Source organism: Pseudonocardia sp. EC080619-01, from assembly GCF_001420995.1.
Classification (GTDB): Bacteria; Actinomycetota; Actinomycetes; order Mycobacteriales; family Pseudonocardiaceae; genus Pseudonocardia.
In genome coordinates this window covers 2,692,746-2,750,114 of the sequence record NZ_CP012184.1, presented here as the reverse complement: position 1 = coordinate 2,750,114, position 57,369 = coordinate 2,692,746, and the positions used below count along the sequence as shown (strand labels likewise).

The following is a 57,369-nucleotide window of genomic DNA, read 5'->3' as shown; positions in this document are numbered from 1 at the left end:
CCGTCGCCGCGGGTGTCGCGCCGGTCTCCCGGAGTCCCCTGGCGAACCGTAGATGCTCCCGGCGTCCCGTCACGAGCGGCGAACCTACTCCCGGCCGGACCGGGAGCTCCGGCCCCATGACCTGTTCGGACGGGGTGATCACGCCGCGCCCGGGGCAGCACGCTCGGGTGGGTGAACAGAGACCTCTCCGGCCTCGCGGCCCTGCTCGCCGAGCACCCGGATCTGCGTGATGCCCTGCTCGCCACGCACGTCCCACGACCGGACGGCCGGTGCCGCGCGTGCAGCTCGCAGGCCGCGCCACCCGCCCGGTGGCCATGCGGGTTGCGGGAGGCCGCCGAACGCGCGCTGCAGCCGTTCCGCGGTCAGAACGGCAGTACGTCCACCAGCAGCGCGTAGCCCACGAACGCGACGATGTCGATCAGCAGGTGCGCCCCGACCAGCGGCCAGAGCCGGTTCGTGCGCTGCCAGTACCGGGCGAACACGAGGCCCATCACGAGGTTCCCGAAGAAGGCCCCGATCCCCTGGTAGAGGTGGTAGCACCCGCGCACCACGGCGGCGGTGAGCGCGGAGCGGTTCTCCGACCAGCCCAGCTGCCGGAACCGGGTGAGCAGGTAGCCGATCATGACGACCTCCTCCGCCCAGGAGTTCGCCGCCGCCGACAGGACGAGCATCGGGATCCGCCACCAGACGTCGGTGAGGGTGCTCGGGGCGACGTCCGGGGTGATCCCGGCGAGCCGCCCGATCAGGTACAGCCCCAGCCCGGGGATCCCGATCAGCGCGGCGAGCCCGGCGGAGTGCAGCGCGTCCCGCCACGGACGTCGTCCGTCGAGCCCGACCCGGCGCAGCGCGAACCCGGCGCGCAGCAGGAGGTAGGCGGCGAGGGCGCCCCAGCCGGCGAGCTGGAGCGCCCGGACCAGCTGGAACGCGAGGTCGATCCAGGCGTCGGTGGACGCCGGTGCGTTCAGGGTGACCTGCTGGTCGGCCAGGGGGGCCGGGGCGAGGAGCGCCTCGAGCAGGGACAGCGCGCTGCGCAGCCCGGAGAGCCCGAGAGTGACCGTCAGGACGACGGCGATCTCCAGTCCGATCAGCCGTCGTTCCCGGCGGTCGGTCACCGGGGCCGGGTCGGCGGGGCGGGGCGGGATCAGCCAGGTCCGCAGCGTGCTCGCCGTCGTCACACGGCCGATCATGGCATCGCGGCGGGACCGGCCCCCGCGGCGGACACCCGTCGAGTGGCACACCGTGCACGTCGGACCGGTCCCGGGAGGTACGTGACGTACCGCTCGGGCGGGCGCGGCTCACCGGTCCGGCGGTTGCGTACCCTGGTCGGCGTGATGCGGCTGCTGCTGTCCCCGAGGTGGATGGTCTGGCACGTGCTCACGCTCGGCGCGATGGTGGCCTGTGGCTGGCTCGCCGTCTGGCAGTGGCAGCGGGCCGGCTCGGCGATGGGCTCCGCCCTGAACATCGGGTACGGCCTGCAGTGGCCCGTCTTCGCCGTGTTCTTCGGCGTGATGTGGTTCCGCTTCCTGCGGATGGAGATCCGCGACCTGCGTGCCGCCGGCGTGGGCGTCGAGCCCGGTGATCCCGCCGCTCCGTCCACGGACGACGGCGACCGGCCGGCCGGCGCCGTGCCGGCTCCCCGCGACGTGGCCCCGGAGCCCACCGCGGACGCCGCCGACGCCACGGCTGACGAGCCCGCCCGGCCGTCGCCCTTCACCGCCCGTCCGGCCGGCGTGACCGCGCCCCGGAGCACGGACCCGCAGCTGCGGGCCTACAACGAGGAGCTGGCCCGCCTGTCGGTCCGGCACCGGGAGGAGTCCACCCCGTGACCGTCGCGACCGCCCTGCGGGCCTACCGCATCTCGGCCTGGGTGACCGGTGTGGGGCTGCTGCTCCTGACCTTCTACGCGATGCCGGCGAAGTACCTGTTCGGCGACCCGCGCCCGGTCGCGCTGATCGGGATGGTGCACGGCTTCCTGTACATGATCTACATCGTGTGCACGCTGATCCTGGCCGAGCGGTGCCGCTGGAAGCCGGTGTTCGCCGTCGTCATCCTGGCGGCGGGCACCGTCCCGGTCGCGTCGTTCGTGGCCGAGCGCAAGGTGACACAGAAGGTGCAGGCCGAGCACCTCGCCGGCGCCGGGTCCTGACGCTCAGCCCTCCGTCTGCGGCACCGCGGGGCAGCCGACCAGCTCCGCGAAGCGCTTCTGCAGCTCCGCCGGGGTGGTCGCCTCGGAGGAGAACGACAGCCGGACGTCCTGCGTCCCGCCGCCCGGCGCCGGGACCCGCACCCGCAGCCCGCACCGGTCCACGCCGATCGGCCGGATCCGGCCGTCGACCCCGCGCAGGCCGTGCGGCAGGTGCCGGCGCAGCGCGCACAGCATCTCGGGGTGCGCCTGGTCGAGGTGTTCCAGCCAGGGCTGCTCGACCTGGCAGAACGGGTCCGGGTCGGCGGCCGCCAGCTCGGCGGGCGAGACCGACGCGCAGCCCTCGGCGTCGGAGTAGACCCCCGACGACGGGTGCAGCCGCAGCAGCGTCGCGCCACGGCCGGCGTCGAGCAGGTTGGGGTGCGGGGCCTTCTCGGCCAGCCGCAGCGCCCGCTCCCGTCCGGTCCGTGGGTCCGGCTCGTGCAGCCGTCCCAGGAGCCACAGCAGCTCGCGGACCGGCTCGGGCAGCGGCACCGGTGTCCGCCCGGTGAGCTCCAGCATCACCGGCAGCCCGTCGGCCGACAGCCGTGCCTGCTCGCGCACCCGGTGGTCGTCGGGCAGCAGCAGGTCGGTCGTGCCGTCCGGCCAGGTGTGGTGCATCAGCGGCGCACAGGGCTCCGGCTCGCCGGTCCCGACGAGTGCGGCGGTGCCGCCGCGCATGACCAGGCTGCGTGCGCGCTCGGCGACGGCGGGCGTCGGCGGACGTCGCGTGCGGGTGCTTCCCACTCTCACCTCCGATTAGGCAACCCTTACCTAATCAGTCGTGAGTGTTGCCTGTCCATAGTGCGGTGGCTGTGCTGCTGGGCACGTGGGGAGAACCCCCGTTGTCCACCGGCCGTGACCCGACCGTTAGCGTCGTCGGCGTGATGACCGTGCCCTCGGGTTCAGCTGCCGACCCGTGGCCGATCCGTCCGCTGCTGGCCGCGCTGGTCGACGACACCAGCCTCCTGCAGCCCCGGGCCGTCGCACCGGGAGTGGACGCGGTGGTGTCCCGCTACCTCGCCGCTCGCGACGGTCACTACGGAGGCCTCGTCGGGCGGTTGGTGTGCCCGGCCTCGCAGCTTCCCGCCGTGGTCACCGAACTCGCCCGGTCCGCGCCGAACAGGCCGGCCGAGCTCGCCCTGGTCGTGGACACCGGCCTCGGCGCGGTGCCCAAGGCCCTGTCGACCGTGTTCTCCCGCTCCAGCCTGCTCACGCCGAGCACCGTCGAGTGCGCCGCCCCGCCGGACGTCGACGGCGTGTGGCTCGAGCGGGTCTCCGAGTTCGTCCCGGACGAGGTGACGCCGGTCGTCGAGCCGCGCCGCCCGGTCGAGGGCGACGCCGACGGCACGGAGGCCTGGCTCGCCGCCGTCCGGAAGGTCGCCGGGCACGGCTGCACGCCGAAGATCCGGATGGGCGGCCCCCGGCCGTCGGACGTCCCGGAGACCGGCGACGTGCACCGGTTCCTCCAGGCCGGTCTGGAGAGCGGAACGGGCGGGATCTCCGCGCAGGGACTCGACCGGATCGTGCGCGAGGAGCCGTCCGGGTCCTTCACCCGCGGCCGCCACGGCCTGCTGAACCTGATCGTCGCCGTCGCCCGGATGACCGGGGTCAGCGCCTCGCCCGAACCGGTCGAGGACGCCCTGGACACCACCGACGGCGAGGCGCTCGCCCGGGAGCTCGACGAGCTGCCCGAGGCCGCCGTGGAGCAGGTCCGGACGGTGCTGCCGCGCTGCGGCGTCGACCCGGACCCGGTGCCGATCGCCGATCTCGTCGCGCTCGGTCTGCTGGACTGAGCATGGCCCGGATCGGATTCCTGGGCCCGCACGCCACCTTCACCGAGCAGGCCCTGCGGACGCTGCCCGAGTCGCACGACGCCGAGCTGGTCCCGCTGCCGGGCGCGCCCGCCGTGCTGGCGGCCGTCCGCGACGGCTCCGTCGACGCGGGCTGCGTCCCGATCGAGAACACCGTCGAGGGGGCCGTCCCGCCGGTCCTCGACGGTCTCGTGGAGGACCCGCCGCTGGTGATCGCCCGGGAGGCCCGGATCGCGGTCCGGTTCTGCCTGCTGGGGCGGGCCGGCACCGATCCCGCCGCGATCCGGACGGTCGCCTCGCACGGGCACGGAATCGCCCAGACCCGCGGCTGGCTGGCGGCGAACCTGCCCGGCGCCGAGGTCCGGGTCAGCTCCTCGACCGCCGAGGCCGCCGCGCAGGCCGCCCGCGGCGAGGTCGACGCGGCCGTCGCGGCCCCGCTCGCCGCGGACCGGCACGGGCTCGCCGTGCTGGCGGACGACATCGCCGACAACGCCGGCGCCGTCACCCGCTTCGTGCTGCTCACCCGGCCCGCGCCGCCGGCGTCGCCGACCGGGTGGGACCGCACCACGCTCGCCGCGACGACCACCAACCGGCCCGGGACCCTGCTCGGGCTGCTCACCGAGCTCGCCGTGCGCGGGATCGACCTGACCCGGATCGAGTCCCGCCCGGTCAAGGACCGGCACGCCGAGTACTGGTTCCACCTGGACTGCTCCGGGCACGTCTCGGAGCCGGCGATGGGGGAGGCGCTCGCCGCCCTGTACCGCCGCTGCGACCGGCTGATCTACCTCGGCTCGTTCCCGCGTTCCGACGTGCCGCCGGAGCCCGTGCAGGGGACCGGCAGCCCGGTGGTGCCGCTGGACACCGCCACCGCCGACGACTACGCGGCGTCCGAGCGCTGGCTCGCCGCCGTCCGCGAGGGGGCCCGCAGATGACCGCGCCGCACGACGGCCGACCCGACGACGAGCACGACGGCGCCGCGTCCTTCGCGGCCGTCGGGGTCGGTACCCGCCTGCCGTCCGTACCGCCCGACGACGGCGCCGTCCGGCTGGTGCTGGTCCGGCACGGGCGGACCCCGTCGAACGTCCGGCACGCCCTCGACACCGGGCTGCCCGGCCCGGGGCTCGACGAGCTCGGGCACGAGCAGGCCCGCGCCGTCGCCGGCCTGCTCGGCGGCTGGCCGGTCCGGGCCCTGTACGCCTCGCGCGCCGTCCGCGCGCAGGAGACCGCCGCCCCGATCGGTGAGGTGCTCGGGCTCGACGTGCGGTCGCTGCCCGGCGCCCACGAGGTCTACGTCGGCGAGCTGGACCGGCGCGCCGACGACGACGCCCGCGAGATCTTCGACGGGATCTTCGAGGCCTGGTGGGACGGCGACGTCACCCGGCCGATGCCCGGCGGCGAGTCCGTGCAGGACGTGTGGGACCGGTTCCTGCCGGACGTCTCCACGGCGCTGGAGCCGGTCACCTCCGGGGCCGTCGTCGTGGTGAGCCACGGCGCCGCGATCCGGCTCCTCACGCTCGCGCTGCTGGAGGGCCCGGACGCGCAGTTCGGCCGGGACAACCCGATCCCGAACACCGGACGGGTCGTCCTCCGCCGGGACCCCGGCGGCTGGACCCGGGAGCTGTGGGACCCGATGCCGGACCGGACCCCCTCGTCGCACTGACCCCGGGTGGCGGCCGGGGTCAGCCCCAGCCGAGCTCGTGCAGGCGGTCCTCGGAGATGCCGAAGTGGTGCGCGATCTCGTGCACCACGGTGATCGCGACCTCGTCGACGACGTGGTCGTCGTCCTCGCAGAACTCCAGCACCGCGTCCCGGTAGATCGTGATCCGGTCCGGTAGCTCGCCCGCGTAGTCGGCCGTGCGCTCGGTCAGGGCGACACCCTCGTACAGGCCCAGCAGCTCGGGCTCCTCCGGGTTACGCGGCTCGACCAGCACGACGACGTTGTCCATCTCCCGGGTCAGCTCCTCCGGGACGAGATCGAGCGCCTCGCCGACCAGTTCGTCGAACCGGTCCGGTGGCATCGGGACCGGCACCCGAGCCGGCCTCAGTCGCCGAGCCCGGGGAGCCCGGGCGGAACGTCCAGCGACGGTGGCGCCACCCCGGTGTCGGGGGCGGCCGGCTGCTCGGACTCCGGCTGCTCGACCGGGGCCTGCGAGCCCTCCGCGGGCGGGGACGACTCCTCGGGGGAGGCGGGGGCGCCCGGCGAGGCCGGCGCGGGCGGCGCCGCCTGGTCACCGACCACGATGTTGCCCTTGACCGACCCGGTCACCGACGCGAACCCGCTGCCGTCGGGCAGCAACGTGCCGATGTTGCAGTTGACCTTGCGGCTGCCGGCCTTCCAGGACTCCTCACCGAGGTTGCCCCAGTAGACGGTCAGCTTCTTCTCGCCGATCACCTTGTCGTTGCCGGCGAACTTGTTGGCCGCGTCGGTACAGGCAGGCTGGAGGAACTTGTCCTGGTCCTCGACCGCGGGCCAGCCCTCCTTGAACTCCGTACCGAGGTCGACCACGCCCACCGTCTCGACGGCGTGCGGGCCCGCGCAGTCCGTCGGGTCGCCGACGGTGCGGCCGTCGATCCCGAGGCAGGTGCCGGCCGGCTGGACCGCGGACTGGTCCTGCTCGGCGACCTTGCCGGTGATCGGGAACATCTTCCCGCTGCGGGACGCCATCTGGAGCCCGCACCGCATGCCCTTGTCGCCCTCGTTCCAGCGCGCCTCGGAGGGCTTGAGCGCGCCGACCCGGAACTTGCCGTCCGGGTCGAACTTCCCGTTCAGGTACTTGGTCGCGACCGGGGTGCACCGGTCCGCGACGAGCTTCTGCCAGGCCGCGTCGGTCGGGAAGACCGGCTGGTCGGCGAGCGCGACCCGGCCGGCCTGCTCGAACAGGTGCGGCTGGGCGCAGTTCACGGCCGCGGTGTCGGTCGCGTCGGCACGGTCCCAGCTCAGGCAGGTGCCGGGCACGTCCGGCGGGGGTGGCAGCGGCGGCGGCTCCTCGACGCGCGGTACCCCGGACGAGGCGAACGACCCCAGGACGGGCACCTCGGCGCCGAGCAGCGAGTCCAGCGACGCCACCGTGAACATGAGGATCGCGCCGACGAGGACCCCGATCCCGATCCGGCGGGCACCGAACGGGCCACCGGCGGGGCTGCCGCCCTGCGTCACGACGGAGCCGTCGTCGGAGGCGGAGGCGGCGGCGTCGGGCTCGTCCCGGCGACGGCGGCGGCCGGGGGCCACCGGGGTCGCGGACGTCGCACGCTCCGGCGGGGCCAGGACCGACGTCGCCCCACCGGTGGCACGGGAGTAGCGGCCGTCGTACCCGTCGTAGGCCTGCTCGCCGGTCGTCTCGGGACCGGTCTCGGCGGGCCGGCGGGGCGCGGAGCCGGCAGGGGAGCTGGGATCCATGGCCCGTCCATGATGCAGTCCGGCGCGCCGCACCCTCACCCGGCCGGGTCGCCGGCGCGGTCATCGGTCGGCGGCGTGCTGTGAACGTGCAGGTGACGGCGCCGGTGCGGGATCGACGCGGAACCGGGGCGACCACTCGTCGGGCCGGCGGACGACGAAACGCAGCCGAATCGAGATCAGGATCGCGCGCCGGGGCCGGGCACGGGCCGGGTAGCCTGCGGCCCGGGGGGATGCAGCGCGATGGGTGATCTTCGATGAGCGATGGACGGCAGCCGGGTCACGACCCGGCCGAGGGCGCCGACGACCGCACGCCGCCGGCCGGTACGCCTGCGGCGCAGCCGGACCGCACCGGTGCGGCACCGCGCGGCCGGATCCGTCAGCAGGACGGCAGCACCGCACCCCGCGAGCCCACGCTGGCCGAGAAGCGGGCCCGCGAGCAGAAGCTGCGCGCCGACCGCGAGGCCGTGCGGCAGAAGGAGGCCCGCTCCCGGACGACGAAGCGGGTGCTGATCGGGGCCGGCGCCACCATCGGCGTCGTCGCGCTGATCGCCGGTGTCTACGCCGCGTCCTCGCCGGACGAGGAGGTCGTCGCCCAGTGCGTCGACGAGAACCAGGTCGTCGTCCCGGACGAGAACTGCGCCGGCGCCTCGCAGCAGGGCCAGGTCAGCAACGGCGGTGGCGGGTTCGCGTTCGTCCCGATCTTCCTCGGTGGTGGTGGGCGCCAGTACCACTACAACTACGGCAGCACCGGCGGTGTCGGCCAGGTCGCGACCGGTGGCTCGGTCAACCCGCCGCCGGCGGCGTCGAAGAGCGGGACGACCGTGCGCAGCGGCACCTCCGGCAGCACCATCTCGCGCGGTGGCCTCGGGGTGGGCGGGTCCAGCTCGTCGTCCTCGGGCGGCTCGTCCTCGTCGTCCGGGAGCTGATCGGTGCGACGCGAGCGCGGCACCCCGCGTCCGGACTGGCAGCGCACGGTCGCCGAGCAGGGCCTGGTGTTCGGCACGCCCGGCCGGGACGGCTCCGGCGGTGAGCGGCCCTACTGGGACGAGTCGGCGCACTACGTCTTCGAGATGGACGAGATCCTCTCCCTCGAGGCCGACGTCGAGGTCCTGCACTCGATGTGCCTGACCGCCGTCGACCACGTGGTGACGACGGAGCGCTTCAAGGACTTCGCGCTGCCCGAGTGGAGCTGGCAGGCCGTCGCCGAGTCGTGGCGGCGGGCCGACCCGTACGTCTACGGCCGGTTCGACCTGCGCTACGACGGCTCCGGTCCGGGCAAGCTCCTGGAGTACAACGCGGACACGCCCACGTCGCTGCTCGAGGCGTCGATCCTGCAGTGGTACTGGCTGCAGGACGTCCACCCCGGCGACGACCAGTGGAACTCCCTGCACGAGAAGCTCGTCGAGCGCTGGGGCGAGATCCGGCAGGGACTGCCGTCGTCCGAGGTGCACTTCACCTGGTCCGGCGCGGAGTCCACCGGCGAGGACCACATCACCGTCGGGTACCTGCAGGAGACCGCGGCCGAGGCCGGGATCGACACCGTCGGTCTGTCCATCGAGGACATCGGCTGGGACTCGGCGCTGGACCGGTTCGTGGACCTGGAGGAGGCGCCGATGTCGGGCGTCTTCAAGCTCTACCCGTGGGAGTGGATGCTCTCCGACGACTTCGGCAAGCACGTCACCCGCAGCCTGCCGGAGACGCTCTGGCTGGAGCCGCTGTGGAAGACGCTCCTGTCGAACAAGGCGCTGCTCGCCGTGCTGTGGGAGCTCTACCCCGGGCACCCCAACCTGCTGCCCGCCTCGCTGAACGACCCCGGGATCCTCACCGAGTACGTCCGCAAGCCGCTCCTCGGCCGGGAGGGCTCGAACATCCAGGTCGTCGCGCCCGGGTACGAGACGGCGACCGGCGGCGTCTACGGCGACGAGGGCTTCGTCTACCAGATGTTCGACCCGCTGCCCGAGTTCGACGGCTACCGCCCGGTGCTCGGCGCCTGGCTGGTCGGTGACACCGCCGCGGGCCTGGGCATCCGCGAGACCGCCGGCCTGATCACCGACGACGGCGCGGCGTTCGTGCCGCACCGCATCACGTCCTGACCGCTCCCCGCATCTCCTCCGGAGGCATTCCGTGATCCTCGCCCAGGCGCTCGACGCCACCTACTGGGGCTTCCTCGGCCGTGGCATCGGCGCGATCCTGCTCTACGCCGTCATCGGCACGCTGCTGATGCTGGTCGGCTTCTGGGCGATCGACCTGACGACGCCGGGCAAGCTGCCGCAGATGGTCCGGGCCGGCCTGCCCAACGCCATCACCATCACCGCCGCCGGGATGATCTCGATGGCGTTCATCATCGTGCTCGCGATCTACGCCTCGGCCGGGTCGCTGCTGCAGGGCATGATCTCGTCGCTGGTGTTCGGCCTGGTCGGGATCATCGCCCAGGTCGGGGCGGTGCGGCTGCTGGAGTGGGTGACCGGCATCGACATCGGCGACGTCATCCAGGACGACGAGCCCCGCGCGGCGGCGAAGGTCGTCGCGGCGGCCCACCTGGCGCTGGGCCTGATCGTGGCGGTCGCCGTCTTCTGACCCCGGTCGGGTGCGGCCGGGTCAGGCCAGCGCGGCGACGACGTCGACCCGGGCCTGCGGCGGCGGCATCGCGGCGATCTCGGCGCGCACCTCCCGCGCCGCGGCGGCGAGCTCGCCGTCGTGCACGAGCCGGTGGAGCGCGTCCGGGGTGAGAGGGCCGCCGATCCCGGCGCCGCGGGCCTCGACGAGCGCGGCGTTGTGCCTGCGGTCGCCCGGTCCCGGCAGTGCCAGCTGGGGGACGCCCACGGCCAGCGCGGACAGCACGTGCCCGGAGTTCCCGCCGTGCAGCACCGCCGCGCAGGCGGGCAGCAGCTGCGCCGGTGGGACCCGGCCGACCGAGCGGATCCCGGGGCCGAGCCTGCGGCCCAGCCGGGCGGGCGGGCGGACCAGCACCAGCTCGCAGTCGGGGCCGTCGCCGCTCCGGGCGATGCGCACGGCGGAGGCCTGCAGGTCACCGCGGACCGGACCGCCGCCGCGCAGGACCAGGATCCGGGGCCGGACCGACGGCTCCTGCAACCACGCCGGCGGTGCGCCGCCGGAGGACCGCCACACCGGACGGACGGCCAGCGCGTCCCGCGCCCCGACCAGGCTCGCCGGGGCGATGGTCAGGACCATCGCCGGTGCCGGGACCCTGCGCAGGCCGTGCCGGATCCGGGCGCGCTCCAGCGGGCGGGCGTCGAGCAGGGTGCGGGCGGTCGCGAGGCCGTCGAGCAGGCCGTTCTCGTGCAGCACGGCGGGGACGTCGTGCCGCGCGGCGGCGAGCGCCCCCGCCACCGCCAGCGGCTCGTGCAGGACGACGTCCGGCCGCCACTGCTCGGTGACGGTCACCAGCGCGTCGGTCAGCTCCTCGTTGACCGGCGCGAACAACGACCGGACACCGGCGTCCCCTCCCTTTCCGGCCAGCTCCGCGCGTGCGGTCGCCGGGTGCGCGACGAGCGATCGCGCCGCCAGCCGTCCGATGCGCAGGTTCCGGGCGACGTCGATGAAGGGCAGCGGCCCGGGACCGCCCGACGGGAGTGCCTCACCGCCGCTGGCCAGCAGGACCTCGTGACCGGAGTCCCAGAGCGCGTGCGCGAACGGGAGCAGCGGTGTCAGGTGCCCCGCCAGCGGGGCCGCGACCACCAGAACACGCACCCGACGAGGGTATCCACCCGGCCGTCCCCCGCGGGGCCGAACATCGACATCGGGCAGCCGTCCCGGTATCCGTAGGCTCGGTGTCGTGATCGCCGAGAAGCCACCGCGGTTGGTCGCCACCGACGTCGACGGGACCCTCCTCGACGACGGCGGCGCCGTCTCGCCGCGCACCGCCGCCGTCGTCGGACGGCTGGTCGGTGCGGGCGCCGGTTTCGTGCTCGTCACCGGACGGCCGCCGCGCTGGATCCCCCCGATCGTGGCGCGGCTCCCGGAGGGGCTGGTGCGGCTGTGCGTGTGCGCGAACGGGGCGGTGCTCTACGACGCCGTCGACGACGTCGTCCTCGGCGCGCACACGCTGGCCCCGGACGCGGTCCGCACCCTCGCGGCGCTCGCCGGCGAGCTGTTCCCGGGCTGCGGGCTCGGCGTCGAGCGGGTCGGGAACGCGATCTCCGGCGGCATCGCGCGGGGCACCGTCGACGAGTTCCTCACCGGCCCCGGCTACGTGCACGCCTGGGGCGAGCACGACGGCGGCGAGGCCGGCCACGACGAGCTCCTCGCCCACCCGGCCACCAAGGTGCTCGTCCGGGCACCGGAGCTGACCAGCGAGCAGATGATGAAGGCGCTCGCACCGCGGGTGGACGGGCTGGCCGACCTGACGTTCTCGCACCCGTCCGGGCTGATCGAGGCGTCCGCGCCCGGCGTCACGAAGGCCACCGGGCTGGCCGCCGTCGCCGAGCGGCTCGGCGTCACCGCCGCGGAGACGATCGCGTTCGGGGACATGCCGAACGACCGGGAGATGCTGCGCTGGGCGGGCACCGGGGTTGCGATGGGCAACGCGCACCCGGACCTCGTCGGGATGGCCGACGAGGTCACCGTGCCGAACACCCACGACGGCATCGCCGAGGTCCTCGAACGCTGGTTCTGACGGCGGTCGCACATCCGTGCACCCGCCGGGCGGGCGGTGGTCGCCGGCCGTTCACCCCGCCCTCATCCGTGGGTCCGTGACGTGCCCCGATCCCGGCCGGGGACCCGCCCGCGCGTACCATCACGGGCTGTCATCGCCCGGGCCAGCCGGGTGCCAGCGGCACGCCAGGAGGGCCCCACCCCGTGGCAGACACCCTGGACCGTTCCGGTCCGCAACCGACCGCCGACGCCGGCGCCCCGAACACCGCGTCCGCGACCGGCGAGATCGCCGTGCTCGCGACCGTCCAGGACACGCTCGCGAACGACGGCTCCGTCCGCGTCGCGCGCGGCATGTCGCTGTTCGGTGAGCACGCCGCGGGCTGGCTCGCGATCGGCCTCGCCGGAGCCGCGCTGGACCGTCCGCGCCGCCGTGAGTGGCTCGGTTCGGCGGCCGCGGTGGCGTTCGCACACGGTGCCTCGATCGGCGTCAAGCGCGTCGTCCGGCGGCGCCGCCCGGACCACCCCTCGGTCCGCGTCCTGGTCGGCACCCCGAGCCGGCTGAGTTTCCCGTCCTCGCACGCCACGTCCACGACCGCGGCCGCCGTGCTCTACGGCGGCCTGCTCGGCCGTCGCGCCCGGCCGGCGGCCGCAGCCACGGTCGGCCTGATGGCGCTCTCGCGCCTCGTCCTCGGCGTGCACTACCCGACCGACGTCGCCACCGGCACCGCGCTCGGCGCGGCCGTCGCCGCCGGCGCGCGACGCGCGATCCGCCGCAACCCCAGCACCGGAGGGTGAGCGCATGACCAGCACCGACCCCACGAAGGTCGACCGCACCGACCGCGACGACGAGGGATCCCCGTCCTCGTCGAACGGCTCGTCCGGCACCGACGGCTCGACGGGCACCGCCGCCTCCGCGGACGGATCCGGCACGCCGTCGAAGGCCGCCGTCGCGGAGGCCGCCGACCCGACCACCCCCGTCGAGCCGGACGCCCCGGACGACGCCGGCACCCCCGAGGGCCACGAGGCCGACGCCGCGGGCGGGACCCCCGCGCCGCACGTCCCGCTGGACCCGTCCGAGCGGACCACGGCGATGGTCGCCCGCGGCCTGCTCAAGACGATGCGCCCGCGCCAGTGGGTGAAGAACGTCCTCGTGTTCGCCGCGCCGTTCGTCGGCGGCGGGCTCTTCGGCGTCGAGGTCCTGATCGACTGCCTCATCGCGTTCGTGGCGTTCTCGCTGGCCGCGTCGGGTGTCTACCTCGTCAACGACGCGCTCGACGTCGAGGCCGACCGCGCGCACCCGACGAAGCGCCGCCGCCCGATCGCCGCCGGCATCGTGCCGGTGCCGCTCGCCTACGCGGCGTCCGCGGTGCTGTTCGCGGCGGCGATCGTGCTGTCGATCCTGAGCACCTGGCAGCTCATCGTCGTGCTCGCCGTCTACGTGGCGGTGCAGCTGTCGTACTGCCTGTGGCTGAAGCACCAGCCGGTGCTGGACATCTGCATCGTCGCGTCCGGCTTCCTGATGCGGTCCATCGCCGGTGGTGTCGCGACCGAGATCCCGCTGTCCCAGTGGTTCCTGCTGGTCACCGGGTTCGGCTCGCTGTTCATGGTCGCCGGCAAGCGGTACGCCGAGATGCGCCTCGCCGAGGACACCGGCGCGAAGATCCGGAAGTCGCTGGAGAGCTACTCGGCCTCGTACCTGCGCTACATCTGGTCGCTGTCGGCCACGGTCATGATCATGACCTACGGCCTGTGGGCGTTCGAGATCCGCGAGGCGCACCACAACACCGTGTGGTCGGTGCTGTCGATCGTCCCGTTCGTGATCGCCGTGCTGCGGTACTCGGTGGACGTCGACAAGGGCTCCGGTGGGGAGCCCGAGGAGATCGCGCTGGGCGACCGGGCGCTCCAGGTGCTCGCGGTGGCCTGGATCGCGATGCTCACGCTCGCCGTCTACAGCTGACCGCCCCGGCCGGGCGCACGGGTCAGGAACGGCCCGTGTGCCAGGCCCAGGTGGCCGCCAGACCGTCGGCGAGGGTCGTGGGGGCCGGGAGGCCGAGCGCCGCGATCCCGCGCGACGGGTCCAGGCAGCTGCGCCGCAGCTCCCCGGGACGCGCCGGCTCGTGCTCGGGGGTGAAGGCGCCCTCGTCGATCCCGGCGATCCGGCCGATCGTCGCCGCGAGCTCGGTGACCGTCGACTCGGTCCCGGTCCCGACGTTGAACACCTCGCCGGCCAGCTCCCCAGCGGCGAGCCGGTCCGCCGAGGCCGTCGCGGCCCGCGCCACGTCACCGACGAACAGGAAGTCGCGGGTCTGGCCGCCGTCGCCGAACACGGTGGGCCGCCGGCCGCTCCGCGCGCGGTCGCAGAACAGCGACACGACGCCGGCGCCCCCGGCCGGGTGCTGACGCGGGCCGTAGACGTTCGCGAACCGCAGCACCAGCGCGGGCAGGCCGTGAGCCCGGACGAAGAACCGCGTGTAGCGCTCCGCGGCGAGCTTGCTCATCCCGTACGGCGACTCCGGCTCGGCCGGCTCGTCCTCGGTCGTCGGGAGCGGCGCGCCGTCGCCGTAGATCGCCCCACCGGTGGAGCAGACGACGACCCCGCGGGCGCCGGTGTCCCGCGCGGCCTGCAGGACCGAGAGCGTGCCGAGGACGTTCACCGACGCGTCGTGCACCGGGTCGGCCATCGACGTGCGGACGTCGATCTGTGCGGCCAGGTGGTACACCGCCTCGGGTGCGAACTCGGCGGCGCACTTCGCGAACCCGTCGGTGTCGCGGATGTCGAGCTCGGTCAGCGCGACGCCGGGGGCGAGGTTCTCCCGCTTGCCGGACGACAGGTCGTCCACGACGAGCACCTCGTCACCGCGGGCGAGCAGGGTGTCGACGAGGGTGGAGCCGATGAAACCGGCGCCGCCGGTCACGAGCGCGCGCAATGGGTCCTCCCGTGTCAGCGAGCGGTGCGGGGGTGGGGTCGTCCCGGACGAGCCGGACGTTTCCCGGGCCGTGGACCTCGTCGTCGGGCGAGCGTCGTCCGGGTCAGGTCTCGGACCGGCCGGCCGCGCCGGCAGCGGTGTCCTCCGCGTCCAGGCGGTTGCCGTTGGTGGAGAGCGTCGCCGACCGCGCGTCGCGCGCGTCGAGGGCGTCCAGGCGCCGGGCGAGCTCCTCCTCACGGCGGCTCAGCTCCGCGTCGCGGACGGCGATCTGCCGGGCCAGGTTCGTCAGGTGCTGACTGATCTCGCGGTCCCGCAGGTAGGTGTTCAGCATCCCGAAGACGAACGCGACGACCAGCAGGTAGACGATCAGGTCGGTACCGCGGCCGATGCCCAGGGCGCGGGCGACGAACGTGACGTCGTCCGGCCGCAGGATCGCGTAGATGTTGAGCACCACGAAGGCGCCGAACGCGAGTCGCTTGCTCGCCCGGACCCCCACGCTCTGCCCGCTCCGGACGAAGTAGACCAGCGCGCCGATCGTGGCGACCAGCAGGAGGATCTGCAGGATCACGGTGTTCGCCTCCTGGGTCATCGCTGCCGGACCGACAGGTCGAACAGGATGTTCACCCCGTTGAACAACGACTGCCCCTTGGAACGGGAGTACTCGGTGTAGTGAATGGTGACCGGCACCTCGCGGATCCGCCACGGCGACCCGGCCAGTGCCGCGACGATCTCCGACGCGTGCGCCATCCCGTTCATCGAGATCCGCAGCTCCTCGACGACCGGCCGGGACAGCACCCGGAGCCCGTTGTGGGCGTCGGTCAGCTTGAGCTTCCGGCTCGACGGCGACAGCGCCGCGACCGTGCGCAGCACGATCCGCTTGAGCAGCGGGATCGGCTCGGTGGACTCCAGGAACCGGGAGCCGAGTACGACGTCGGCCTGACCGGTGCGGACGAGCTCCGCCATCCGGTGGGCGTCGTCGATGTCGTGCTGCCCGTCGGCGTCGAAGGTGACGATCCGCTCGGCGCCGCGCCGCAGCGCGTAGTCGATCCCGGTCTGCAGGGACGCGCCCTGGCCGAGGTTGATCGGGTGCTTGACGAGGTGCGCCGCCGTGCCCGCGATGCGCTCGGCGGAGGCGTCGCGGCTGCCGTCGTCGACACACACCACGTTCGGGAAGCGGGTGCGGATCCCGTCGACCACCTCGGCGATGACGGTCTCCTCGTTGTACACGGGGACCACCACCCAGGTGCCGGTGTCGGCGGCCACGTCCACTCCCTCGCTCCTCCCGGGCGCCGGGTGCTCCCGTCCGCCACCCCGCAGGCTATCGGTCCCGTTCCGGGCGGTACGCGACGGTCGGCCGCGATCCGGACCTAATGGGCATTCCGTACGCTGGAGGGGATGGATGCGAGGACGCTGCTCGAGCTGATGCTGTCCGACCTGGATGACGCGCCGGAACTGTACCGGCCGACCGACTTCTGGCGGACCGGACTGGAGAAGGTCGTCTCCGACCTTCGTGACCGTGGGTTCGCGGAGTTCCGCGGGCACCCGTCCGCGCAGTACTTCTACGCGCCGCAGTACGCCCCGGTGTCCCGGCCCGCCGCGGCGCTCGCGCGGGTGCTGGGGACGGCGGGTGAGCCGGGCAGGCTGGTGCGTGAGCGCATCGACCAGGTCCCGGTCGCGCGGGCGCACCACGCCTCGGTCACGGCGCTCGACCCGGCCGACCGGCCGCCGTTCCTCGGCGGGTTCTCCGAGTCGACCGCGGGTGCGCCGGCCGAGCAGCTCGTGTTCGCCGGCCGCCGGTTCAGCCGGTCCTCGCTGAACTACCTGCGTGGCCTGGTGATGCTGAAGCGGGCCGTGCCCGATCTCGACGTGACGACCGTCCTGGAGATCGGCGGCGGGTTCGGCACGCTCGGCGAGATCCTCGCCGGCACCGAGGACGTGCGCTACATCGACGTCGACATCCCGCCGGTCGCCGCGGTCGCGACGCACTACCTGCGCGAGGTGCTGGGGGAGGGCCGGGTGCTCGACTACGCGGCCACCCGCGAGCAGGAGAAGATCGCGATCGACGAGATCGACCGGCCGGCGACGGTGCTCTGCGCCTGGCAGCTGCCCCGGCTGACCGGCACCGTCGACCTGTTCGCCAACTTCATCTCGTTCCAGGAGATGGAGCCCGAGGTCGTCGAGAACTACGCGAACCTGGTCACCGACCTCGGCGCGCGCTGGCTGCTGCTGCGCAACTCGCCGACCGGGAAGCCCGGCGTGCGCGAGCCGATGCTCCGGCACCGGTACCTGGAGATGTTCGACCGCTTCGAGCTCGTCGACTCCGACGCCGGCCTGTACGGCCAGGACTCGGAGGGCACGGTGTCCGAGGTGATGGTGCTGGCCCGCCGGTGACTACCCTCGGCGGCATGCGCATCCCCGACGCGATCGAGATCGGTGGCCACCGTGTGGGGCCCGGCGAGCGGCCGTTCGTCATCGCGGAGGTGTCCGGCAACCACAACGGCTCGCTGGACCGCGCGCTGGAGATCGTCGACGCGATCGCCGGGACCGGCGCGCAGGCGGTCAAGTTCCAGACCTACCGCGCCGACACGATCACCATCGACGCCGACGGCCCGGCCTTCCGGATCCGCGACGACCACGGGCTGTGGGGAGGCCGGAACCTCTACCAGCTCTACGAGCAGGCGCACACGCCGTGGGAGTGGCACGCGCCGCTCTTCACACGGGCGCGCGAGCACGGCCTCGTCCCGTTCTCCAGCCCGTTCGACCCGACGGCGATCGACCTGCTGGAGTCGCTCGACGCGCCGGCCTACAAGGTCGCGTCGGCCGAGCTCGTCGACCTGCCGCTGATCCGGCGGATGGCGGCCACCGGCAAGCCGATGGTGATGTCCACCGGGATGGCGACGCTGGCCGAGATCGACGCGGCCGTCGCCGCCGCCCGGGACGGTGGCGCGACCGAGATCGTGCTGCTGGCGTGCACGGCGTCGTACCCCGCCGACCCGGTCGACGCGAACCTGCAGACGATCCCCGCGCTGCGCGAGGCGTTCGGCGTGCCGGTCGGCCTGTCCGACCACACCCCGGGCATCGGCGTGCCCGTCGCCGCGGTCGCGCTCGGCGCCGTCGCGATCGAGAAGCACGTGACGCTGCAGCGGGCCGACGGCGGGGTCGACTCGGACTTCTCCCTGGAGCCCGGCGAGCTGGCGTCGCTGGTCACCGAGACCGACGTGGCACGGCGCGCGCTGGGCCCGGCCCGGTTCGGCCCGCGGGAGTCCGAGCGGGACACCCTCGCGCTGCGCCGCTCGCTCTACGTCGTCGCCGACGTCGCCGCGGGGGAGAAGGTCACCGACGACAACGTACGGTCCATCCGCCCCGCCGGTGGGCTGCCGACGGACGCGATCACGACGGTGCTGGGGCGCACCTTCACCCGCGACGTCGCCCGCGGGACGCCGCTGACCTGGGACCTGGTCTAGCCGGTCGGAGCCCGGCTATCGAGGAGCAGCATCGCCACCCTGCTCGTCGCCGTGGAACATCCGCTGGATGTCGGGATCGAGCCCTTCGACGTCGCTGTCGTCGTAGCGGATCCGAGGTTCGTCCTCGGTCAGGAAAGCCCTGACCAGTGCGTTCACCTCGTCCGGGGACTCCCGGTTCGACCAGTGCCCCCGCCCGGGCAGGACCTCCAGCCGGGCACCGGGGACGGCGTCCGCCGCCGCGCGGGTCCGCGCGAGGGGGACGCCGGCGTCCCGGTCGCCCTGGACGAACAGTGCCGGACACCGGATCTCCGGCAGCCGCGGACGCAGGTCCAGCCGCATGCGGCGGAAGCCGATCGAGTCGTTCTGCCAGTCCGAGCTGCCGGCGTTCCCGGCCCGGGCCTCGTCCAGCACCCGTTCGACGATCTCGTCGAGGTCGGCGACGCGGTCGGACGAGCCGAACAGTGCCCGACGGGTGAAGGCGGTGACGGCCGCCCGGCCGCGGAACGCCAGGTTCGGCAGGGTCCGCGACAGCAGCGGCACCCTCGCGGTGAGCCACAGCAGCTGGTGGAGCCCCGGCGGGAACTCCAGGATCCCGGCCGGGGCGAGCGCGACGAGGCGCTCCACCCGGTCCGGGTGCTCGATCGCGGAGGCGAGCGCCAGTGCGCCGCCCTGGGAGAGCCCGACGACGGCGGCCCGCTCGACGCCGAGGTCGTCCAGCACGTCGGTGACCGTCCGCAGCAGGACGGCGTGCGTGGCCCGGCCGTTCCACGGCCGGCTGCGGCCCTGCTTCGGCCAGTCCGGCGCGATCACCCGGTGGTCGCGCGCGAGGTCCGGGATCAGGTGCTTCCAGCTCAGCATCGCGTTGTCGAGGCCGGCACCGGACAGCAGCAGCACCGGCGGGCCGGTGTCCCCGGCGAGGTGGACATGCAGGTTCCCCTCGGGGCGCTCGATCACGTGGTCGCGCGGGGTGGTCATCGGTCGCCTCCGGTGCGTCGGGACTCCCACCGTTCCCACAGGGCGGGCAGTTCGGACTCCAGGAACAGGTAGAGCTCGTGGACGTTCACGAGCCGGTCGCGGCGGGCGTCCGGCTGGTCGGCGAGCACGTCGAGGCCGTGCTCCAGCACCTGCCGGAACGCGGTGGCCCGGGCGTGGCGCTCGGCGAGCATCCGGCTCCAGCCGTCGGGCGCGATCCGGAACAGCTCGACCCGCGAGTCGCGGGTGCGCACCCGTTCCACGAGGCCGCCGGGCGTCAGCATCCGGGTCGCGGTGCTGATCGAGCTGCGGCTGACACCGAGCACCTCGGCCAGCTGGGCGGCGCTCTGCTCGGGCGGGTCGCTGATCAGCAGCCAGCCGATCACCCGGCCGGTGATCAGCGGCAGGCCCTCGCGCTCGAAGGACGCGGCGATCTCGTCGACGACGTCGAGTTCCTGTTCCGTGGGTGGCACGAAACGGACATTACAGCCTTTGCAGTAGTTACTGCAAAGGCTGGCCGCTGCGGTCGTCGGGGCCGTCGCCCCAGCCACGGGCGGCCAGTGCCTCGCCGAGTGCGTCGGCGTGGCGCAGCGTGCGGATCATGAACGGCACCGCGAACGCCGTCACCGACCCGCCGGCACCGCGGGCCCGCGCCGCGGCCCTGACCTGCCCGGCGATGCCGGACAGCGTCCCCACGGACTGGATCGTCAGCCCGACGAGAAGACCGAGGCGCTCGGGGTCGACGCCGAACCGACGGAACGGCCCGAGCCCGCGCTCGACCGCACCGACCACGTCGTCCACCCGGGTCGTCAGCGTGAACAGGGTGGCCACCCCGATCGCGGCGACCAGCCGCAGCGCGATCACCAGCGCCCGGTCCGGGCCGAGCAGCCACCACTGGACGACCCCGATCAGCACCAGCAGCAGCGCCAGGGTGCGCAGCAGCGGCCTGATCCGCCGCCACGGGATCCGGGCGACGACGTAGCCGAGCGCCACCACCCCGCAGACCGCCCCGAGGACCCGCGGGTCGGAGGTCAGGACGGTGCCCCCGGCCACCACCAGGACGACGAGCAGCGACGGGCCGGCCGGCGCGCGGTGCAGCGGGCTCGTGCCGGGTTCGTAGAGGCCGAGCGGGGTCACTCCGAACAGATCTTCCGGTAGTACGCGACCGCGGGGCCCGGCTCGTCGTCGGCGACGACCCGGCCACCGTCGAGGACGATCACGCGGTCGAAGCCGTCGAGCAGGTCGAGGTCGTGCGTGGCGAGCAGGACCTGCTGGCGCAGCCCGGCCAGCCGCTCCGCGAACGCACGCTTGTTGCGCAGGTCGAGCAGGGTGGTGGGCTCGTCGCACACCAGCACGTCCGGGTCGAGCACGAGCACCGCGCACAGCGCGAGGAGCTGCTTCTGACCGCCGGAGAGCTGGTGCGCGGGGTGCTCCACGTGGTCGCCGAGGCCGAACTCGGTGAGCTTCTCCGCGGCCAGCCGGGAGCGCTCCGCGCGGTTCCGGACGGTCCGGCGCAGTGAGAACGCGACGTCCTCACCGGCCGTCGGCATGACGATCTGCGAGTCGGGGTCGCTGAACACGAACCCGACCCGGCGCCGGACGGCGGCACCCTGGCGAGCGGGGTCGCGGCCGTCGACCCGGACGCTGCCCGCGGTCGGGCGGACCAGCCCGTTGACCGTCCGCGCGAGGGTCGACTTGCCGGACCCGTTCGCCCCGACCAGCGCGACCCGCTGCTGGGGCAGCGTGAGATCGACGCCGTCGAGGACGACGCGCTCGCCGTACCGGTGGCCGATCCCGTCGAACTCGATCATCGGACGACCCTCCAGCGGGTGGCGACGCCGAGGCCGCCCCCGGACGACAGTGCGGCCAGGCCGGTCTCGCCGAGCCCCTGCACGACGAGACGGTGGAACAGTCGGACGACGAGCACCGCCCCCGACGCACCCCACGGATGCCCGAGCGCGATGGCGCCGCCGTCCGGGCTGACCCGGTCCTCGTCGAGCCCGGCGGCGTCGACGCAGGCCAGGACCTGCCCGGCGAAGGCCTCGGTGAACTCGATCGCGTCCGGCGCGGCGGGATCCCCCGGTGGCGGGTCACCGCCGGACAGCGGGACCGGACGCAGCGGCCGCAGGCCCTGCGTCGCGACGATCGCCGGGACCGCGCCGAGCCCCAGCAGCTCGGGGGCGCAGCCGCGGGTGGCCGCGGCCTCCAGCGCGAGACCGGGGACGCCGAGCTCCCGGCGGCGGGCCTCGGAGACCAGGAGGACGGCGGCCGCCCCGTCGTTCACGCCGCACGAGTTCGCGGCGGTGTGCGTGCCGTCCGCGGTGAAGGCGGGCCGGAACCGGGCGAGCCGCTCGGCGGTGAAACGGTCGCGGGGACGCTCGTCGGCGGTGGCCCCGCCGACGGCGACGATCTCGCCGTCGAACCGGCCCGCGCGCTGCGCGTCCACGGCGCGGGCGTGGCTGCGTGCGGCGAAGGCGTCCTGGCGTTCCCGGGAGATCCCGGACCGTGCGGCGAGGACGTCCGCGGCCGGCCCCATGTCGGGGTCGGGGCTCCCGGCCGGGGCGAACGGTGCCCGGGTGTACGACGTGCCGTCGGGCCAGGTCCGGGCCGGTGCGGTGGAGGCGGACTCGGCGCCGCCGGCGAGGTACGCGGCGCCGTCGCCCGCCCGGACCGAGCCGGCCGCGGCGACGATCGCCGCGAGCCCGCTCGCGCACTGCCGGTCGACGGTCATCCCGGGGACGGTCTCGCCCAGCCCGGCCGCCAGCGCTGCGACCCGCGCCGGGTTGCCGCCGGGGCCGAACACGTTGCCGAGCAGCACGTCGTCGACCGGGGTGTCGATCTCCGCGGCCAGCGCGGCGAGCACCGGCGCCGCGAGCGCGTCGACGGTGTGGCCGCGCAGCGCGCCGCCCGCCGTGCCGACCGGGGTGCGGCGGGCCGCGATCACGACCGGGGTGTCGTCGGGGGTCATCCGCCGCTCCCGTCCCCGCCGGTCCCGCAGGGCCGGGCGTCGAGGGTGCCGTCCCGCAGGTCCGCGTCGACGGCCACCCGCGCGGGCTTGCCGGAGCCGAGCCGCGGCAGCTCGTCCGTGACGAGCCAGCGCCGCGGACGCTTCGCCGGGGACAGCGCCCGCCGGGCCGCGTCCCGCAGCGCCCGGCGGTCCGGCGCGTGGCCCGGCACCGGCTCGACGACGGCGGTCACCAGCATCTCCAGCGACGGGTGCGGCGTACCGGCGACGACGACGTCCGCGACGCCCGGGACCGCGCGCAGCACCTGCTCGACCTCCTCGGCGACGACCAGCGTCCCGCCCGAGGGGATCGTCGCGGAGGCACGGCCGAGCACGGTCAGCGACCCGTCGGTGGCGATCTCGGCCCGGTCGCCGACGGTGCTCGGGCCGGGCGTCGCCGGTTCCAGCACACCGTGGCGCAGCCGTCCGGCGACGGCCTGCGGGCTGTCGAGCCAGAGCACCCCGTCGCGCAGCTCGGTACGCACGTCCCGGACCGGACGCAGCGGGCCGCCGTCGCGCCGGATCGCGATCAGCGAGTGCTCGGCCGAGCCGTAGTACTCGAGCAGCAGGGTGTCCGGGAGCAGCCGCGCGCACCGCTCGCGGACCGCCGGTGCGACGTGCGCGCCCCCGCAGACGATCACCGACGGCGGGGGCCCGGCCGGGTGCCGCTCCCGGTCGTCGAGCAGCGCGGACAGCAGTGCCGGGACGAGGTGGACGGTGCCGGCGGCGCGGGCGTCGGCGGGATCGAGCCGGTCGGTCGTGACGACGTCGAGCCCGTGGTGGAGCGCGTGCACCGCGCCGAACAGGTACAGCGTCGACGACGGCGGCCCCGGCACCAGGACCGGTCCCGGCAGCGGACCGAGCACGTCGAACCCGATCCGCCAGGACCGGCGGGTCCGGGCGAGGACGGACGGGGGACCGGTGCTGCCGGACGTCGTCGGGAGCAGGAAGAGGCCGTCCCCGTCCCGCGCGGGCCGGTCGGCGCGCGCCGCCGGCGCCGGGTCGTCGCCGGTCGGGAGGACCAGGTCCGGGTCGACGTCGGCGAGGACCGACGCGCGTTCACGGGCCGACCATCCCGGGTCCGCGACGAGCGACGCGGCGCCCAGCCGGTCGGCCGCGAGCAGGTACGGCAGGACGTCCCAGCGGGACCGCGCCGGTGCGTCCAGCACGATCCGGTCCCCGGCCCGGGCGCCGAGGGCGGCGAGCCGGGTCCGGGCCGCGTCGACGGCCCCGGCCAGGTCGTCCGGGAGCCGGAGCCCGAGTCCGGGCGGGGCGGGGTGTGGCGCCGTCCGGGTGTGCCCCGCCGTCACCGGACCCGGGGCTCCGCGGACGCCGGCGGCGGCAGCAGGTCGGGCAGCGCGCGGTGCACCAGCCCGGCGATCACCGCGGCCAGCACGACCTTGATCAGGTCACCGGGGACGAACACCAGCGACTGCACGAGGCCGGCGCCCAGGTCGCCGACGTAGGCGCCGATCACCGGGATGCCGATCAGGTAGTCGGCGAGCAGCCCGGCGAGGCAGGCGAGGAGCAGGACCGGGAACGTCCGCCTGCGGGACCGCTGCACGATCAGGCCGGTGACCAGCGCCGACAGCAGCCAGCCCAGGACGAACCCGGCGCTCGGGCCGACGAACACGCTGATCCCGCCGCGGCCCCCGGACAGCAGCGGCAGCCCGATCGCGGTCAGCACGAGCAGCAGCGCGACCGCCGCCGTCCCGAGCCGCCAGCCCAGGATGGCGCCGGCCAGGATCGGACCGGCGTTCTGCACGACGATCGGGACGCCGGCGACGCCGCCGATCCCCGGGAACAGGCCGAGGACGGCGATGAACGCGGCGAACACCACGACCCGCGCGAGGTCGGCGGCGGGCAGCGCGGGACGGGATCCGGACACGCGCGAAGGGTAGGTCACCCCGGCGTGTCGGCGGCACATCATGCGGGTTGTGTCACCGCGACACGACCGGTCAGAGCGTCCGGCGGAGGGTGCGGAAACCGTCGTCGTCCGGGCCGGTGCCGTCGTCGGCGTACCCGGCGCGGGCGAACAGCCGGGCCGACGCGGCGTTCCCGGTGTGCACGACGGCGATCACCGGCGTCCCGGGGCCGGTGGACGCCCGCAGCGCGTCCTCGCCGGCCCGCAGCAGCGGGACGGCGAGCCCGGACCCGCGCCGCTCCGGGGCGACCGTGATCGAGACCTCCCAGCCGGTGCAGTCCCGGTCCCAGCGGACCGTGCCGACCGCACCGTCCACGTCGGACACGACGAGCAGCCGCCGGTCGGTGCGGTCGAGGGAGCCCGCGAGCCAGCGCCGGTGCGCGTCGAGGTCGATCTCGCCGGTGGAGCGTGACCACCGCCGGGTCTCCGGGTCGTTGCGCCAGCCGAGCAGCATCTCCGCGTCGTCGAGCCGGGCGGGACGGGCGTGCAGGGCACCCGCGAGGACGGTGTGCTCGACGGGCTTCCGCCGGGCGGCCCCGTCCGGTTCGCCGACGGCGGCGGCGAGCGCGTCCACGATCCGGTTCGCCCCCTCGCCGTCGACGACGGTCCGGGCCCGCGCCCCGAGCGCGTCCCTGCGGCCGGGGCCGGTCAGCAGGTCCCGCAGGACGGCCGCCCCCGGCTCCGGGTCGGCGAGGTCCGCGGCCCCGCCGAGCCCGGCCGCGGCGCCCGCGGCGACGACCGTCCGGTAGCCCTCGACCTGGTTGTCCGCGGCCAGGACCAGGGCCATCGGGACGCCGACGCAGCACAGCTCCCACACCGTCGTCCCGGCCGCGCTGACCACCAGGTCCATCTCGGCCATCGCCGCGGGCAGGTCCGGCAGCGGCGCGATCGCGCGGAACCGCGCCGGGCCGCCCTCCGGGAGCGTGACCGACCGGCCCACGGGGACGACGACGTCGACCTCGGCCGGGACGTCCGCGGCGGCCAGCGCCGCCACCACCCGCCCGAGCAGCCCGGCCGCGTCGGTGCCGCCCATGACGACCAGCACCCGGGGCGGGACCCCGGCGGTGGCGGGACGGAGGTCCCGGTCGCGGATCTCCCGCACCCGGCGGGCGCGCCGGGCCGCGATCCGCAGCGGGGCGTACGCGGGTCCGCGCAGCAGCGTCGTCGAGCCGTCGTCGGGCCGGGGATGGTCGTCGGCACCCAGGTTGGGGTCGACGACCAGGTCACCCGATCGACGGCCGGTGGTGAAGTCCTCGACCGTGGACAGCACGATGCCGGCGGCGTTCAGCGGCCCGCGCAGGTCGGTGCCGAGCAGGTAGTGGTCGACGTGCACCGCGTCGATCCGGTGATCGCGGCACAACGCGACCAGGTCGTCGGCCGAGTCGGCCGCATCGAGCAACGTCCCGGGCGGGACGGGTCCGCCGGGCGCCAGCCCGGCCCACAGCCAGCCCAAGCCGTCCAGGCGGCCGGACCAGAACACCTCGTGCCCGGACGCCGTCGCCGCCTCGGCCACGGCGGCGCACCGGACGGCGTGCCCGACCCCCGTCGACGGGCCGGCGTCGCAGCGGAGCAGCAACCGCACCGGCTCAGCCCTCCGCCAGGGACTTCTGCCGGACGTGCGCGTTGAGCGCCACCAGCTCGGGGTGCGACCGGAGCACCGACACGACGGACCGCCAGTCCGTCCGGTCGCTGAGCAGCTCCACCAGTCCCTGCAGGGCCTGCAGGTCGTCGGCGGTGTCCAGGGTCACCCGCAGGTCGTTCGCGGCCGGGGCGACGACGATCCCGAGGCACCGGAACCGCTCGGGCTCGGCGTAGAGGCCGGAGGTGACGTGGATCCGGTCGTGGCCGGTCGCGGTGGTCGCCAGGTCGCGCAGCGCGGCCACCGTCGCGAGCTCGACGTCGAGCCCGCGGGGCAGGGTGCGGACCAGGGTGCTGGCCACGTAGTCGTGCTCCGGCGCGTTCCGCCAGGTCGCGGCGACCAGGCCGATCAGCTCCGGATCGAGCAGCGGGCAGTCCGCGGTGAGCCGGACGACGGCGTCACACGGGTGCTCGTCGGCGGCCCGCACGAAGCGGTCCAGGACGTCGTCCTCGGAACCGCGGACCACCCGGACGCCGAGCTCGGCGGCCCGGTCGGCGACGGCGTCGTCACCGGTGGCCGTCGACGTCGCGACCACGACCTCGTCGACCCCGGGCGCCGTGCGCGCCGCGGTGACCACCCGGTCGAGGACCGGGCGTCCGCCCAGGTCCCGCAACACCTTTCCGGGCAGGCGGGACGATCCCGTCCGCGCCTGGATGACCGCGTTGATCCGCACCTGCTCGCTACCTGCTTCGATTCGTCCGGATGAGCGCGTGCCATCATGCCGGGCGGGAGAAATGCCGTGGATGTGGAGGCGTGATGTCGGTACTCAAGGGCTCGTCGGTCCTGGTCACGGGCGGGACGGGGTCCTTCGGCAAGGCGTTCGTGCGCGCCCTGCTGGACCGCTACGAACCGCGCCGTCTGGTCATCCTGTCCCGGGACGAGCTGAAGCAGTACGAGTGTCGCTCGCTGTTCGGCGACGACCCGCGGCTGCGCTGGTTCCTCGGTGACGTCCGCGACCAGCCCCGTCTGCGCCGTGCCATGCACGGCGTCGACTACGTGGTGCACGCCGCCGCGCTGAAGCAGGTCGACACCGCGGAGTACAACCCCTTCGAGTTCATCCGGACCAACGTCGAGGGCTCGCAGAACGTGGTCGAGGCCGCGATCGACGCCGGGGTGAAGAAGGTCGTCGCGCTGTCGACGGACAAGGCGTCGTCGCCGATCAACCTGTACGGCGCCACCAAGCTGTGCGCGGACCGGCTGTTCGTGAGCGCGAACCACTACGCGGCCGCCTACGAGACCCGGTTCGCCGTGGTCCGCTACGGCAACGTGCTGGGCAGCCGCGGATCGGTCGTGCCGCTGTTCAAGAAGCTGGCCGCCGACGGGCAGTCGCTGCCGATCACCGACAAGCGGATGACCCGGTTCTGGATCACCCTCCCGGACGCCGTCCAGTTCGTGATCGACTCGTTCGACCGGATGCAGGGCGGCGAGCTCTACGTGCCGCGCATCCCGTCGATGCGGATGACGGACCTGGCCGAGGCCATCGCGCCCGGCGCCGCGACCCACGAGATCGGGATCCGGCCCGGCGAGAAGCTGCACGAGGAGATGATCGCCGCCGACGACTCGCGGCGGACCCTCAAGCTGGCCGACCGCTACGTCGTCGAGCCGTACATCGCCGGCTGGGGCTACACCTCGCCCGAGGGCGGCGAGCAGGTGCCCGACGGCGAGGCGTACCGCTCGGACACCAACGACCTGTGGCTGTCGCCCGAGCAGCTGCGCCAGATGGTCGAGGCCCTGGACTGAGCATGCTTCCCTACGGACGGCAGTCGATCTCCTCCGACGACGTCGAGGCCGTCACGGCGGTCCTCGGCACGGACTGGCTCACGACCGGCCCGGCGGTCACCCGGTTCGAGGACGACCTCGCGGCCGTCACCGGGCACCCGGCGGTGGCCGTCACCAGCGGCACGGCGGCGCTGCACGTCGCCTACGCCGCGGCGGGCGTCGGGCCCGGCCAGGACGTCGTCGTCGCACCGCTGACGTTCGTCGCGACGGCGTCGGCCGCGGCCCTGCACGGGGCGAACGTGATCTTCGCGGACGTCAGCGAGGACACCGGCAACCTCGACCCGGACGCGGCGAAGGCCGCGCTCACACCGTCCACGACCGTCGTCGCGGGGGTGGACTACGCCGGTCACCCGATCGACGCCGGCCCGCTGCGGGAGATCGCGCACGGCGCGGGGGCCCTGCTGCTGGAGGACGCCGCGCACTCGGTCGGCGGGACCTGGCACGGCCGTCCGGTGGGCGACCTGGCGGACCTGACGACGCTGAGCTTCTTCCCCACGAAGAACCTCACGACGGCCGAGGGCGGCGCCGTCGTCTCGCCGCGGCCGTCGCTGGTGGAGGGCGCCCGGTCGTTCCGCAACCACGGACTCGTCCGTGACAGGGAGCGGCAGCGGTTCCCGGACGAGGGCCCGTGGCACCAGGAGGTGCACGCCTTCGGCCTGAACTACCGGCTGCCGGACCTGCTGGCCGCGCTCGGGTCGTCGCAGCTGGGCCGGCTGGCGGCCTTCACCCGTCGCCGGGCCGAGATCCACGCCCGCTACGACGCGGCGCTGGCCGACGTCGCCGAGGTGCGCCTGCCGTCCCGGCGCGACGGCGCCGACCCGGCCTGGCACCTCTACCCGCTGCGCGTGCTCGACGGCCGCCGCCGCGCGCTGTTCGAGCACCTGCGTGCGAACGGGATCGGGGTGCAGGTCAACTACGTCCCCGCCTACTGGCACCCGGTGTTCGCCGATCTCGGCTACCGCCGCGGGCTGTGCCCGAACGCGGAGACCTACTACTCGCAGCAGCTCTCGCTGCCGCTGTTCCCCGATCTCACCGACTCCGACGTGGACCGGGTGGCGGCCCTCGTACGGGAGTTCTTCGGACACGGGGAATGACGTCCGTGGCCGGGAACGCGAGCAAGGACGTCCTCGGTCGCGGTTCCCTCTACACCCTCGGCAGCGTCGCGCCGATCCTGGCGAACGTGCTGGTCACCCCGGTGGTGACGCGCGTGCTCGGGCGCGAGGAGTACGGCATCGTCGCGATCGGCCTGATCCTCGTGCAGGTCGGCGCGATGGTCGCGGGCTTCGGGCTGGCGTCGTCGATCACCCGGCACGGCATCCTGGAGAAGTCCGGTGTGGACGGCGCGAGGGCGCTGGTGCTGCAGGGCAGCGCGCTGTCGACGCTGCTGGTCGTCGCCGCCGTGCTGGCCGGCCCGCTGTGGAGCGAGCCGGTGCTGTCGGTGCCCTGGCAGACCGGGCTGGCGTTCGCCGCGCTCGCCGCGGCCGGGTTCGCGATGGTGCTCAACGCGCAGGCGTTCCTGCGGGTGCAGGACCGGCCGGTGCCGTTCGTGGTCATGTCCGGGGTCGCGACCCTCGGCGGCCCGCTGCTCGGCCTCGCGATGGTGGTCTGGCGGGCCAGCGACGCCGACGACTACCTGTTCGGGCTGCTGCTCGGCTACCTCGCCGCCGGCCTGACCGGGATCGTGCTCGCGCTGCGCGACGGATGGCCGCGGACCGCGCGCGGTGACCTGCGGAAGGCGCTGAAGGTCGGCCTGCCCGCCGTCCCGCACCTGGTGGCGCTGCTGCTCGTGCAGAACGCCCTCGTCCTGATCGCGACCCGCTGGTTCGGCATCGACGACGGCGGCCGCATGCAGATCGCGCTGCTCCTCGGGTCGGCGCCCGCGATGATCGTCTCGGCGTTGAACAACGCGTGGGCGCCGGTGGTCTACCGGACCGACCCGGCCGAGCGGGGCGCGGCGCTGGAGCGCAGCGCCCGCGACGTCGCCGCCGTGACGGCGGCGCTGTCCGGCGGGGTGGCGCTGCTCGCCCCGTTCCTGCTGCAGATCCTCGCCCCGGCCGAGTTCGCCCCGGCCCAGCTGGTCCCGGTCGCCGCCGTCACCTCGATCGGCGCCGTCGTCTCGGTCGCCTACCTGGCGAACGTGCACCTCGTGTTCGCCTCCGGACGCAGCGGTGGGCTGGCCGTCGCGAGCCCGATCAGCCTGGTGGTCGGCCTGGCCGCAGCGGTCGGGCTCGCGCAGACCGGATCCCTGACGGCGGTCGCCGTCGGGTTCCCGCTGATCTACGTCGCGCTCGCCGTGGGGACGTCGCTGCTGCGCAGACGGGTGTCGGAGACCAGCTGGCGCGAGCAGGTGCTGCTCGGCCCGCTCGCCGCCGGGCTCGTCGTCTGCGGGGCCGGGGTGGTCCTGCCCGCCGACGGCGTGCTGTGGCTGTCGGTGCGGTTCGGGCTCGCCGCGCTGCTCGGGGTCGCGCTGCTGTGGATGGTGCGGCGGATCTTCACCCGCTGACCGGGGCGGCCCGGCGGGTGATCACGCGTCGAGCGGCTGCTCCGTCGCGATCGGGACCGGCAGTCCCTTCGGCAACGGCCGGGGGACCGCCGCGAGCGGGTTCTTCAGCCACAGCATGGGGCTGAACGAGACGAACCCGCCTGCCGTCATCGCATTCTGGCTGGCCTCGGAACGCTTCGTCAGGCCCAGGACCATCGCCGCCTTGTTGACGGGGGATGCGGCGTAGTACTGGAGGCCCGGGCCGATGCTCGGCGTGCGCCCCCAGCCCAGCGCGTCTCTGAGGACATCCGGTTCCAGGAGGTGATGAGCACCGAGCTCACGGCGGGCGAGTTCCGTCGCGGCAGCGTCCGCCTCGGCGGCGCCGGTGACCGGACGGGACCCGTCGGCCGGGTCGGAGACATGGAACTCCGGCCAGCGGTCGCGGAGCATCGCGAGCGCCTCAGCGCCCTGGTGGCCGAACGTCAACGGGTCACCCCAGACGGCGGCGGGAGTCCCGATCGCGGCGGCATACAGCACCGCGGTCGACAGCCGGTTCGACGAGACCCGGCTGGCGTGACCGATCAGGTGCATGATCCGCAGCAGGAAGTGGGGGTCGTCCCGGCGACCGGCGGTGACCAGGGTGTGTCCGGCCTCTGCCCACGCTGTCGTGATCTCGGGATCGGTCATGTCCTCGTGGTGCAGGCACACCGTCGAAGGACCGTCGACCTTGGCGACCTGCCGTGCAAGGTCGGCGTGTGCGCCCGTCACCCGGACCAGACGGGTGCCGTGGAACGGGATGAAGACCGGCCCGAGCTGCGCCGAGGACTCCCACCCGCCGCGGCGCAGCAGTCGCTCCAGATAGAGCAGTGGGGCGCCGATCGCGGTGGTCGTCCGGTCCTCGTCGGTAGGAGACCAGCCGCGGCAGTCGTGCGACCAGACCAGAAGGCGACGCTGGCGGGGGTCGGTGCCGACCTTCGGGAAGTCGGCGAAGTGTGCCGGCACCGGTGACGTCGCGGTCCAGCCGTGCTGCAGCAGGCCGGCGATGTGCCGGGGGCGGGGCAGGCCCGCGTACGCGGCGAGGACCGCCGAGTGGCCGTAGTAGTGGTTCTGGATGTCCAAGGCCGTGCTCCGGTCCGTCCTGCGTCGTATCGCTGAGGCCGGGCGATCCTAGCGATCAGGGCGATCGCTACCGTCGGGCGCGTGCCTGCCCCGACCGTCGACGTGATGCTCCCCTTCTACGGCGATCCGGAGCTGCTGCGCCGCGCGGTGCGCAGCGTCCAGGAGCAGAGCCGCGGCGACTGGCGGCTCACCGTCGTCGACGACGGCTACCCCGACGACTCGATCGGGCCGTGGTTCGCCGGCCTCGGCGACGACCGGATCCGCTACCGCCGCAACCCGCAGCGGCTCGGTGCCCAGCCGAACAACCGGTACTGCATCGAGGCGGTCGAGCTGCCGTACTTCGTGATGATGGGTGCCGACGACCTGATGGCGCCCGACTACCTGGAGACCGTGCTCGCGCTGCACGACCGGTGGTCGCACGCGGCGGTCGTCCAGCCCGGGGTGGCGATCATGGACGAGTACGACGAGCCCGTCCGGCCGCTCGCCGACCGCGTGAAGGCGCTGCTCGCGCCGAAGGGCCACGGCCCGCGGTTGGTGACGGGGGAGGACCTCGTCGTCAGCCTGCTGCGCGGGAACTGGCTGTACAACCCGTCGCTGTGCTGGCGGACGTCGGCGCTGAAGGAGATCCCGCAGTCCGCCGACGTCTTCGACCTGGCCCTCCCGGTCGCGGTGATCGCGGACGGCGGGACGATGGTGATCGACGACCACGTCTGCTTCCGCTACCGGCGGCACCGCTCCAGCGACTCCGGATCGGGCGCGGCCGCGGGGAACCGGTTCGCGGAGGAGCGGCGCTACTTCCGGGCCGAGAGCGACCGGATGACGGCGCGGGGCTGGCCCCGGGCTGCGCGGGCTGCCCGGGCCCACGTCTCGTCGCGGCTCAACGCCGCTGTCCAGCTACCTCAGGCGTTCGCCCGGCGGGACGCAGCGGCGGTCCGGGCGCTGGGGAATCACCTGCTGACGTTCTGACCGGACAGCCGGTCGAGCCACCGGTCGTAGGTCTGATCGAACCGCGCGTCGGTATCCGCGTCGGCCTCTACGAGCCTGCGTTGTACCGCGCTACGGACCTGTTGGGCGACGTCACGGTCGGCATACACCTGCTCGAAGTAGGTGGGGCGCACGCGTACGACGGCCACGAGTTCGCGATCGCCCACGGCGCGGGGCAGGTCCGTAGCCCATGAGGTGGCGGGGAGTTCCGGGCCGGGGCCCGTGGCCACGATCACCGACGGTGCGTCTGCCAGCAGGACCTCGGTCGCACTCGCTCCGTGTCCGATCCGCTCGTCGTTCAGGCCGATGTAGTCGGTCGCGCGCCAGCCGGAGAAGTAGGGGATCGCACCGGCATCCGTCATCGCCACCGACCGGCGGGCCTCGGGGAGGCCGGCGTCGGCCAGGCCCTGGCCGATCGCGATGTGAGCCCGGCGAAGACCCTCGCCGTAGTTGACCATCGTGGGTCCGTCTCGGTGCAGGAACCCCGCAGTGCAGGTCCAGGCGACGGTGATGAGTGCCACGAAGACCGCGAGGCGGCGCCGTGCGATGCCGTCCAGCGTCCAGGCGGCACCCAGACAGAGCAGCGGGAGCCCGTGCCAGGCGAACCGCGACAGGTAGTCCATCGCCGGGGCCGTCAGAGCCGGTATGAGGTAGAGGGCAGCGCAGCTCGCGACGAGCAGGGCCGCCGGACCGGCGGTGGGCCGCCGTGTCAGTCCGGACACGGTGAGCAGGAGGAGCGGCAGCAGGAGGACGACTGTCGTCGTGGCCCAGCGCAGGTCCGTCGCCGCCTCGACCCCGACCTTGACGTAGAAGGTGTTCGGCAGGAGATGACCGAAGTACGTCCATCGCCACGCCGTGTAGGCCCCACCGACGACCGCTCCTCCGACGAGCCAGGCCCAGGTGCGGCGCTCGGCCCGCCGAAGGAATGCCCACACGAGCAGCGGGGGCGCGACGGCGAGGATCCCGTCCGGCCGCAGCATCCCGGCCACGAGCAGCAGAGCGGGCAGCTCCCACGACCGGATGTAGGCCGTCCGGTCGCGGAGCAGCCGGCAGACGAGGACGACCGACCGGAGGACCACCAATGCGAACGGCGCCGTCTCGAGACCGGCGTCCACGTGCACCCAGGTGGGCAGGAACAGCACGAACGCCCCGGCGGCGGCCGCCGCGCCGGTACGAGTCCTCGGCTCCGAGACGAGGATCCAGACGATCGCCCCTGCACACGCCGCAGCGGTGAGCTTGGAGACGACCGGCAGAGACGCCCCGGCCCACACCCACGGAACGTGCCAGAGCATCCAGAGGAAGTTGGTGTACCCCTCGACCGGGTTCTCACCGGGGTTCCAGGTCGGCCCGTGTGCGAGGGCGAGGTTCGCGGAGTAGCGGTAGGTGATGTAGGCGTCGTCCACGGTCACCGACCAGCAGGCCCACAATCCGACCGCCAGGGTGACGAGCGCAGCGGTCAGGAGGAGCAGGCGGGACCGTGGTGACGGTGAGGTCGCGTCGCGATCACGCTCGGCGCCCCGGCGGGATCTGCGCAGCATGCGCGCAGTCTCCCGGAACCCGGAGCACCTCGGGAGCGGACGCGGGCGGTGTCACATGCGGCTCGGCATGTCAGCCGACGAGGTGTCTGCCCAGGGCGCGGAGATCCGAGCGCCTGCGGTGGCGGAGCGCGACGGGTACGAGAGTCGCTGCGTTCAACCGTGACGTCAGGTGCCGGCGGGCGGCCCGTGCCGCCCGAGGCCACCCGCGGGCGTCCATCTCCCGCGCCATGGTGACGAAGAAGGCGCGTTCCTCGTCGAATCTGGTCCCGTTCATCGCCTTGATCGCCGAATCGCTGCCCGTGTGCCGGCGGTACTGGAAACAGGCCCGATCGTCGAGCACCATCGACCAGCCCCGGCCGAGGACGTCCATGATCATCGCCAGGTCCTGCACGACGTGCAGGTCGTCACGGAAACCGTAGTCGGGCACAGCCTCCCGGCGCCAGCAGAGCGAGGGGAAGTAGGTCCAGTTCGCACGGAGAAGGCTCGTGGCGAGTTCCTCGCCACCGAGGACGGTGCGGCCACGGTGGCGTGGTCGGTAGAACGTCTTGATCCGATCCGCCAGCGGCTGCACGTCGCGCCCTGACCCGTCGATGACGGTGACGCCTGGCTGGACCACTCCCGCGTCCGGTGCGGCCTCGATCGCCGAAGTCACGACGTCGACGTAGTCCGGCGACATGACGTCGTCCGCGCCCATGACGGTGAACCACTCGTTGCCGACGTGCGACAGGCAGCGTTGGTAGCTGGCATTCGCCCCGAGGTTCACCTCGTTCCGCAGGCAGCGGATCCGGGAGTCACCGATCTCGGTGATCCACCGGCAGGCTTCGAGGTCGGGGTAGTGGTCGTCGAGTACGAGCAGCGTCCACCGTGGGTTCTTCTGGGCACGGACGCTGTCCACGGCGAGCCGGAGCAGGCGCGCGTCGCCGTAGAAGGGCAGCAGGATGTCGAGCGTCATCGGTCAATCTCCTCGCCACTTCGCGATTCCCTGTCCCGAGCAACGAGGTGCGCTATGAGCAGGTTGCGGCAGAATGACGAGAATCTGGGTTTCACCTGTTCGAGTCGATCCGGCCCGCACCGATGAGTCCCGGTGCGCAGCGCGGTCGTACCGGCATGAGCACCGACACCCAGGCACCCACCACCGTCACGAACATCGGCGTCGCCATGTTCACCGTCGCCGACCAGGACGCCGCGCTGGCGTTCTACACGCAGAAGCTCGGCTGGGAGGTCCGCGGCGACTCCCGGTTCGGCGAGAACGGCGAGTACCGCTGGCTCGAGGTCGCCCCGCCCGGCTCGACCGCGCGGCTCGCGCTGAACCCGCCGATGTACGGCGAGCCGGGCGGCAGCGCGATCGGCGTCGAGACCGCGGACCTGGCCGCCGAGCACGCCCGGCTGTCGGCGCTCGGCGTCGCCGACATGGAGCCGATGCCCACCGACGACACCCCGGGCGCCCCGAAGCTGTTCATGCTCCGCGACCCGGACGGCAACGTCGTCACCGTGGTGCAGGTGTAGCGGTCCGCACCAGCACCGCGTACGGCCCGACGTCCCGCCGCTGCCACGCGGGGTCGTCGAACAGCTGCGGGCCGAACGTCGCGGGCGGGGCGCCGGAGCTCGGGTCGGGGAACCGGTCCTCGGTCGTCGGCAGCTGCAGGAGCCCGTCCGCGGTCCGGGAGAACACGAACACCGACGGGGCGCGGGCCGGGCCGCGGTCCAGCGCGGCCAGCAGCTCCACCGGGCCGGCGGCGGCCGACCAGCGGCGGAGCTCGTCGGTGCGTTCCGGGTAGTTCCCCAGCGGGTTCGCGTACTGGGCGCCGGACGCCTGGAACGAGAAGTACGGGTGGTAGGTCAGCAGCGCGGGGTTCGCGCTCGCGACGACGACCTCCCGCTCCGGACGCCCGGTCAGCCCGTCGATCGTGCCGCGGAGCTCGCCGAGCCAGGCGTTCGGCTCGTCCGGGTTCCGGGAGCCGTCGGGCTTCGTGCCGTCGGGCCGGTAGTCCTGGGCGGAGCCTGCCCACTCGTACGTCTCCGGGACGGTCTGGACCTGCGCGACGACGGCGACCGCCGCGAGCACGGTGACCACGGCGGTGCCCGCCCGGCGGGCGGACGCGTCGCGGCCCCACCGACGGAGCAGCCCGAGGAGGTCGGCGGCCGCCCACACCGCCCCGGACGCCAGCGCGGCCGTCATGATCGGCTCGATCCGGAACGCCAGGAGCGTCGTCCCCGCGGCCAGCGCCAGCGTCGACAGGAGGTACCAGAGGTACCCGCAGGCCGCCGTCGCCCCGAGGGCGCGGGCGACCGGGGAGCGGCCGGCCGCGGCGACGATCCACACCGTCCCGGCCAGGCACAGCCCGCCCAGCGCGGTCGGTTCGAGCATCGGCACCGGCCAGCGCGACCCGGCCTCGGCGAGGAAGTGCTGACCCGCGCTGTAGGTCGGTTCCCCGGCCGCGGCGACGAGGTAGGGCAGCCAGTGCAGCAGTGTCAGGGGCAGCGCCGCGAGGAGCACGACGCCGACCGTCCCCAGCAGCGGCAGCGGGCGCGCGGTGCGGGTCACCAGGCCGGCGACCGCGAGCACGGTCAGCACGAGCCCGGCGAACACCAGGATCTGGGTGTGCGTGACGGCCGCGACCCCGAGCACCAGCCCGACCAGCACCGCCGTCCGGACCCACGGCCCGCCGTCGCGGCGGCGCACCAGCCGCAGGCCCAGGACCGCGAGCGGCGGGACGAGCGCACCGGTCAACCACGAGTACGGCGTGTACGCGGCCAGTGTCGCGAGCCCGGCCAGCGTCGTCGCGACGGCGGCGCCCAGCGCGCGGCGCCGCGTCGTCACCAGCGCCCACAGCGCGAACGCCAGGACCGCCGTCACGGCCAGCGTCGCGATCGAGAACGCCTTGTGGAACTGCCACGCCTCCACACCGAGCAGCGCGGCGGCGCGGCCGCCCACCCAGAACCACGCCGCCGGGTAGTACGGCGGCAGGTCGGCGTAGGCGAAGTCGGCGAGCCGGGCGGAGTCGGCGAACCGGGTCAGGAACTGCACCCGGAACTGCTGGTCGCCGGACACCCCGAACAGGTAGTGCGGGGTGTTCGCGAGGAACAGCGCCAGCGGCACCGACGGGAGCGCCGCGAGGCCCGCCCAGGTCAGCGGTGCGGCGAGCAGCGGGCGCGCGGTCCGGGCCGCCAGGACGAGGACGAGCGCGATCACCGCGCCGCCGGACGCGGTCAGCGCCAGCCCGACGTTCGACGACGCCGGGATCGACAGCCCGTCCACCGCGGCGAGCACGACCACGGTCACGGCGACCGCGACCACCGGCCCGACGACCAGGTCCGCGAGCGCCGCCGGACGGCGGGTGGAGCGCGGTCGCCCGGAGCCGGCCGGCCCCCGGTGCACGGTGGCCGGCCACGGTCGCGAGCCGTCCACCGCGGCCGGGCCGCCGCCGTCGTACACGGGGCTCAGGCCGGCTTCTTCACGGCGACGACGAGGAACGCCTTCGAGATCGCCCACAGCGCCGGGAACCGGCGCAGCGCCGACACTCCCGCCGAGTACAGCGCCGAGCCACCGCCCTCGGCGAGGCTGACGTCGCCGGGCACGGTGAACCGGGCGTCGAGCTCGGGGCGCCGGGCCAGCAGCTTCCGCATCCGCAGGTATCCGGGCGCGTAGCTGGCGTCGGTGTAGTCCTGGCCGCGGCCGGACAGGCGCAGGTACCGGTTCGCGAGCGGCAGCGGCAGCCAGGCCAGGAACGGCAGCGAGTAGTGCGCCTCGATCGGCCACCAGCGGTTCGGCACCAGGATGTAGGCGACCCCGCCGGGGCGCAGGCAGGACGCGATCCGCTCCAGCGCGTCCGGCTGGTCGTCGAGGTGCTCCAGCACGTTGTCGAGGACGGCGACGTCGAACGCGCCGGCGTCCTCGCCGTGCCCGAACTCGCCGATGCCCTGCACGCGGAAGGTGAAGTTGTCGGCGCCGCCCTCCTCGGCCAGCGTCGTCGCCTCGGCGGCCAGCGCGGCGTTCGGCTCGATCCCGACCACCTCGCGGCACATCCCGGCCAGCTCGAGCGCGGTGTAGCCGTAGCCGCAACCCAGGTCGGCCACGCGGCACTCGGCGAACGGCCGGTCCAGGAACGGTCCGGTGGTGATCGCGATCTGCCGGGCGAAGCCGGTGGCGAGCCGCCGCCGTTCGACCATGCGCAGCGAGCGCTCGTACTCGGGGAGGTCGGTGTGCTCGCTCGGGTCCACGGCGGGGAACTCTTCCGTTCGTGCGGTCGGGGGGCGACTCACCGTACGAGAGTCACCGCTGCGGGACGGGCACGGGGACGGGCGGCTCCGCCGGGACCATCGCCTGCGGCGCGGGCTCGTCCGGGGCCGCCGGGTCGCAGGCGGTCAGCCGCCACAGCTCCTGCCCGCCGCCCTCGGCGACGAGCTCGAACCCGGGGACCGGTGCGATGTCGTGCAGCCCCGGGTACCAGCGCGCGCCACCGTGCGAGGGCCAGAACGTGATCGGGCCGCTGATCACCCAGCCGACGCGGGTCGCGGCGGCGGCCTCGCACACCGCGGGATCGGTGGCGGCGTCGCGCAGGCGGGTCGCGACGAGGCTCTGCTCCGGGGTCCAGTTCCCGATCAGGTGCGGGAACAGCACCTCGCGGCCCGCGATCGGGTAGAGCAGCGAGTTGCCGGTGAACGGGTCCGCGGCGACCACGTCGTCCGGCGGGACCAGCGCGGCGACCTCGGTGAAGAACTCCCGCTGGCCCGGTTCGAGCAGGACGTCCGACGAGTCCTGGTAGGTGCCCGCGAGGACGAGCGCGTGGACCCCGACCCGCAGGCCGCCGTACCCGGCGACGAGCGCCAGGGTGCAGGCGAGGACCAGCGCGGCGGGCGCCCCCCGGCGTCGCACGACGGGAGCGACCGGGCCGGGGGCGCGCAGCAGCACCCGGCGCAGCAGGCCGGCCACGGTGACGACACCGATCACGGCGAGCGGGACGCCGGTCACCGGCACCATCGCGGCCAGCCGGTACGAGTCGTTGTACCAGGCACCGGTCAACCCGGCCGTGAGGTCGCCCTCCTGGGAGGCGGCCAGGACGTAGAGGAACCCGGACGCGGCGTGCGCCGGTACCAGCCACGACGTCGCGACCCGGCGGAACGACACGACCGCCCCGACGAGGACGAGCGCCGCGACCGGCCAGAGCGGCGGCCGGGTGTTGGTCGAGAGCAGCAGGACCTGGGCGATCGCCTCGGGCGTGCTGGTGAACGCGGGCCAGTCGAAGTTGCGGACCCCGGCGAGCAGCGGGGACGCCACCATCAGCCACCCGACGACGGCCACCCCGCCGACGGTCACCAGCAGCCCGGCCACCGGCTGCCAGAACCGCCGCGTCAGGAGGCGGTGCCGGGCCAGCCGGACCAGCCCCCACAGGATCGGGAACACCCCGAGCACGGCCAGGCTGAACACCGCGTTCGGGTGGGAGAGCGCCAGGGCGGGCAGGGCCGCGACCCCGAGCGCGACGGCGCCCGCGCGGGGGAGCGCAGGCTCCCGCACGGTGCTGGCCAGTACCGCGACCGCGGCCAGGGCGGCAGGCAGCAGCGCGACGCCGAGGAGGTTGGGCCACAGCACCCCGAAGGACATCAGCGCCCACGGGAAGCCGGTGAACGCCGTCGCGAGCACCGGTGCGGCGAACGCGGCACCGGCCGAGCGGCCGAGGACCTGCCGGGTCAGCAGCAGCGCGGACAGCGGGAAGACCAGCGCGGCGACCGACCAGGACGCCGCGTTGGTGGCCACCGGCACCCCGGCCCCGGCCGTCATCGCGGCCAGCGAGACCAGGTCGTGCCACGCGCCCGGGTAGAACGCCGTCGGCGAGCCCGGGCTGGTGAGGGTGCCGAGGGTGAGCGACGACGCGTCGTGCGTCGCGAGGATGTGGGCGACGGCGCTGTAGTGGAAGACGGCGTCGTAGGTCGACGACAGCTGGTCCACCGGCCCGAAGCCGAGCACCACCGCCAGCCAGGCCAGCGCGGCCGCGAGCAGCGTCCCGGCCGTGGCGAGGAGCCCCGCGCGCCGGCCGTCGGCCCCCTCCCGCTGGGCGGAGGTGCGCCAGGTCTGCGGCAGCGCCGTCGTCAGGGGTTCGGGGCCCTGGGCGAACATCCCGCGGGGGGTGCGCAGCCGGACGAACGTGGTGCGCAGCCGTCTGCCCGGCTCCCAGCCGCGCAGCGCGGAGCGCCATCCCCGGTGCAGCGGGCTGCCGGCCGGACGGCGGGCGACGAACGCGCGCAGGAGCCCGGCCGGGACCGCGACCAGCACGGCCGCGACCGACGGCACCCACGGGCTCCACGGCACACCCAGCGCGGTCCCGGCGACCGCGGACGTCGCGATCAGGGCCACCGACACCAGCGGGGCCGCGCCCCAGGCCGTGATCCCGCGGAGCCCGCCGACGCGGGTGACCAGCAGTCCCGGTACGACCACCCAGAACGCCGCGGCGAGCGCCACGGGTACCGCGGACAGCCAGGTGGGTGTGCCCATCGGGCGGGCGCTCCTCTCCCGGGAGCGAGCGCCCCGGATCCGTCGTCGGTCACCGCGCGGCCAGCCGGCGCCGGACGGTGGGCGCGCCGGAGATTACCGCTCGGACACCACCGGGCGCGGGACGCCTCTCCGGCGCCGAGGAGTGATCAGGATCCGACGATCCGCCCCGCGTCGCACGCCGTGATCCGCCAGAGCGCGTTGTCGCCGTCCTCGGCGAGGAGCTCGAAGCCGTCGGCGTCGGCGAGGTCGTCGAGCCCCGGCCAGTTCTCCGCGAGCGGGTCCGGCTGCCAGAACGTCGGCGGCGCGGTGACGACGTACCCGACGCCGGTCTCGGCGACGGCCGCGCACACCGAGGGGTCGTTCGCGGCGTCCCGCAGCCGCTCCGCGATCAGCTGCTGGTCCGGTGACCACACCCCGGTCAGGTGCGGGAACAGCACCTTCCGGTCGGTCAGCGGCCACAGCATCGCGGTACCGGCCCACGGGTTCTGCGCGACGACGGCGTCGGCGGGCAGCAGCTCACCGGCGTAGCGCAGGAACTGCGCCTGCTCCGGGCCGACCAGCACCTGCTCCGGGGTCTGGTAGATGCCGGCGAGCTGGTCGATGTGCGAGCGCTGGTACAGCCCGCCCGAGGTCGCGACGACGGCCAGTACCCCGACCGCCACCAGCACCGCGGCCCGCGGCCGCGGCCACGACTCGACGGCGGGCGCGGCCCGGGTGAGCGCGTCGCGCACGAGGCAGGCCACCCGGCGGACCAGCGAGCACAGCGCGACCAGGCCGAGCGCGGCGAGCGGTGCGGCCGTCACCGGGACGAGTGCGGCGATCCGGGGCGCGTCGTTGTACCAGACCCCGGTCCAGATCGACGACCACGAGCTGGCCCCGACGACGTAGAGGGCGCAGACGAGCACGTGCGCGGGCACCAGCCACGACGTCCGCGCGCGGCGCAGCGCGACCACGGCGCCGGCGAGCGTCAGCACCGCGATCGACCACGCGGGGTCGTTGCCGTTCGGGCTGTGCAGCACCGCGTTGCCGATCGCCCCGGCGACGGTGACCTGCGGCTCCCAGTAGTAGCCGCGGATGCCGTCGAGCACCGGCGAGACGAACATGAACCAGGCCAGCACCCCGCCGACGCCCGCGACGGCCGGCACCGCCGCCAGCGCCCGCACGGTCTGCCACCGGCCGGCGCGGAGGCCCCGGCGGATCGCGCCGGTCAGCCCCCACAGCACCGGCGGCGCGGCGACGACGACGGCGCCGAACAGCGCGTTCGGGTGCGCGAGGCCCAGCGCGAGCACGCCGACGACGACCGGGAACCAGCGCGCCACCCGTCCCGGCGGGTACGGGCCGGGCCGGGCCGGGCTGACCGGGTCGGGCCCGAGACCGGGCCGCGCGGCCAGCGCGACGGCGGCGAGCGCGGCCGGCACCAGTGCCACCCCGAGCAGGTTGGGCCACAGCGCGCCGTAGGTGACCAGGGTCCACGGGAACGCGATGAAGCCCAGCGCCAGCACCGGCGCCGCGAGCGCGGCACCGGCCGAGCGACCGGTCAGCGTCCGCACCAGCAGCAGCACCGACAGGGGCCAGACGAGCAGGGTCGTCACCAGCGCGACGACGTTGGAGGCGACGACGATCTCGCCGGGTCCGGGGGTCAGCGGTGCCACCAGCGAGACGACGCCGTGCCACGCCGACGGGTAGAAGCCGGGCGAGTTCACCAGGCCGCCGACGGTCAGCGAGGACGCGTCGGCGGTGTTGAGGATCCGGGCGACGGCGTTGTAGTGGAAGTTCGCGTCGAACGTCTGGGACAGCGCGTCCGGGCGGTCCATCCCGCGGATCGCGGCCCGGAAGCCGAGCGCCCAGGCGATGAGCATCCCGCCGAGTGCGGCCAGGCCGGTCCAGCGGCGGTCCGGCCCGCCCTGCCGCAGCGAGGCCCACGCCTGCGCGGTGCGGGCCCGGGCGAGCGCGGGCCCCGGCACCAGCGGACGCCCGAGCACCAGCCGCCGGGCGCCGACGACCACCAGCGCGAACACGCACGCCGCGGCGACCGGCACGGCACCGCTCCACGGGACGCCCACCATGCTCCCGGCCACCGCGGACCCGGCGATCAGGCCGACCGACAGCAGCGGAGCGGCGCCCCACACCGCGATGCCGCGCAGCCCGGCGGCGACACCCACGAGCAGGCCGGGCAGGGTCAGCCAGGCGGCGGCGAGCACCACGAGTGGGACGGCGGACAGCCAGCTCACGACAGGTCCGCCTCCTTTACCGAACGGGGTGACACGAGCGGGGGCGCCTGATTCGTCCGCTTCCGCGGCCCGTCTGCGAGGATACCGAAGCCGCCCGGTGCCCCCGATCACGCCTGTCCTACCCTCGGGTGCCGTGAGCCTCGACGGGTACGACCTCGCCAGCTACGACCTGATCGTCGTCGGGTCCGGGTTCTTCGGGCTGACCGTGGCGGAGCGGGTCGCCGACGGCCTCGGCAAGCGCGTCCTGGTCCTGGAGCGCCGCGACCACATCGGCGGCAACGCCTACTCCGAGCCCGAGCCGGAGACCGGCATCGAGATCCACCGGTACGGCGCGCACCTGTTCCACACCTCGAACGAGCGGGTGTGGGAGTACGTGAACCGCTTCACCGCGTTCACGAACTACCAGCACCGGGTCTTCGCCCGGGTCGGCGAGCAGGTCTACGCGTTCCCGATGAACCTCGCGCTGATCAACCAGTTCTTCGGGAAGGCGCACACGCCCGACGAGGCGCGCACGCTGATCGCCGACCAGTCGTCCGAGGTGGACACGAAGCAGGCGGCGAACCTGGAGGAGAAGGCGATCTCGCTGGTCGGGCGCCCGCTCTACGAGGCGTTCGTCAAGGGCTACACCGCCAAGCAGTGGCAGACCGACCCGACCGAGCTGGACGCGTCGATCATCACCCGGCTCCCGGTGCGCTACACCTACGACAACCGGTACTTCAACGACACCCACGAGGGTCTGCCGGTCGACGGCTACACCGCCTGGCTGGAGCGGATGGCCGACCACGAGAACATCGACGTCGTGCTGGACACCGACTTCTTCGAGGTCCGCGACGCGCTGCCGGCGGGAACCCCGGTCCTCTACACCGGGCCGCTGGACCGCTACTTCGACCACGCCGAGGGTGAGCTCGGCTGGCGCACCCTGGACTTCGAGATGTCGGTCGAGCCGACCGGCGACTTCCAGGGCACCTCGGTGATCAACTACAACGACGCCGACGTCCCCTTCACCCGGATCCTCGAGTTCCGGCACATGCACCCCGAGCGGGACTACCCGAAGGACCGGACGGTGATCGTGCGCGAGTACTCGCGCTTCGCCGAGTCCGGGGACGAGCCGTACTACCCGATCAACACGCCGGACGACCGCGCCAAGCTGGAGCGCTACCGCGAGCTCGCCCGCAAGGAGACCGCGAACCGGAACGTGCTGTTCGGTGGCCGGCTGGGCACCTACAAGTACCTCGACATGCACATGGCCATCGGGTCGGCGCTGACCATGTTCGAGAACCGGCTGGTCCCGCACTTCACCGAGGGGCGCCCGCTCTCGGGCACCGAGTCGGAGGACTGATCCGGCTCAGGGCCGTTCCGGGTTCCAGCCCAGCTCGGTGGACACCGCGCGGGCGGCGGCCGCCGTCGTCCGGCCCAGCTCGTCGAGCCGCTCGCCGATCCGCGCGGTCGGCCCGACGATGTTGAGCACGGCGACGATCCGGCCGCGGAAGTCCCGCACCGGGGCCGCGACCCCGGAGAGGTCCGGTTCGAGCTCGTCGCGGGCCTCGGCCCAGCCCCGCTCGGCGGCCTCGCGGATCGCCCGCCACAGCTGGGGCACCGTCCGGACCCGGCAGCCGGGGTAGTCCGGTGCCAGGTCCTCGACGATGCCGAAACGTACGTAGAGCTCGTCGGGTGTGGCGTCGGTGAGCAGCGCACGGCCCGCCGAGGTGCAGACGAGCGGCGACCTGCGCCCCTCCCAGCCGGACGTGCGGAACGAGTGCCCGGACACCGTCCGCAGGGTGAGCAGCGCGTCGTCGCGCAGTACGCACAGGTGCGCCGTCTCCTCGGTCTCGACAGCCAGGCGGCGCAGGGCGGGCTCCGTGACCCCGGTCAGCCGCCCGTCGGCGCCGCGCGCGGCCAGCGAGAACAGCCGCCAGCCGAGCCGGTAGACGAGGCTGTCGTCGTCGCGCTCGACGAGCCCGGCCTCGGCCAGTGCGCGCAGCGCCCGGGACACCTGGCTCTTCTCCCGGCCGGTCAGCCGCGCGACCTGCGCGACACCGAGGCCGTCGGCACGGTGCGCCTCGTCCGACGCGAGGGCCTCCAGGAGTGCCATGTCCCGGCTCAGCCCGTAGCTGTTGCGGGGCGCATCGGTCACCCTCCGACCGTACTGGGACGGGGGTCGTCGTTGGCGTGAACGCAACGTGGATTGCGATCCACGGCCCGCGCTGGTCGCTCAACGGATACTTTCCTACTGTCGTCGGATATCCGGCTCGGAGTGCGGAAGCCCCCGATCGCGCTCCGGGCCGGCACCAGTCGGCGCGAACCCTCCGGACGACATGAAGATCACCGACATCACGCTCGACCGGGTGCGGCTGCCGCTGGACCCGCCGCTGCGCGCGGCCTGGGATCCCCGGCCGCGTACCGCGTTCGACGCCACCATCGTTCGTGTGCACACCGACGACGGGCGCGTCGGCATCGGCTCGGGCGACACGATGGACGGCTTCGACGCCTTCCGCGACGTCTTCGTCGGCGAGGACGCCCTCGCGATCGCCCGGCACGTCCGCGCCCTGGAGACCTGCGCCGTGCACGGCGGCCACTACTGGCCGCTCGAGGCGGCGCTGTGGGACCTGGCGGGGAAGGCCGCCGGGCTGCCCGTCGCCACGCTGTTCGGCGGGACCTACGACCGCGTGCCCGCGTACGCGTCGTTCTGCGTGCCGCGCGCCTCGTCCGAGCGGGTCGACGTCGCCGCGCAGGTCGCTGACGAGGGCTTCCGCGCGGCGAAGATCAGGATCGACCCGAACCGGATCGACGAGGGCGTCGCGACCGTCGCCGCGGTCCGCGGTGCACTCGGCGACGAGTTCACGATCATGGTCGATCTCAACCAGTCCTGGCGGACGGCGGGTGACGTCGCACCGGCCACCGACCTGGCAGCCACCCGTCGGCTGGCGCGCCGGCTCGCGGACCTCGACGTCTTCTGGGTCGAGGAGCCGCTGCCCTACCCCGACACCGACGGGTTCCGGACGCTGCGCGCCGACAACCCGGGGCTGCGGATCGCGGCGGGGGAGATGCAGCACTCGGTGCCGGAGATCCTGCGCTGGATCGACGAGGACGTGCTCGACGTCTACCAGATGGACGTCGTCCTCTCGGTCGGCATGAGCCGCGCCCGGACGCTGGCCGAGCTGGCGATGCTGCGGCACCGCTCCTTCACCCCGCACAGCTGGACCAACGGCATCGGGCTGCTGGCGAACCTGCACGTCGCGGCCGGCGTCGGCGGCGGGCCGTGGTTCGAGGTCCCCTACGACCCACCGGACTGGACGCCGGCGCGGCGGGACTTCCCGCTGGCGACGCCCGTCACCGTCGGTCCGGACGGGTGCCTCGCCGTCCCGGATGCGCCGGGGCTCGGCGTCGAGCTCGACGAGGACGCGGTCGCGCGGTGGCGGGTCGGCTGAGTTCCGGCACGGCGAACCGGACGTTCCACTCCGCTTGCGCGGCGCGCCCGCCCGCCTGCCGCCGCCGCCCCGAGCCGCGGCTACGCTCGGGTACCTCCTCCCGGGCCCGGGCGGTGCGGCAGCGCAGCCGTCCAGGCGCGGGCACGACCGGAACCCGCCGACCCCCGAGGCCGTTTCTGCGATGACCACCGCCCCCACGGACCAGCGAGGCCACCAGGTGTCCGACACCGCCGACCCGACCAGCGGCGAGACGCTCCTGCAGCGGGTGATCCTTCCCCGCCCCGCCGACCCGTTCGCGGTGCGCGCCCTCTACCTCGACGAGCGCCCCGGGACGACCCTCGCGCCGGTCGACCCGCTGCCGGACGAGACGAGCCGGCCGCTGTCGCTGACCGTCTCCACGACGGCGGGCCGGCGTACCCGCGTGCAGGACCGGACCAGCGCGACCGTGCCCCCGGCGACCGAGGTGTCGTTCGGTGCCTACTTCAACGCCTTCGCCGCCGGGTACTGGCGCGCCTGGTCGACGCTGACCGCGATCGAGCTGCGGCTGGAGCTGGAGGGCTCGGGCCGCGTCGACGTGTACCGCACCAAGGCCGACGGGTCGCAGATCTTCGTCGGCGGCGAGGTCGTGCAGGGCCGCCGCCGGGTGACCATGGAGCTGGACCTGCGCCCGTTCGAGGACGGCGGCTGGTACTGGTTCGACCTCTCCACCGACGAGGGCGACCTCACGCTGCACGGCGGCGGCTGGCACGCGCCGCACGACGCGCCCGGCCGGGCCGCCGTCGTCGTCGGGATGCCGACGTTCAACCGGCCCGCCGACTGCGTCGCCACCCTGACCGCGCTCGGCTCGGACCCGCAGGTCCTCGACACGATCACCGCGGTCGTCCTGCCGGACCAGGGCACGCGGAAGGTCCGCGACGAGGCCGGGTACGAGCAGGCCGCGGCCGTGCTCGGGGATCGGCTGCGGATCATCGACCAGCCCAACCTCGGCGGCTCCGGCGGCTACGCCCGGATCATGTACGAGGTGCTCCACGGGACCGGCCCGCACGCGGGCGGCATCGACTGCGAGCAGATCCTCTACATGGACGACGACATCCTGCTGGAGCCCGACTCGGTGCTCCGCGCGGTCGCGTTCAGCCGGTTCGCGCGCGAGCCCATGCTGGTCGGCGGGCAGATGCTGTCGCTGCAGGCCCGCTCGCAGCTCTCCACGATGGGCGAGGTCGTCGACCGCAACCAGTTCCTCTGGCGGCCCGCCCCCAGGACCGAGGCGCACCACGACCTCGCCGCGCGCACGCTGCGGCAGACGCCGTGGCTGCACCGCCGCGTCGACGTCGACTACAACGCCTGGTGGATGTGCCTGATCCCGCGCCGCGTCGCGGAGGACCTCGGGCTGCCGCTGCCGCTGTTCATCAAGTGGGACGACGCCGAGTACGGCCTCCGCGCCCGCACCGCCGGCTACCGCACCGCGACCGTCCCCGGCATCGCGATCTGGCACATGTCCTTCATCGAGAAGGACGACTCGTCGGACTGGCAGGCGTACTTCCACTACCGGAACCGCCTGGTCGCCGCGGCGCTGCGGGGCCCGGACGATCCGCGCGCGATGCTGAAGGAGACGTTCAAGCGGACCCTGCGGCACCTGATGCTCATGGAGTACTCGGCGGTCGCGCTGCAGATCAAGGCGTTCACCGACTTCCTCGCCGGGCCCGAGGCGCTGTTCCCGAAGCTGCCGGTGGTGCTCGACGAGATCCGCGCGGTCCGCGCCGAGTACGACGACGGCCGCCCGCTGGACTCCGCCACCGACGTCCCGCTCGCGGAGCTGGACGCGCTCGGCGCCCAGCTGTTCCCGGAGCCGCCGGTCGGGAAGGCCAAGGTCGCGCTCGGGCTGGCCCGCGGCGTCCTGCGGAACCTGAGGTCCCCGGCGCCGGGGCGGCAGGAGCGCCCGCAGCGCAACGTCCCGTGGGCGAACGCGCAGTGGTTCGTCCTCTCGGGTCTCGACTCCGCGACGGTGTCCACACCCGACGGTCGCGGGGTCACCTTCCGGCGTCGTGACCCGCAGATGTTCAAGCGGATGGTCGCCGAGTCGTTCCGGCTGCACCGTGCGGTGGCCGCGGACTGGGAGACGCTGCGCGGCCGCTACCGGGCGGCCGAGCCCACGCTCACCGGCAAGGACGGCTGGAAGCAGATCTTCGAGTGAGCCCGCCGGCGTCCACCCGCCGGCCACTGCTCCTGCTGCTGCTCGGCGGGCTGACCTGCCTGCTCGGGATCGGGGCCGCGCTGGCCCCGGTCGACGCCGACGACCCGGTCGTCAGCTGGCCGCGCGCCGGCGAGGCACCGGCGTCGACGGTGCTGCCGCTGTCGCCGTACCGGCCGCTGGAGTTCACCGCGTCGATCCCGTGCGCGGCCGCCGCGTCGCTCCCGGAGGGCGACGTGCTGCGCACGATGCCCGCGGCCGCCGACGACCCGGTCGCGGCGCCCGGGCTGGTGGCGGGCGTCGCCGGCGGGACGCTCACGATCCGCTCCGGCCCGACCGAGCTGTGGGCCGGGCCCGTCGCCGGCGGCTGCACCCTCGTCGTCACCGCGGGAGCGGACGGGACCGTCGTGACCCGGGACGGGGCGACCGTCGCCGAGCACCCGGAGCTCGCGCCGCCGCAGGTCGCCGAGCTGTCCACCGCCGTCGCGGGACCGGCCGCCGACGGGCTCGGGGTGCAGCTGCACACCGACGCCCGCTACGAGTCGTCGCCGTCCCCGCTCAAGGTCGCGCTGCTGGTCGCGCACCTGCTCGCGCTGGCCGCGACGCTCGCGGTCGCCGTCCGCACCTGGACCGGGACCCGGCGGATCCTCGCCGTGCGGCCCCGGCCCGGGATCGCCGACGCCGTCGTCCTCGTCGTGACGCTGGCCTGGGCCGTGCTCGGCCCGGTCAACATCGACGACTCCTGGTACGCGCTGATGGCCCGCCAGGGCGCGGAGACCGGGACCATCGGCAACGCGATCTACCAGTTCAACGTCACCGAGGCCCCGTTCGCGACGAGCCAGTACCTCCTGCAGCTGTGGGGCGGGATCGCCGGATGGGGCCTGCTCCCGATGCGGGTCGTGCCGGTCGTGCTCGGTCTGGGGACGTGGGTGCTGCTCCGGCTGACGCTGGTCGCGCTCGCCGACCGGGCCGGCACCCGCCCGGTCGTCGTGGCGGCGCTGGCCGTCGCCCACCTGGCCTGGTTCCTGCCCTACGGCATCAGCCTGCGGCCGGAGCCCGCGGGCACGCTCGCCGCCGCCGGGGTCCTGTTCCTCGTCGCGGCCGCGCTGCGGACCGGCGCGGTCGGGCTGCTCGCCCCGGCCACCGCCGTCGCCGTCCTCGGGGTGACGACGGCGCCCGCCGCGGTCGTCGCGGCCGTCCCCCTGCTGCTCGCGCTGCCCCTGGTGTGGTGGCACCTCGTGCACTCCGGGTGGGTCACCCGGTGCGCGACGGTCGCGGTCGCGTTCGCCGCCGCGAGCGTCGTCGTCCCGCTGGGACTGGCCGACCAGACTCTCGCCGACGTCCGCGAGTCCGTCGCCGTGCACCGCTGGTACTACTTCCAGTACTCGTGGTGGCAGGAGCTCGTGCACTACGCCAACCTCCTGGGCCCGGACGACCAGGGCACGTGGGGCCGCCGGCTGCCCGTCCTGCTGACCGTCGGGGTGCTGCTCCTCGGCACGGTCCGCCTGGCGACCCGGCGCGGCACCGGCGGACCGCTGGGCCGGGCGCTCGGGTTCGCCCTCGCGGCCACGGCGCTCGCACTCGTCGCGATCGGCCTGAGCCCCACCAAGTGGGTCAACCACTTCGGTGCCGTCGCCGCCCCCGCCACCCTGCTGCTCGCGATCGCGCTGGCCCGTGGCCCGCTGCCGCGCCGGGCGCCCGCCCGGCTCGTCGCCGTCGGGACGGCGGTGCTCGGGCTCGCGGCGGCGGTGATCTACGCCGGGCCGAACCTGTGGCGACCGCTCGGGGACTGGGGCCAGCCGTTCGGCAATCACTCCGTGGTCGACGCCCCGATCCACCAGCAGGTCCTCGCCCCGCACCTCGGGCCGGTCTACCTGCGCAACCCGGTGCTGTGGCTGCTCGTGGCCGTGGTCGCGCTGTGGTGGGCACACCGCAGGCGTCGCGCCGGACGCGCGTCCGGGACCGGGCCGGACGGTGCGGTCCTGCGGACCGCCACCGCCGGCGGCGTCGCGCTCATGCTGCTCGTGTTCGCGCTCGCCCCGGTGCAGCAGGCCCCCGGACCGTCGGTCGCGTCGATGAACCTGGCGTCCCTCGTGGGACGGCCGTGCGGGCTCGCCGACGCCGTCACCGTCACGGTGCCCGACGGCGGGCCGCTCGGACCGGCCGCCGGCCCGCCGCAGCTCACCGGCGCCCTGCGCGACGGCCCGCCGCCCGACCGGCCCGCACTCGACGGCCCCGTCTGGCACACCGACGACGCCGGCACCGGCACCCTGGAGACCGGCTGGTTCCCCGTCCCGGGGGACCGGTCACGGCTGCTCGTGCCCGCCACCGGCGACCTCCGATCCGACCAGACCGTGCAGGTCGTGGCCGGCTCCGGCCCGGTCGGTGCGCCGGACGCGACCCACGAGATCTCGGCGTCGCTGCCCGGGGAGAAGGTCGCGGACTGGACCGACCTGGAGATCGACCTCGGCGCGGCCGGGGACCTCCCCGGACCGGTCACCCAGGTCCGGCTGGTCGTCACCGACGCCACCGACGGCGCCGACAGCTGGCTCGGGATCGGTGCGCCGGTGCCCGCCAGGGACCGGCCGGCGTCCGACGTCGTCCGCGGGGACCCGGTCTACGCCGACCAGGTCACGGCGCTGCTGTGGCCGTGCGAGGACCAGATCGTCGTGCGGCACGGCATCGCGGAGACCCCGCAGTGGCGGCTCCGCACCGGCGACGACCTCGAGGGCGCCACCGAGGACAACGCGTTCTTCACCGGCAACGGCGGCGCGCTCGCCGGGATCGGGCGGACGGCGACCTTCGACGAGCTGCCCTCGCGGCTCGACCCGCCGCCCGGGCGCGCGATGTTCGCGTGGGGCCACGTCGAGCGGGTCGGGTACGACCACCCGACCGGTGGTTACGACGTGGCCGTCGGGACCGAGCGCCGATGGGGCTGGGAGCGCCTGCCGACCCTGGCGGACAAGGACTACACGGGCCGGGACTTCCTGGGCTGACCCCGCCCCGCCCCCTTCCCCGTCCCTTCCCCGGGCGGACTCTCCCGGAGACGCTCACCGGTTCAGCCGGCGCTCGCGCGATCGGATGAGCGCTGACGCAACCGGTGAGCGTCCTGGGGCGTGGCTCGGTACGTCGACGTGACGAGGCGGGGGTCCGGGTGGAGTGGGGGTGGGGCCGGATGGGCCGCGGTGCCGGTTCCGGTGGGCTGGGTCCGTGCTCACCACGAAGACCTGGCGCCGGCTCACCGTCTGGCTGCACGTGCTCACCTCGGTCGGCTGGATGGCGCTCGCCGCGTCGCTCGCCGCGCTGCAGGTGCTCGGCGTCGACCCTGCGGTCCGCGGGCCCGCACTGCTCGCCGCCCACCATCTCGACGCCGTGCTGCTGGCCCCGCTCGCCGTCGGCTCCGCGCTGACCGGGATGGTGCTCGCGGCGGCGACGCCCTTCGGGTTCTTCCACCACCGCTGGGTCGCGGTGAAGTTCGCGATCACGGTGGCCCAGCTCCACCTGGGGATCGTCGTGCTGTCCGCGCGGCTCGACGCGGCGCACTCCGACCCGGCGGGCACCTCGCCCGCGGGCCTGCTGCCGCTGACCCTGCTGATGGTCGCGGCGATCGCGTTCCAGGCCTGGCTGTCGATCGACAAGCCCTGGGGCCGGACGCGCTGGTCCACCGGGCGGCCGCGACCGGTCACCGGGCCGCGCTGGATGTTCGCGTCGGCGTGCGCGGCCGTCGTCGTCGATCTGGGTCTGGGGTTCGGCCTGGGCCACCCGGCGCCCGTGGCGTCGGTCGTGGTCCTGGTCGCCGTGCTGGTGGGCCGGCCCCGGCCGGGGATCAGTCCTCGTAGAGCCGGGTCCACGTCTCCCGTGCCGTGAGCCGCGGCTCGGCGGCCTTCCAGGTCCGTGCCGCGTCCGGGCCCTCGGTGTACAGCCGGCGGACGGTGTGCACGGCCCGGGTGGCGAGCTCGCGCAGGCGCTCCCGGTCGCGGGTCCGGATCCGGACGCCGGTCTCGGCCATGTCGGTCACGATCGCCCGCTCGAACAGCGCCACGTGCCACCAGTGCGCCTCACCGGCCGGCACCATCCCGGACCGGAACGGCACCCGCCCGGTCGCCTGCAGCACCACACGCTTGAGCCAGGTCCGCACCATCTTCGACGGCTTGTGCCCGGCGAGGTGCACGACGGACTCCCGCGGGTCGAGGCCCGCGTCGGCGATCGGCACGGCGGCCGTCTCGGGGTAGGCGGCCCGGATCCGGCGGATCCGCGCGGCCGCGGCGGCGGAGCCGTCGTCGAGGACGGCGGGACCCTCCAGGAAGTCCTCGACCGCGGTCAGCAGCGTCGCGGCGAGCCCGTACTGCATCGCGACGAGGTACTGGGCGAGCAGCTCGACGACCGTCGACGTCACCGTGCGCCGGTCGAAGCCGGTCCGCAGCGCCGCGGTGATCAGGCCGTTGCGCTGGTTGAAGTAGCGGTGCCACTCGTCCCAGTCCTTCCAGCCGAAGTCGGCGTGCCACACGCCGGCGCCGGGCAGGGAGACGGTGGCGAAGCCGTGCTCGCGGGCGCGGTAGCCGAACTCGACGTCGTCCCACTGGAAGAACAGCGGCAGCGGGTAGCCGATGGCGCGCACGATCGGCGCCGGGATCAGGCAGGACCACCAGCCGTTGTACTCGGTGTCGACGCGGCGCTCCTGCACGATCGGCAGCAGCCGCTCGTCGCGCCCGAGCAGGAAGCCCTCCTCGAGGGCGCCGGGCACCGGGCGGCCGACGCGGAGCTTCTCCGGCTCGGCGTACTCGGCGGTGATGTGCACGTGCCCCGGGTGCAGCAGGTTCAGCATCTGCCCGCCGACGATCGCCGGGTTCGTGGTGCAGGCCGCGAACCCGGTCAGCCGGACGACGATCTCCGGGTCGAGCAGCACGTCGTCGTCCATCAGGAGGACGTCGTGGTCGTCCGCCGGGTCCCCGGCGGTCGCCTCGTACAGGCCGCGGGTGAACCCGCCGGCGCCGCCGAGGTTCGGCTGGCGCTGGTAGACGAGCGTCGCACCGAACGCGTCCGCGACGGCGGCGAACCGGTCCCGGGACTCCAGCGGGTCGCTGCCCTGGTCGACCACCCGCACGAGCTCGACGCGGGCCAGCGCCGCCGGGTCGTCGAGCAGCGCCTGCAGGGTGTTCAGGCAGTCCTCGACGCGGTTGTACGTGCAGATCGTGAGCGAGGTCGGTCGCGGCGGGCGGGGCACGGCCACCGTCCACTCGACGCCGGACACCGCGAGCTCACCGGTGTCGGTGCCGATCTCCAGCCAGAGGCCGCCGCCGTCGAGGAACCGGTCGACCGACCCGGTCAGCTCGATCGCGGTGTCGCCGTCGACGTCGGCCACCTCGACCGCGCGGGCGACCTTGTTGGTGTCCGACGCCATCAGCCAGATCCGGCCGCGGCCGCTCGCCCGCAGCGTCACCCGCACCTCGGGGACGGTCGTCCAGCGCTGCCAGTAGGTGGCGTGCAGCCGCCCCCAGTAGGTGTTCGTGCTGACCAGCGTCGCCGGTGCCAGCTCGATCCGGGCGCGCTCCCGCCGGGCCGCGCCCCGCAGGACCTCCGCGTAGAGGTCCTCCGGGACCAGGGCCGTGGGCCCGGTGAAGTGCCCGCGCTGGACGACGAGCCTGCCGGGCCGCGGCTCGCCGGCCGGGGGTGTGGCCGGTGCGGGATCGCCGTCGCGGGTGGGACGGGCCGTGTCCAGCATGTCTCGCGGTCGCCTCTCGCCGGGATCGGGTCTTCGGTGAAGTCTGCCGCGCCGTCAGCGGGGCAGCGGCGCCGGGTCTCCCGGCGCGTCCCCGATCCGGGCCACCTGCTCCCAGCCCCACATGGTGCGGGTGCCCCGTTCGGTGGGTGCCTGGGTCGCCTGCGGGGAGTACGGCTCGTAGACCCGGAACTGGCCCCAGTCGAAGTCCCACTGGCCCGGCAGGTAGGTCGGCAGCACCCGTTCGGCACCCAGCAGCGCCGTCCAGCCCCGGGGGCCGCCGCCGGATGCCGCGCCCCACTCGTCGCCGACGGACCGCTGCTGGGTGTCGGCCAGCAGGCGGTAGGCCGGCACGTCGGCGATCCCGGCGTTCACGTCGAAGCGCCGCAGGCACGGGTGGACGAACGCGGTCGGCCAGTCCAGGTAACCGGGCCTGCCCCCCACGACGTCGGTCAGCGGGGTCAGCTGCGGCACCCGCGGCTGGGCGACGGCGATCCAGGAGTTGGGTCCCAGCCCGTCGTCGGTCGCGACGACGCGCACCCGGTCGGCCTGCGCGGCGTCCCGGCCGGCCAGGTCCAGCCGGACGTCACGCCAGCTGCGGCCGCCCGCGGCGGTGCCCGCGGTGTCGGCGACCGAGGTGACCGTGCCGGTCGAGCCGCTCGGCGAGATCTCGTCGACGATCCGGTCGCCGGAGGCGAACTCCAGGGTCAGCGAGTTGCCGCCACCGACGGTCCCGGCGATGCCGAGGACGAGCGGGGCGCCGCCGTCGCGTGCCGCCTCGGGGAGCGTGTACCAGCCGGACCGGTACTCGCCGGTGTTGTCCGGGTCCGGCGACCAGCTGCCGACGACCGGCCCGCCCTGCGGGCCGGCACCGGTGACGGCCGGCTGCGTCGAGCCCGTGCCGTCGCTGTCGCGCAGCGACCCGGGGCCGGTCGGCGGCAGGCCGTCGCGGGTGAAGCCCTGCTCGACGGGGGGCTCCGCCCCGGCCGGGGCGGGCGCCGGGGCCAGCACGTTGGCGGCCGGGTCGGTCTCCACCTGCAGCCGGCCGGCCAGACCGCACTCCGACCCGGTCGGGTCGGAGACGATGTCGGCACCCAGCGAGTAGGAGCCCACCTGCTTCTCCAGGCCCTTGGCCAGCGACGCGACCTGGAACAGGACCATCAGCGCGCAGATCAGCGCGACCGGTGCGGACCCCAGCCGGACGGCCTGGGCCTGGCCCATCCGCCGCCGTCGCCGCCCGGGGATCGCGACCGGGCGCGGGATCCCGGGGCCGCGCAGGTGCTCGATCACCCCGACGACGAGCGAGATCCCGGCCAGCCCGAGCAGCAGCGTCGTCGCCGAGAACCCGGCCACCGACGGCGGCTTGTCGAACCACGGCACGCCCCAGTTCGAGACGTACCACCAGGTGTTCGGGCCGGTGAAGGCCAGCGCGGTCACCGCGAGCACCGCCGCGAGGAACAGCGCCTGGTTGCGCCGGGACCGCAGTACGCCGGTGCTGGTCGCGAGGGCGGCCAGTGCCGCGACGCCGGCGCCGAGTGCGGCGAATGCACCGAAGTGGTGCGTCCACTTGGTCGGGGTCAGCGCCAGCACGGCGAACGACAGCACGGTGCTGCCCAGCAGGCGCCGCGAGAAGCCGAGCGCGGCGCCGGGGATCCGGCCGCGACGCAGCAGCACCGCACCGGCGACCGCGGTGCACAGCCACAGCAGCAGCACCGGGAAGCGTCGCTGCAGGGAGCCGTCGCGGGACTCGGTGAACAGCAGCTGGTAGCGGGACAGCTCCTCGTACCAGGACAGGTTCGGGCCCAGGTCGGTGCGCACCCGGGTCGCCTCGGCGACCGTCGCCCACGTCTGGTCCCCGAAGATCGCGACCAGGACGATCAGCCCGGCGGCGAGCAGCGGGGCGAGCGTCGGCACCCAGCCCGCCTTCCGGGCGCGCTCGCTGAACAACGCCAGCAACGGCCGGGCGGCCGCCAGGAACGGGGCCAGGGCGATCAGGCCGGTCGGCGTCGCCGCGACGGCGAACGCGGCCGCCACCAGAGCTCCCGCGACCGGCAGCAGGCGGCGCACGACCAGCGCCCGCTCGAGCATCACGAACGACACCAGCGCCGCGATCACGACGACGCTCTCCGGCCGCAGTCCGTTGTCGAACGGCAGCCAGAAGCAGAGGAACACCGCGGCCGCCGCCCAACCGGCCGAGCGGCTCCGGCGAACCCGGGTCCCGAGCCGCGGCAGCAGCGCCCGGCTGATCAGGAACCAGGACGCGATGCCCATCGCCAGCGCGGGGATCCGCAGCCACAGCACGGCCTCGGAGACCCCGCTCCACAGCGAGTACAGCTGGTAGAACCAGCCGAACGGCGCCTCGGGCGAGTTGAACCAGCGGTAGTAGTTGCCGACGTAGCCCGCCGCGTCGTTGCCCCGGGAGATCGCCAGGATGTAGCCGTCGTCCGAGGTCATCGAGCCGATCACGGCCCACACCGCGAGGACGGCGACGACCAGGGTGTCGCGGATGCCGTCCCGCCCGCGGAGCCCGACGGCGAGCCGGTGGGTGTGCATGATCCGGCGGCCGTCGCGCTCGTCGAGCCGGCGCAGGTAGTAGAGGCAGCCGAACAGCGTGACGATGGCGATCGCCCCGGCGACGATCTTGAGGACGGAGGCGTCGCTGTCGTAGCGGTTGTCGGCGTCGAACGACACCGACGTGCCGGCGACGGGGTCGAGGCCGCCGTCGAGGGTGGAGTAGACGCCGGTGACCTGGGGACGGGCGTCGCCGTCGAAGTCGAGCAGGGTGGTGCCGCCGAGCGTGGCGGTGGTCGCCGCGTCGGTCGAGTCGACCTGGAGGGCGCAGCCGGGGCCGGCCGGCGGGATCGCCTCGGTCGCGACGCGCTGGCCGCGGTTGTCCAGTGTGAGGACACCGTTGTCGACGGCGGCCCGGAGTCCGACGGCCTGCGCGGACGGGGACTGCTCCGGTGCGGTGCTCACCACGGTCGCCGGGCCGGGGGTGCGGTCGTCGAGGCTGCGGATCGCGTCGCAGCCGATGGTGATCCGCAGGGTCTCCGGGCGGTAGGCGACCAGCGGCGCGTTCAGCGGCGCCGTGCCGGTCTCCGCCGTCGGCCAGGTAACGGTGGCCGTGTTCTGGACGACGGGGAGGAAGGGGATCGCCAGCGCCAGCACCGCCGAGACCAGCCCGAGCACGGCGGCGAGGACCTGATCTCTGGATCGGGATCCGCGGTCGCCGGACCGGGTCCCGGCCTGATGGGCAGGCTCCGTGTCGGCGGTCAGCACGCGGCCGAGGCTAGACGTGCGCCGGGGATCGTCCGTGACGCCCCCGGCATGCCCGCACGGGCCGGGATTCGCTCGGCCGGGGTCTCAAGGTCGTGTACAGCCGGTAGTCGTCACTCTCGGTTACGGTATGCGACATTCGGGCCCATTTCGGGGGTCACCGGTGACGGTGACGCGCAATTCTCGTTGGCCCCGTCG

The 57,369-nt window shown here is 74.4% G+C and carries 52 protein-coding genes (2 of these 52 running past the window's edge); 24 read left to right on the top strand and 28 right to left on the bottom strand.

Annotation, left to right across the window (positions count from 1 at the left end):
• On the bottom strand, positions 1–73 hold the beginning of the coding sequence (locus AD017_RS12895; protein WP_145984049.1) for a helix-turn-helix domain-containing protein. 941 nt of this gene lie to the left of the window's left edge; the window shows 73 of its 1,014 coding nt (coding positions 1–73); the start codon lies at positions 71–73; the stop codon falls past the left edge of the window.
• Between the two features lie 289 nt (positions 74–362).
• A complete protein-coding gene (locus tag AD017_RS12890) occupies positions 363–1,187 on the bottom strand; it encodes a CPBP family intramembrane glutamic endopeptidase (protein WP_010227528.1) in 825 nt (274 codons plus the stop codon).
• 81 nt (positions 1,188–1,268) lie between these two features.
• Here AD017_RS12890 and AD017_RS12885 point away from each other — a divergent pair, with 81 nt between their 5' ends.
• Both AD017_RS12885 and AD017_RS12880 read left to right on the top strand, forming a co-directional pair.
• Complete coding sequence (locus tag AD017_RS12885; RefSeq protein WP_082399219.1) at positions 1,269–1,826, top strand: hypothetical protein; 558 nt, start codon at positions 1,269–1,271, stop codon at positions 1,824–1,826.
• A complete protein-coding gene (locus AD017_RS12880; RefSeq protein WP_010227524.1) occupies positions 1,823–2,146 on the top strand; it encodes a DUF3817 domain-containing protein in 324 nt (107 codons plus the stop codon). The genes AD017_RS12885 and AD017_RS12880 overlap by 4 nt, the downstream gene beginning before the upstream one ends.
• A gap of 3 nt (positions 2,147–2,149) precedes the next feature.
• On the opposite strand, the gene AD017_RS12875 is transcribed toward AD017_RS12880, so the two are convergent.
• Positions 2,150–2,929: a DUF2470 domain-containing protein gene (locus tag AD017_RS12875; protein ID WP_060574375.1), complete on the bottom strand. Its 780-nt coding sequence runs from the start codon at positions 2,927–2,929 to the stop codon at positions 2,150–2,152.
• Between the two features lie 140 nt (positions 2,930–3,069).
• On the opposite strand from AD017_RS12875, the gene AD017_RS12870 reads away from it, so the two are divergent.
• From AD017_RS12870 to AD017_RS12860, 3 genes are read left to right on the top strand one after another with little or no spacing between them, the layout of a single operon-like run.
• Entirely contained in the window at positions 3,070–3,978 is a 909-nt protein-coding gene (locus AD017_RS12870; RefSeq protein WP_010227520.1) for a hypothetical protein, read from the top strand.
• Positions 3,979–3,980: 2 nt separating this feature from the next.
• Positions 3,981–4,928: a prephenate dehydratase gene (gene pheA / locus AD017_RS12865; RefSeq protein WP_060574374.1), complete on the top strand. Its 948-nt coding sequence runs from the start codon at positions 3,981–3,983 to the stop codon at positions 4,926–4,928.
• Positions 4,925–5,656: a histidine phosphatase family protein gene (locus AD017_RS12860; RefSeq protein WP_060574373.1), complete on the top strand. Its 732-nt coding sequence runs from the start codon at positions 4,925–4,927 to the stop codon at positions 5,654–5,656. Before pheA ends, AD017_RS12860 begins: the two co-directional genes overlap by 4 nt.
• 19 nt (positions 5,657–5,675) lie before the next feature.
• Here AD017_RS12860 and AD017_RS12855 read toward each other — a convergent pair whose 3' ends face one another.
• A complete protein-coding gene (locus AD017_RS12855; RefSeq protein WP_010227514.1) occupies positions 5,676–6,026 on the bottom strand; it encodes a metallopeptidase family protein in 351 nt (116 codons plus the stop codon).
• Between the two features lie 11 nt (positions 6,027–6,037).
• Positions 6,038–7,393: a septum formation family protein gene (locus tag AD017_RS12850; RefSeq protein ID WP_060574372.1), complete on the bottom strand. Its 1,356-nt coding sequence runs from the start codon at positions 7,391–7,393 to the stop codon at positions 6,038–6,040.
• A gap of 254 nt (positions 7,394–7,647) precedes the next feature.
• Here AD017_RS12850 and AD017_RS12845 point away from each other — a divergent pair, with 254 nt between their 5' ends.
• From AD017_RS12845 to AD017_RS12835, 3 genes are read left to right on the top strand one after another with little or no spacing between them, the layout of a single operon-like run.
• The gene (locus AD017_RS12845) at positions 7,648–8,319 is read left to right on the top strand and encodes a hypothetical protein (protein WP_050802298.1); all 672 of its coding nucleotides are present in this window, start codon (positions 7,648–7,650) and stop codon (positions 8,317–8,319) included.
• Positions 8,320–8,322: 3 nt separating this feature from the next.
• Positions 8,323–9,486 (top strand): glutathionylspermidine synthase family protein, encoded by a 1,164-nt coding sequence (locus AD017_RS12840; protein ID WP_010227509.1) that lies wholly within the window; start codon positions 8,323–8,325, stop codon positions 9,484–9,486.
• A gap of 31 nt (positions 9,487–9,517) precedes the next feature.
• Positions 9,518–9,970 (top strand): DUF350 domain-containing protein, encoded by a 453-nt coding sequence (locus tag AD017_RS12835; RefSeq protein WP_010227507.1) that lies wholly within the window; start codon positions 9,518–9,520, stop codon positions 9,968–9,970.
• Positions 9,971–9,991: 21 nt separating this feature from the next.
• Here the strand turns inward: AD017_RS12835 and AD017_RS12830 are convergent, their stop codons facing one another.
• A complete protein-coding gene (locus AD017_RS12830; RefSeq protein WP_082399218.1) occupies positions 9,992–11,104 on the bottom strand; it encodes a glycosyltransferase in 1,113 nt (370 codons plus the stop codon).
• An 85-nt stretch (positions 11,105–11,189) separates the two neighbouring features.
• Here AD017_RS12830 and AD017_RS12825 point away from each other — a divergent pair, with 85 nt between their 5' ends.
• The 3 genes from AD017_RS12825 (at position 11,190) to AD017_RS12815 (ending at position 13,964) form a co-directional block, all read left to right on the top strand.
• Positions 11,190–12,029, top strand: a complete 840-nt coding sequence (locus AD017_RS12825; RefSeq protein WP_060574371.1) for an HAD family hydrolase — start codon at positions 11,190–11,192, stop codon at positions 12,027–12,029.
• Positions 12,030–12,211: 182 nt separating this feature from the next.
• A complete protein-coding gene (locus AD017_RS12820; protein WP_010240574.1) occupies positions 12,212–12,802 on the top strand; it encodes a phosphatase PAP2 family protein in 591 nt (196 codons plus the stop codon).
• 4 nt (positions 12,803–12,806) lie between these two features.
• A complete protein-coding gene (locus AD017_RS12815; RefSeq protein WP_010240576.1) occupies positions 12,807–13,964 on the top strand; it encodes a decaprenyl-phosphate phosphoribosyltransferase in 1,158 nt (385 codons plus the stop codon).
• Positions 13,965–13,986: 22 nt separating this feature from the next.
• On the opposite strand, the gene AD017_RS12810 is transcribed toward AD017_RS12815, so the two are convergent.
• The 3 genes from AD017_RS12810 to AD017_RS12800 form a co-directional block, all read right to left on the bottom strand.
• Entirely contained in the window at positions 13,987–14,934 is a 948-nt protein-coding gene (locus tag AD017_RS12810) for an NAD-dependent epimerase/dehydratase family protein (protein ID WP_010240578.1), read from the bottom strand.
• A gap of 103 nt (positions 14,935–15,037) precedes the next feature.
• The gene (locus tag AD017_RS12805) at positions 15,038–15,502 is read right to left on the bottom strand and encodes a DUF2304 domain-containing protein (protein WP_227012735.1); all 465 of its coding nucleotides are present in this window, start codon (positions 15,500–15,502) and stop codon (positions 15,038–15,040) included.
• Between the two features lie 17 nt (positions 15,503–15,519).
• Positions 15,520–16,197, bottom strand: a complete 678-nt coding sequence (locus tag AD017_RS12800; protein ID WP_202796449.1) for a glycosyltransferase family 2 protein — start codon at positions 16,195–16,197, stop codon at positions 15,520–15,522.
• 132 nt (positions 16,198–16,329) lie between these two features.
• On the opposite strand from AD017_RS12800, the gene AD017_RS12795 reads away from it, so the two are divergent.
• Both AD017_RS12795 and pseI read left to right on the top strand, forming a co-directional pair.
• Complete coding sequence (locus AD017_RS12795) at positions 16,330–17,325, top strand: putative sugar O-methyltransferase (RefSeq protein WP_060574369.1); 996 nt, start codon at positions 16,330–16,332, stop codon at positions 17,323–17,325.
• 14 nt (positions 17,326–17,339) lie between these two features.
• Positions 17,340–18,398 (top strand): pseudaminic acid synthase, encoded by a 1,059-nt coding sequence (gene pseI, locus AD017_RS12790; RefSeq protein WP_060576376.1) that lies wholly within the window; start codon positions 17,340–17,342, stop codon positions 18,396–18,398.
• A 15-nt stretch (positions 18,399–18,413) separates the two neighbouring features.
• Here pseI and AD017_RS12785 read toward each other — a convergent pair whose 3' ends face one another.
• The 9 genes from AD017_RS12785 to AD017_RS12745 are packed head-to-tail and all read right to left on the bottom strand — an operon-like array spanning position 18,414 to position 26,610.
• Positions 18,414–19,373 (bottom strand): alpha/beta fold hydrolase, encoded by a 960-nt coding sequence (locus tag AD017_RS12785; protein WP_060574368.1) that lies wholly within the window; start codon positions 19,371–19,373, stop codon positions 18,414–18,416.
• Positions 19,370–19,843 carry a GbsR/MarR family transcriptional regulator gene (locus tag AD017_RS12780; RefSeq protein ID WP_060574367.1) on the bottom strand — a complete coding sequence of 158 codons (474 nt, stop codon included), beginning with the start codon at positions 19,841–19,843 and terminating at the stop codon, positions 19,370–19,372. The genes AD017_RS12785 and AD017_RS12780 overlap by 4 nt, the downstream gene beginning before the upstream one ends.
• A gap of 28 nt (positions 19,844–19,871) precedes the next feature.
• A complete protein-coding gene (locus tag AD017_RS12775) occupies positions 19,872–20,507 on the bottom strand; it encodes an energy-coupling factor transporter transmembrane protein EcfT (RefSeq protein ID WP_060574366.1) in 636 nt (211 codons plus the stop codon).
• The gene (locus tag AD017_RS12770) at positions 20,504–21,181 is read right to left on the bottom strand and encodes an energy-coupling factor ABC transporter ATP-binding protein (protein ID WP_060574365.1); all 678 of its coding nucleotides are present in this window, start codon (positions 21,179–21,181) and stop codon (positions 20,504–20,506) included. Before AD017_RS12770 ends, AD017_RS12775 begins: the two co-directional genes overlap by 4 nt.
• Entirely contained in the window at positions 21,178–22,338 is a 1,161-nt protein-coding gene (locus tag AD017_RS12765; protein ID WP_060574364.1) for a thiolase family protein, read from the bottom strand. The genes AD017_RS12770 and AD017_RS12765 overlap by 4 nt, the downstream gene beginning before the upstream one ends.
• Positions 22,335–23,684 carry an AMP-binding protein gene (locus AD017_RS12760; protein ID WP_227012734.1) on the bottom strand — a complete coding sequence of 450 codons (1,350 nt, stop codon included), beginning with the start codon at positions 23,682–23,684 and terminating at the stop codon, positions 22,335–22,337. The genes AD017_RS12765 and AD017_RS12760 overlap by 4 nt, the downstream gene beginning before the upstream one ends.
• Entirely contained in the window at positions 23,681–24,301 is a 621-nt protein-coding gene (locus AD017_RS12755; RefSeq protein WP_050802446.1) for a biotin transporter BioY, read from the bottom strand. Before AD017_RS12755 ends, AD017_RS12760 begins: the two co-directional genes overlap by 4 nt.
• Positions 24,302–24,332: 31 nt before the next feature.
• Positions 24,333–25,880, bottom strand: a complete 1,548-nt coding sequence (locus AD017_RS12750; protein ID WP_060574363.1) for a bifunctional UDP-2,4-diacetamido-2,4,6-trideoxy-beta-L-altropyranose hydrolase/GNAT family N-acetyltransferase — start codon at positions 25,878–25,880, stop codon at positions 24,333–24,335.
• Between the two features lie 4 nt (positions 25,881–25,884).
• Positions 25,885–26,610 (bottom strand): cytidylyltransferase domain-containing protein, encoded by a 726-nt coding sequence (locus tag AD017_RS12745; protein WP_082399217.1) that lies wholly within the window; start codon positions 26,608–26,610, stop codon positions 25,885–25,887.
• Positions 26,611–26,693: 83 nt separating this feature from the next.
• Here AD017_RS12745 and pseB point away from each other — a divergent pair, with 83 nt between their 5' ends.
• Genes pseB through AD017_RS12730 form a run of 3 tightly spaced genes read left to right on the top strand, consistent with a single transcriptional unit; the run spans position 26,694 to position 30,219 of the window.
• The gene (pseB, locus tag AD017_RS12740; RefSeq protein WP_029239670.1) at positions 26,694–27,677 is read left to right on the top strand and encodes a UDP-N-acetylglucosamine 4,6-dehydratase (inverting); all 984 of its coding nucleotides are present in this window, start codon (positions 26,694–26,696) and stop codon (positions 27,675–27,677) included.
• A gap of 2 nt (positions 27,678–27,679) precedes the next feature.
• Complete coding sequence (locus tag AD017_RS12735) at positions 27,680–28,810, top strand: DegT/DnrJ/EryC1/StrS aminotransferase family protein (protein WP_060574361.1); 1,131 nt, start codon at positions 27,680–27,682, stop codon at positions 28,808–28,810.
• The gene (locus AD017_RS12730) at positions 28,807–30,219 is read left to right on the top strand and encodes a lipopolysaccharide biosynthesis protein (RefSeq protein ID WP_060574360.1); all 1,413 of its coding nucleotides are present in this window, start codon (positions 28,807–28,809) and stop codon (positions 30,217–30,219) included. The genes AD017_RS12735 and AD017_RS12730 overlap by 4 nt, the downstream gene beginning before the upstream one ends.
• Positions 30,220–30,240: 21 nt before the next feature.
• Here AD017_RS12730 and AD017_RS12725 read toward each other — a convergent pair whose 3' ends face one another.
• Positions 30,241–31,317 (bottom strand): hypothetical protein, encoded by a 1,077-nt coding sequence (locus AD017_RS12725; protein WP_060574359.1) that lies wholly within the window; start codon positions 31,315–31,317, stop codon positions 30,241–30,243.
• 81 nt (positions 31,318–31,398) lie between these two features.
• On the opposite strand from AD017_RS12725, the gene AD017_RS12720 reads away from it, so the two are divergent.
• Positions 31,399–32,283: a glycosyltransferase family 2 protein gene (locus AD017_RS12720; protein ID WP_202968852.1), complete on the top strand. Its 885-nt coding sequence runs from the start codon at positions 31,399–31,401 to the stop codon at positions 32,281–32,283.
• Here AD017_RS12720 and AD017_RS12715 read toward each other — a convergent pair.
• Together AD017_RS12715 and AD017_RS12710 are read right to left on the bottom strand one after the other, a co-directional pair.
• Positions 32,265–33,839 (bottom strand): hypothetical protein, encoded by a 1,575-nt coding sequence (locus tag AD017_RS12715; protein ID WP_060574358.1) that lies wholly within the window; start codon positions 33,837–33,839, stop codon positions 32,265–32,267. The two genes, AD017_RS12720 and AD017_RS12715, sit on opposite strands and share 19 nt — an antisense overlap.
• Before the next feature lie 70 nt (positions 33,840–33,909).
• Positions 33,910–34,791 (bottom strand): glycosyltransferase family A protein, encoded by an 882-nt coding sequence (locus tag AD017_RS12710; protein WP_010232786.1) that lies wholly within the window; start codon positions 34,789–34,791, stop codon positions 33,910–33,912.
• 155 nt (positions 34,792–34,946) lie between these two features.
• Here AD017_RS12710 and AD017_RS12705 point away from each other — a divergent pair, with 155 nt between their 5' ends.
• Positions 34,947–35,345, top strand: coding sequence for a VOC family protein (locus AD017_RS12705; protein ID WP_060574357.1), 399 nt, complete (start codon positions 34,947–34,949; stop codon positions 35,343–35,345).
• Here AD017_RS12705 and AD017_RS12700 read toward each other — a convergent pair.
• From AD017_RS12700 to AD017_RS12685, 4 genes are all read right to left on the bottom strand, one after another.
• Positions 35,326–37,275 (bottom strand): arabinofuranosyltransferase, encoded by a 1,950-nt coding sequence (locus AD017_RS12700; protein ID WP_060574356.1) that lies wholly within the window; start codon positions 37,273–37,275, stop codon positions 35,326–35,328. The genes AD017_RS12705 and AD017_RS12700 overlap by 20 nt on opposite strands.
• 5 nt (positions 37,276–37,280) lie before the next feature.
• Positions 37,281–38,060: a class I SAM-dependent methyltransferase gene (locus AD017_RS12695; RefSeq protein ID WP_010241715.1), complete on the bottom strand. Its 780-nt coding sequence runs from the start codon at positions 38,058–38,060 to the stop codon at positions 37,281–37,283.
• 52 nt (positions 38,061–38,112) lie between these two features.
• On the bottom strand, positions 38,113–40,329 hold the full coding sequence (locus AD017_RS12690) for a DUF6541 family protein (RefSeq protein WP_060574355.1): 2,217 nt from the start codon (positions 40,327–40,329) through the stop codon (positions 38,113–38,115).
• A gap of 146 nt (positions 40,330–40,475) precedes the next feature.
• Positions 40,476–42,560 carry a DUF6541 family protein gene (locus tag AD017_RS12685; RefSeq protein ID WP_060574354.1) on the bottom strand — a complete coding sequence of 695 codons (2,085 nt, stop codon included), beginning with the start codon at positions 42,558–42,560 and terminating at the stop codon, positions 40,476–40,478.
• Between the two features lie 133 nt (positions 42,561–42,693).
• Here AD017_RS12685 and glf point away from each other — a divergent pair, with 133 nt between their 5' ends.
• The gene (gene glf, locus AD017_RS12680; RefSeq protein ID WP_010232746.1) at positions 42,694–43,899 is read left to right on the top strand and encodes a UDP-galactopyranose mutase; all 1,206 of its coding nucleotides are present in this window, start codon (positions 42,694–42,696) and stop codon (positions 43,897–43,899) included.
• Between the two features lie 6 nt (positions 43,900–43,905).
• Here glf and AD017_RS12675 read toward each other — a convergent pair whose 3' ends face one another.
• Positions 43,906–44,694 (bottom strand): IclR family transcriptional regulator, encoded by a 789-nt coding sequence (locus AD017_RS12675; protein ID WP_145982746.1) that lies wholly within the window; start codon positions 44,692–44,694, stop codon positions 43,906–43,908.
• Between the two features lie 181 nt (positions 44,695–44,875).
• Here AD017_RS12675 and AD017_RS12670 point away from each other — a divergent pair, with 181 nt between their 5' ends.
• The 4 genes from AD017_RS12670 to AD017_RS12655 all read left to right on the top strand — a co-directional run bounded on the left by AD017_RS12670 (position 44,876) and on the right by AD017_RS12655 (position 52,043).
• Positions 44,876–45,988: a mandelate racemase/muconate lactonizing enzyme family protein gene (locus AD017_RS12670; protein ID WP_060574353.1), complete on the top strand. Its 1,113-nt coding sequence runs from the start codon at positions 44,876–44,878 to the stop codon at positions 45,986–45,988.
• Between the two features lie 181 nt (positions 45,989–46,169).
• A complete protein-coding gene (locus AD017_RS12665; RefSeq protein ID WP_082399214.1) occupies positions 46,170–48,179 on the top strand; it encodes a glycosyltransferase in 2,010 nt (669 codons plus the stop codon).
• Positions 48,176–51,172: an arabinosyltransferase domain-containing protein gene (locus AD017_RS12660; protein WP_060574352.1), complete on the top strand. Its 2,997-nt coding sequence runs from the start codon at positions 48,176–48,178 to the stop codon at positions 51,170–51,172. Before AD017_RS12665 ends, AD017_RS12660 begins: the two co-directional genes overlap by 4 nt.
• 214 nt (positions 51,173–51,386) lie before the next feature.
• Complete coding sequence (locus AD017_RS12655; RefSeq protein WP_082399213.1) at positions 51,387–52,043, top strand: hypothetical protein; 657 nt, start codon at positions 51,387–51,389, stop codon at positions 52,041–52,043.
• On the opposite strand, the gene AD017_RS12650 is transcribed toward AD017_RS12655, so the two are convergent.
• Together AD017_RS12650 and AD017_RS12645 are read right to left on the bottom strand one after the other, a co-directional pair.
• Positions 52,003–53,898 carry a glycosyltransferase gene (locus tag AD017_RS12650; protein ID WP_060574351.1) on the bottom strand — a complete coding sequence of 632 codons (1,896 nt, stop codon included), beginning with the start codon at positions 53,896–53,898 and terminating at the stop codon, positions 52,003–52,005. The genes AD017_RS12655 and AD017_RS12650 overlap by 41 nt on opposite strands.
• Before the next feature lie 54 nt (positions 53,899–53,952).
• Positions 53,953–57,174, bottom strand: coding sequence for an arabinosyltransferase domain-containing protein (locus AD017_RS12645; RefSeq protein ID WP_060574350.1), 3,222 nt, complete (start codon positions 57,172–57,174; stop codon positions 53,953–53,955).
• 194 nt (positions 57,175–57,368) lie between these two features.
• Here AD017_RS12645 and AD017_RS12640 point away from each other — a divergent pair, with 194 nt between their 5' ends.
• On the top strand, position 57,369 holds a 1-nt sliver of the coding sequence (locus AD017_RS12640) for an acyltransferase (protein WP_060574349.1). The gene runs 2,024 nt beyond the window's last position; only 1 of the gene's 2,025 nt is visible here; the start codon is cut by the window's right edge — 1 of its three bases falls inside, at position 57,369; the stop codon falls past the right edge of the window.

Excerpts from the sequence above, each read along its gene's own strand:
- AD017_RS12890 (WP_010227528.1), bottom strand. The coding sequence starts at position 1,187 with ATGATCGGCCGTGTGACGACGGCGAGCACGCTGCGGACCTGGCTGATC.
- AD017_RS12870 (WP_010227520.1), top strand. The coding sequence starts at position 3,070 with ATGACCGTGCCCTCGGGTTCAGCTGCCGACCCGTGGCCGATCCGTCCG.
- pheA (WP_060574374.1), top strand. The coding sequence starts at position 3,981 with ATGGCCCGGATCGGATTCCTGGGCCCGCACGCCACCTTCACCGAGCAG.
- AD017_RS12860 (WP_060574373.1), top strand. The coding sequence starts at position 4,925 with ATGACCGCGCCGCACGACGGCCGACCCGACGACGAGCACGACGGCGCC.
- AD017_RS12850 (WP_060574372.1), bottom strand. The coding sequence starts at position 7,393 with ATGGATCCCAGCTCCCCTGCCGGCTCCGCGCCCCGCCGGCCCGCCGAG.
- AD017_RS12845 (WP_050802298.1), top strand. The coding sequence starts at position 7,648 with ATGAGCGATGGACGGCAGCCGGGTCACGACCCGGCCGAGGGCGCCGAC.
- AD017_RS12815 (WP_010240576.1), top strand. The coding sequence starts at position 12,807 with ATGACCAGCACCGACCCCACGAAGGTCGACCGCACCGACCGCGACGAC.
- AD017_RS12795 (WP_060574369.1), top strand. The coding sequence starts at position 16,330 with ATGGATGCGAGGACGCTGCTCGAGCTGATGCTGTCCGACCTGGATGAC.
- pseI (WP_060576376.1), top strand. The coding sequence starts at position 17,340 with ATGCGCATCCCCGACGCGATCGAGATCGGTGGCCACCGTGTGGGGCCC.
- AD017_RS12785 (WP_060574368.1), bottom strand. The coding sequence starts at position 19,373 with ATGACCACCCCGCGCGACCACGTGATCGAGCGCCCCGAGGGGAACCTG.
- AD017_RS12770 (WP_060574365.1), bottom strand. The coding sequence starts at position 21,181 with ATGATCGAGTTCGACGGGATCGGCCACCGGTACGGCGAGCGCGTCGTC.
- AD017_RS12765 (WP_060574364.1), bottom strand. The coding sequence starts at position 22,338 with ATGACCCCCGACGACACCCCGGTCGTGATCGCGGCCCGCCGCACCCCG.
- AD017_RS12755 (WP_050802446.1), bottom strand. The coding sequence starts at position 24,301 with ATGTGCCGCCGACACGCCGGGGTGACCTACCCTTCGCGCGTGTCCGGA.
- pseB (WP_029239670.1), top strand. The coding sequence starts at position 26,694 with ATGTCGGTACTCAAGGGCTCGTCGGTCCTGGTCACGGGCGGGACGGGG.
- AD017_RS12735 (WP_060574361.1), top strand. The coding sequence starts at position 27,680 with ATGCTTCCCTACGGACGGCAGTCGATCTCCTCCGACGACGTCGAGGCC.
- AD017_RS12730 (WP_060574360.1), top strand. The coding sequence starts at position 28,807 with ATGACGTCCGTGGCCGGGAACGCGAGCAAGGACGTCCTCGGTCGCGGT.
- AD017_RS12715 (WP_060574358.1), bottom strand. The coding sequence starts at position 33,839 with ATGCTGCGCAGATCCCGCCGGGGCGCCGAGCGTGATCGCGACGCGACC.
- AD017_RS12710 (WP_010232786.1), bottom strand. The coding sequence starts at position 34,791 with ATGACGCTCGACATCCTGCTGCCCTTCTACGGCGACGCGCGCCTGCTC.
- AD017_RS12705 (WP_060574357.1), top strand. The coding sequence starts at position 34,947 with ATGAGCACCGACACCCAGGCACCCACCACCGTCACGAACATCGGCGTC.
- AD017_RS12690 (WP_060574355.1), bottom strand. The coding sequence starts at position 40,329 with ATGGGCACACCCACCTGGCTGTCCGCGGTACCCGTGGCGCTCGCCGCG.
- AD017_RS12670 (WP_060574353.1), top strand. The coding sequence starts at position 44,876 with ATGAAGATCACCGACATCACGCTCGACCGGGTGCGGCTGCCGCTGGAC.
- AD017_RS12665 (WP_082399214.1), top strand. The coding sequence starts at position 46,170 with ATGACCACCGCCCCCACGGACCAGCGAGGCCACCAGGTGTCCGACACC.
- AD017_RS12650 (WP_060574351.1), bottom strand. The coding sequence starts at position 53,898 with ATGCTGGACACGGCCCGTCCCACCCGCGACGGCGATCCCGCACCGGCC.